53 protein-coding genes and 1 pseudogene (1 of these 54 running past the window's edge) are annotated in these 57,671 nt (G+C 53.5%); 20 read left to right on the top strand and 34 right to left on the bottom strand.

All coding sequences use genetic code 11. From position 1 onward, the window contains the following. Positions 1 to 759, bottom strand: partial view of a YncE family protein gene (locus tag ACMWKA_RS11355; RefSeq protein ID WP_020689165.1) — the 5' portion only. It extends 303 nt beyond the left edge of the window; the window shows 759 of its 1,062 coding nt (coding positions 1-759); the start codon lies at positions 757 to 759; its stop codon lies off the left edge, out of view. Between the two features lie 244 nt (positions 760 to 1,003). On the opposite strand from ACMWKA_RS11355, the gene pqqU reads away from it, so the two are divergent. Beyond that, positions 1,004 to 3,115, top strand: a complete 2,112-nt coding sequence (pqqU, locus tag ACMWKA_RS11350) for a TonB-dependent receptor PqqU (RefSeq protein ID WP_414760231.1) — start codon at positions 1,004 to 1,006, stop codon at positions 3,113 to 3,115. Between the two features lie 138 nt (positions 3,116 to 3,253). Here the strand turns inward: pqqU and ACMWKA_RS11345 are convergent, their stop codons facing one another. The 3 genes from ACMWKA_RS11345 to ACMWKA_RS11335 form a co-directional block, all read right to left on the bottom strand. Then, positions 3,254 to 3,922, bottom strand: a complete 669-nt coding sequence (locus ACMWKA_RS11345; RefSeq protein WP_013096488.1) for a GntR family transcriptional regulator — start codon at positions 3,920 to 3,922, stop codon at positions 3,254 to 3,256. Between the two features lie 253 nt (positions 3,923 to 4,175). After that, positions 4,176 to 5,216 carry an NADP-dependent oxidoreductase gene (locus tag ACMWKA_RS11340; RefSeq protein WP_414760230.1) on the bottom strand — a complete coding sequence of 347 codons (1,041 nt, stop codon included), beginning with the start codon at positions 5,214 to 5,216 and terminating at the stop codon, positions 4,176 to 4,178. Positions 5,217 to 5,281: 65 nt separating this feature from the next. Then, positions 5,282 to 5,857, bottom strand: coding sequence for a helix-turn-helix domain-containing protein (locus tag ACMWKA_RS11335; RefSeq protein ID WP_414760229.1), 576 nt, complete (start codon positions 5,855 to 5,857; stop codon positions 5,282 to 5,284). A 150-nt stretch (positions 5,858 to 6,007) separates the two neighbouring features. On the opposite strand from ACMWKA_RS11335, the gene ACMWKA_RS11330 reads away from it, so the two are divergent. Together ACMWKA_RS11330 and ACMWKA_RS11325 are read left to right on the top strand one after the other, a co-directional pair. Continuing rightward, positions 6,008 to 6,526: an N-acetyltransferase family protein gene (locus ACMWKA_RS11330; protein ID WP_414760228.1), complete on the top strand. Its 519-nt coding sequence runs from the start codon at positions 6,008 to 6,010 to the stop codon at positions 6,524 to 6,526. Then, positions 6,523 to 6,972: a DMT family transporter gene (locus ACMWKA_RS11325; protein ID WP_023621252.1), complete on the top strand. Its 450-nt coding sequence runs from the start codon at positions 6,523 to 6,525 to the stop codon at positions 6,970 to 6,972. The genes ACMWKA_RS11330 and ACMWKA_RS11325 overlap by 4 nt, the downstream gene beginning before the upstream one ends. Before the next feature lie 3 nt (positions 6,973 to 6,975). On the opposite strand, the gene ACMWKA_RS11320 is transcribed toward ACMWKA_RS11325, so the two are convergent. Both ACMWKA_RS11320 and ACMWKA_RS11315 read right to left on the bottom strand, forming a co-directional pair. Further along, positions 6,976 to 7,209 carry a YdcY family protein gene (locus tag ACMWKA_RS11320; RefSeq protein ID WP_013096483.1) on the bottom strand — a complete coding sequence of 78 codons (234 nt, stop codon included), beginning with the start codon at positions 7,207 to 7,209 and terminating at the stop codon, positions 6,976 to 6,978. Between the two features lie 99 nt (positions 7,210 to 7,308). Then, complete coding sequence (locus tag ACMWKA_RS11315; protein WP_045294213.1) at positions 7,309 to 8,907, bottom strand: ABC transporter substrate-binding protein; 1,599 nt, start codon at positions 8,905 to 8,907, stop codon at positions 7,309 to 7,311. Between the two features lie 283 nt (positions 8,908 to 9,190). Here ACMWKA_RS11315 and ACMWKA_RS11310 point away from each other — a divergent pair, with 283 nt between their 5' ends. The 3 genes from ACMWKA_RS11310 to ACMWKA_RS11300 are packed head-to-tail and all read left to right on the top strand — an operon-like array spanning position 9,191 to position 15,694. Continuing rightward, positions 9,191 to 10,537 carry an SrfA family protein gene (locus tag ACMWKA_RS11310; protein WP_414760227.1) on the top strand — a complete coding sequence of 449 codons (1,347 nt, stop codon included), beginning with the start codon at positions 9,191 to 9,193 and terminating at the stop codon, positions 10,535 to 10,537. Positions 10,538 to 10,541: 4 nt separating this feature from the next. Beyond that, positions 10,542 to 13,523 (top strand): virulence factor SrfB, encoded by a 2,982-nt coding sequence (locus ACMWKA_RS11305; RefSeq protein ID WP_414760226.1) that lies wholly within the window; start codon positions 10,542 to 10,544, stop codon positions 13,521 to 13,523. Beyond that, a complete protein-coding gene (locus ACMWKA_RS11300) occupies positions 13,520 to 15,694 on the top strand; it encodes a virulence factor SrfC family protein (protein WP_414760225.1) in 2,175 nt (724 codons plus the stop codon). The genes ACMWKA_RS11305 and ACMWKA_RS11300 overlap by 4 nt, the downstream gene beginning before the upstream one ends. Before the next feature lie 56 nt (positions 15,695 to 15,750). Here ACMWKA_RS11300 and ACMWKA_RS11295 read toward each other — a convergent pair whose 3' ends face one another. From ACMWKA_RS11295 to ACMWKA_RS11250, 10 genes are all read right to left on the bottom strand, one after another. After that, positions 15,751 to 16,506, bottom strand: coding sequence for an alpha/beta fold hydrolase (locus tag ACMWKA_RS11295; RefSeq protein ID WP_214453040.1), 756 nt, complete (start codon positions 16,504 to 16,506; stop codon positions 15,751 to 15,753). Between the two features lie 86 nt (positions 16,507 to 16,592). Continuing rightward, on the bottom strand, positions 16,593 to 16,766 hold the full coding sequence (locus tag ACMWKA_RS11290) for a GhoT/OrtT family toxin (RefSeq protein WP_013096478.1): 174 nt from the start codon (positions 16,764 to 16,766) through the stop codon (positions 16,593 to 16,595). A 285-nt stretch (positions 16,767 to 17,051) separates the two neighbouring features. Then, positions 17,052 to 17,222: a hypothetical protein gene (locus ACMWKA_RS11285; protein ID WP_414760224.1), complete on the bottom strand. Its 171-nt coding sequence runs from the start codon at positions 17,220 to 17,222 to the stop codon at positions 17,052 to 17,054. A 292-nt stretch (positions 17,223 to 17,514) separates the two neighbouring features. After that, complete coding sequence (gene patD, locus ACMWKA_RS11280; protein WP_414760223.1) at positions 17,515 to 18,939, bottom strand: aminobutyraldehyde dehydrogenase; 1,425 nt, start codon at positions 18,937 to 18,939, stop codon at positions 17,515 to 17,517. A gap of 24 nt (positions 18,940 to 18,963) precedes the next feature. After that, a complete protein-coding gene (locus ACMWKA_RS11275) occupies positions 18,964 to 19,770 on the bottom strand; it encodes an ABC transporter permease (RefSeq protein WP_029882932.1) in 807 nt (268 codons plus the stop codon). Continuing rightward, positions 19,760 to 20,704: an ABC transporter permease gene (locus ACMWKA_RS11270; RefSeq protein WP_013096475.1), complete on the bottom strand. Its 945-nt coding sequence runs from the start codon at positions 20,702 to 20,704 to the stop codon at positions 19,760 to 19,762. Before ACMWKA_RS11270 ends, ACMWKA_RS11275 begins: the two co-directional genes overlap by 11 nt. A 1-nt stretch (position 20,705) precedes the next feature. After that, positions 20,706 to 21,719: an ABC transporter ATP-binding protein gene (locus ACMWKA_RS11265; protein WP_414760222.1), complete on the bottom strand. Its 1,014-nt coding sequence runs from the start codon at positions 21,717 to 21,719 to the stop codon at positions 20,706 to 20,708. Between the two features lie 17 nt (positions 21,720 to 21,736). Further along, positions 21,737 to 22,882 carry a putative ABC transporter substrate-binding protein YdcS gene (gene ydcS, locus ACMWKA_RS11260; RefSeq protein ID WP_151347538.1) on the bottom strand — a complete coding sequence of 382 codons (1,146 nt, stop codon included), beginning with the start codon at positions 22,880 to 22,882 and terminating at the stop codon, positions 21,737 to 21,739. A gap of 273 nt (positions 22,883 to 23,155) precedes the next feature. Continuing rightward, positions 23,156 to 24,565, bottom strand: coding sequence for a PLP-dependent aminotransferase family protein (locus ACMWKA_RS11255; protein ID WP_129327308.1), 1,410 nt, complete (start codon positions 24,563 to 24,565; stop codon positions 23,156 to 23,158). Positions 24,566 to 24,647: 82 nt separating this feature from the next. After that, the gene (locus ACMWKA_RS11250) at positions 24,648 to 24,836 is read right to left on the bottom strand and encodes a hypothetical protein (protein WP_020689184.1); all 189 of its coding nucleotides are present in this window, start codon (positions 24,834 to 24,836) and stop codon (positions 24,648 to 24,650) included. A 392-nt stretch (positions 24,837 to 25,228) separates the two neighbouring features. Between ACMWKA_RS11250 and ACMWKA_RS11245 the strand changes: the two genes are divergently transcribed. The 4 genes from ACMWKA_RS11245 (at position 25,229) to hslJ (ending at position 28,332) form a co-directional block, all read left to right on the top strand. Then, positions 25,229 to 26,629, top strand: a complete 1,401-nt coding sequence (locus ACMWKA_RS11245; protein WP_178328816.1) for a cytochrome ubiquinol oxidase subunit I — start codon at positions 25,229 to 25,231, stop codon at positions 26,627 to 26,629. Further along, the gene (gene cydB, locus ACMWKA_RS11240) at positions 26,629 to 27,639 is read left to right on the top strand and encodes a cytochrome d ubiquinol oxidase subunit II (RefSeq protein WP_038419539.1); all 1,011 of its coding nucleotides are present in this window, start codon (positions 26,629 to 26,631) and stop codon (positions 27,637 to 27,639) included. The genes ACMWKA_RS11245 and cydB overlap by 1 nt, the downstream gene beginning before the upstream one ends. Beyond that, the gene (locus ACMWKA_RS11235) at positions 27,639 to 27,767 is read left to right on the top strand and encodes a DUF2474 domain-containing protein (protein ID WP_013096467.1); all 129 of its coding nucleotides are present in this window, start codon (positions 27,639 to 27,641) and stop codon (positions 27,765 to 27,767) included. The genes cydB and ACMWKA_RS11235 overlap by 1 nt, the downstream gene beginning before the upstream one ends. A gap of 127 nt (positions 27,768 to 27,894) precedes the next feature. Next, a complete protein-coding gene (hslJ, locus tag ACMWKA_RS11230) occupies positions 27,895 to 28,332 on the top strand; it encodes a heat shock protein HslJ (protein WP_013096466.1) in 438 nt (145 codons plus the stop codon). Here the strand turns inward: hslJ and ACMWKA_RS11225 are convergent, their stop codons facing one another. Next, positions 28,333 to 28,599, bottom strand: a complete 267-nt coding sequence (locus ACMWKA_RS11225; RefSeq protein WP_013096465.1) for a DUF333 domain-containing protein — start codon at positions 28,597 to 28,599, stop codon at positions 28,333 to 28,335. 208 nt (positions 28,600 to 28,807) lie between these two features. Between ACMWKA_RS11225 and ACMWKA_RS11220 the strand changes: the two genes are divergently transcribed. The 3 genes from ACMWKA_RS11220 to ompC all read left to right on the top strand — a co-directional run bounded on the left by ACMWKA_RS11220 (position 28,808) and on the right by ompC (position 34,898). After that, a complete protein-coding gene (locus ACMWKA_RS11220; RefSeq protein WP_414760221.1) occupies positions 28,808 to 29,692 on the top strand; it encodes a hypothetical protein in 885 nt (294 codons plus the stop codon). A gap of 183 nt (positions 29,693 to 29,875) precedes the next feature. Beyond that, positions 29,876 to 33,400 (top strand): pyruvate:ferredoxin (flavodoxin) oxidoreductase, encoded by a 3,525-nt coding sequence (nifJ, locus tag ACMWKA_RS11215; protein WP_060578395.1) that lies wholly within the window; start codon positions 29,876 to 29,878, stop codon positions 33,398 to 33,400. A 388-nt stretch (positions 33,401 to 33,788) separates the two neighbouring features. Further along, entirely contained in the window at positions 33,789 to 34,898 is a 1,110-nt protein-coding gene (gene ompC / locus ACMWKA_RS11210) for a porin OmpC (protein ID WP_013096462.1), read from the top strand. Positions 34,899 to 35,232: 334 nt separating this feature from the next. On the opposite strand, the gene ACMWKA_RS11205 is transcribed toward ompC, so the two are convergent. The 6 genes from ACMWKA_RS11205 to msbA form a co-directional block, all read right to left on the bottom strand. Next, positions 35,233 to 35,310: a hypothetical protein gene (locus tag ACMWKA_RS11205; protein ID WP_223232805.1), complete on the bottom strand. Its 78-nt coding sequence runs from the start codon at positions 35,308 to 35,310 to the stop codon at positions 35,233 to 35,235. A 65-nt stretch (positions 35,311 to 35,375) separates the two neighbouring features. Then, entirely contained in the window at positions 35,376 to 35,801 is a 426-nt protein-coding gene (locus ACMWKA_RS11200) for a GFA family protein (protein WP_028028030.1), read from the bottom strand. Between the two features lie 3 nt (positions 35,802 to 35,804). Further along, a complete protein-coding gene (locus ACMWKA_RS11195) occupies positions 35,805 to 36,002 on the bottom strand; it encodes a hypothetical protein (protein WP_013096459.1) in 198 nt (65 codons plus the stop codon). 39 nt (positions 36,003 to 36,041) lie between these two features. Next, on the bottom strand, positions 36,042 to 36,491 hold the full coding sequence (locus ACMWKA_RS11190) for a hypothetical protein (RefSeq protein ID WP_414760220.1): 450 nt from the start codon (positions 36,489 to 36,491) through the stop codon (positions 36,042 to 36,044). Between the two features lie 98 nt (positions 36,492 to 36,589). Then, the gene (locus ACMWKA_RS11185) at positions 36,590 to 36,976 is read right to left on the bottom strand and encodes a DUF1294 domain-containing protein (RefSeq protein ID WP_414760219.1); all 387 of its coding nucleotides are present in this window, start codon (positions 36,974 to 36,976) and stop codon (positions 36,590 to 36,592) included. A gap of 87 nt (positions 36,977 to 37,063) precedes the next feature. Then, positions 37,064 to 38,821 (bottom strand): lipid A ABC transporter ATP-binding protein/permease MsbA, encoded by a 1,758-nt coding sequence (msbA, locus tag ACMWKA_RS11180; protein ID WP_414760218.1) that lies wholly within the window; start codon positions 38,819 to 38,821, stop codon positions 37,064 to 37,066. Positions 38,822 to 40,152: 1,331 nt separating this feature from the next. Here msbA and ACMWKA_RS11175 point away from each other — a divergent pair. The 3 genes and pseudogenes from ACMWKA_RS11175 to ttcA all read left to right on the top strand — a co-directional run bounded on the left by ACMWKA_RS11175 (position 40,153) and on the right by ttcA (position 41,684). Beyond that, a complete protein-coding gene (locus tag ACMWKA_RS11175) occupies positions 40,153 to 40,371 on the top strand; it encodes a YgdI/YgdR family lipoprotein (protein ID WP_032618552.1) in 219 nt (72 codons plus the stop codon). Between the two features lie 93 nt (positions 40,372 to 40,464). Next, positions 40,465 to 40,711 (top strand): annotated as a pseudogene (locus tag ACMWKA_RS11170) (site-specific integrase); the annotation flags it as partial. Between the two features lie 37 nt (positions 40,712 to 40,748). Then, the gene (gene ttcA, locus ACMWKA_RS11165) at positions 40,749 to 41,684 is read left to right on the top strand and encodes a tRNA 2-thiocytidine(32) synthetase TtcA (protein WP_013096454.1); all 936 of its coding nucleotides are present in this window, start codon (positions 40,749 to 40,751) and stop codon (positions 41,682 to 41,684) included. Between the two features lie 46 nt (positions 41,685 to 41,730). Here the strand turns inward: ttcA and dbpA are convergent, their stop codons facing one another. The 4 genes from dbpA to ACMWKA_RS11145 all read right to left on the bottom strand — a co-directional run bounded on the left by dbpA (position 41,731) and on the right by ACMWKA_RS11145 (position 45,847). Then, entirely contained in the window at positions 41,731 to 43,104 is a 1,374-nt protein-coding gene (dbpA, locus tag ACMWKA_RS11160; protein ID WP_414760217.1) for an ATP-dependent RNA helicase DbpA, read from the bottom strand. A gap of 27 nt (positions 43,105 to 43,131) precedes the next feature. Continuing rightward, positions 43,132 to 43,296: a hypothetical protein gene (locus ACMWKA_RS11155; protein ID WP_283841960.1), complete on the bottom strand. Its 165-nt coding sequence runs from the start codon at positions 43,294 to 43,296 to the stop codon at positions 43,132 to 43,134. Between the two features lie 292 nt (positions 43,297 to 43,588). Continuing rightward, the gene (zntB, locus tag ACMWKA_RS11150; RefSeq protein ID WP_047023108.1) at positions 43,589 to 44,572 is read right to left on the bottom strand and encodes a zinc transporter ZntB; all 984 of its coding nucleotides are present in this window, start codon (positions 44,570 to 44,572) and stop codon (positions 43,589 to 43,591) included. Positions 44,573 to 44,692: 120 nt separating this feature from the next. Next, positions 44,693 to 45,847, bottom strand: coding sequence for a methyl-accepting chemotaxis protein (locus ACMWKA_RS11145; RefSeq protein WP_414760216.1), 1,155 nt, complete (start codon positions 45,845 to 45,847; stop codon positions 44,693 to 44,695). Between the two features lie 456 nt (positions 45,848 to 46,303). Here ACMWKA_RS11145 and ACMWKA_RS11140 point away from each other — a divergent pair, with 456 nt between their 5' ends. The 4 genes from ACMWKA_RS11140 (at position 46,304) to ACMWKA_RS11125 (ending at position 50,754) form a co-directional block, all read left to right on the top strand. Then, the gene (locus tag ACMWKA_RS11140; protein WP_414760215.1) at positions 46,304 to 48,442 is read left to right on the top strand and encodes a putative bifunctional diguanylate cyclase/phosphodiesterase; all 2,139 of its coding nucleotides are present in this window, start codon (positions 46,304 to 46,306) and stop codon (positions 48,440 to 48,442) included. Positions 48,443 to 48,525: 83 nt separating this feature from the next. Next, a complete protein-coding gene (locus ACMWKA_RS11135) occupies positions 48,526 to 49,758 on the top strand; it encodes a sensor domain-containing diguanylate cyclase (protein WP_248089952.1) in 1,233 nt (410 codons plus the stop codon). Further along, the gene (locus ACMWKA_RS11130; protein WP_020689199.1) at positions 49,755 to 49,973 is read left to right on the top strand and encodes an Ecr family regulatory small membrane protein; all 219 of its coding nucleotides are present in this window, start codon (positions 49,755 to 49,757) and stop codon (positions 49,971 to 49,973) included. Before ACMWKA_RS11135 ends, ACMWKA_RS11130 begins: the two co-directional genes overlap by 4 nt. Positions 49,974 to 50,190: 217 nt before the next feature. Continuing rightward, entirely contained in the window at positions 50,191 to 50,754 is a 564-nt protein-coding gene (locus tag ACMWKA_RS11125) for a DJ-1/PfpI family protein (RefSeq protein ID WP_414760214.1), read from the top strand. Between the two features lie 34 nt (positions 50,755 to 50,788). Here ACMWKA_RS11125 and ACMWKA_RS11120 read toward each other — a convergent pair whose 3' ends face one another. The 7 genes from ACMWKA_RS11120 to ACMWKA_RS11090 form a co-directional block, all read right to left on the bottom strand. Beyond that, on the bottom strand, positions 50,789 to 51,268 hold the full coding sequence (locus ACMWKA_RS11120; protein WP_129327297.1) for a hypothetical protein: 480 nt from the start codon (positions 51,266 to 51,268) through the stop codon (positions 50,789 to 50,791). 119 nt (positions 51,269 to 51,387) lie between these two features. Then, the gene (locus tag ACMWKA_RS11115; RefSeq protein ID WP_414760213.1) at positions 51,388 to 52,704 is read right to left on the bottom strand and encodes a VasL domain-containing protein; all 1,317 of its coding nucleotides are present in this window, start codon (positions 52,702 to 52,704) and stop codon (positions 51,388 to 51,390) included. A 23-nt stretch (positions 52,705 to 52,727) separates the two neighbouring features. Then, the gene (gene tssE, locus ACMWKA_RS11110; RefSeq protein ID WP_038419559.1) at positions 52,728 to 53,183 is read right to left on the bottom strand and encodes a type VI secretion system baseplate subunit TssE; all 456 of its coding nucleotides are present in this window, start codon (positions 53,181 to 53,183) and stop codon (positions 52,728 to 52,730) included. Continuing rightward, a complete protein-coding gene (gene tssJ, locus ACMWKA_RS11105) occupies positions 53,183 to 53,728 on the bottom strand; it encodes a type VI secretion system lipoprotein TssJ (RefSeq protein WP_040023737.1) in 546 nt (181 codons plus the stop codon). The genes tssE and tssJ overlap by 1 nt, the downstream gene beginning before the upstream one ends. After that, a complete protein-coding gene (tssG, locus tag ACMWKA_RS11100) occupies positions 53,706 to 54,791 on the bottom strand; it encodes a type VI secretion system baseplate subunit TssG (protein WP_335262428.1) in 1,086 nt (361 codons plus the stop codon). Before tssG ends, tssJ begins: the two co-directional genes overlap by 23 nt. Further along, a complete protein-coding gene (gene tssF, locus ACMWKA_RS11095; protein ID WP_414760212.1) occupies positions 54,755 to 56,509 on the bottom strand; it encodes a type VI secretion system baseplate subunit TssF in 1,755 nt (584 codons plus the stop codon). The genes tssG and tssF overlap by 37 nt, the downstream gene beginning before the upstream one ends. A gap of 90 nt (positions 56,510 to 56,599) precedes the next feature. Next, entirely contained in the window at positions 56,600 to 56,851 is a 252-nt protein-coding gene (locus tag ACMWKA_RS11090; protein WP_127869327.1) for a hypothetical protein, read from the bottom strand. Positions 56,852 to 57,671 lie beyond the last annotated feature (820 nt).

The following is a 57,671-nucleotide window of genomic DNA, read 5'->3' as shown; positions in this document are numbered from 1 at the left end:
CGGCTGTTTTGAATCGGTCAGGAAGGCACGCTGCCCGGCCGTATCCAGACTCAGGTTCAGATAGAAGTGCTCTTTACCATCATCCTGCACCTTTTTGCGGCTGATGATTTTGTTGCTGGCGGTATCAATTGTCACCAGTTCGCCGTCGGCGTTGGTGGTATAGAGGCGTTTCGCTTGCGCATCCAGTGCCAGGCCGGTGCCGTAAGTACCGGTATTGGCGATGGTATCCTTCAGCTTCAGCGTTGTGCCATCCACCACCCAGATCACGCTCTCTTTACCGACCCCGGTGATGTACACGGTGTGGGTGGCATCATCCGCCACCAGCTGACGTGGCTGCAGCGGTTTGACCGTGTCACTGCGTTTGCGGTCGTCCAGAACCAGGCGCCCTTTCACCTCGCCCGTTTTGGCATCAATGGCGGTCACGGCACCGTTGATGGTGTTACCCAACCACAGCGTCTGGGAGGCCGAATCCAGGGTGGCGCCAAACGGTTTAAGATCGTTATGAATAACTTGCGTCACGTCCAGTGTGACCGGATCGAGGCGATACACAATTCCGCCTTTATCCATTTTACGGCTTTGTGATGTCGCAACCCACAGCGCATTCTCCTGCTGGCTCACGGCCATTTCATACGCGCCTTTGCCTACCGCTTTGCGCAACATCTCTTCGCCAGCGTGCACCTGGAAGGTACCGGCAAGCAGTAAAGCGCTACACAACAGAGAACGACGCAGACGCGGCGAGCACAGATGACGTAAAGACATAACAATTCCTTTTTCACAAGAGGGGGTGTACTGCTGACATCACTTCCGGTCGGCAACGTCATGGCATTGCCGTTTTGTTAATGAGAATAGTAATCATTAATCAGCAAAATGTGGAGTTTTTCTTTTCCGCTTCGCCTTTCCTTAACGCAATGTGCGGTTATAGTTTTCAAAGCATTTACAAAAGTTTTAACATATATGCACATGTTCCATTTGGTACGTTTCTTATCCTTAACCGGTTTATTTCATGAAAATCATTTCTGCCCATAGGGCTACGCTTCCACTGCTGCTGGCTCCTGTTATCTTTTCGCCCCTCACTGCGATGGGCGCGGATGAACAGACCCTGATCGTCAGCGCCACCCCACAAACGGTATCAGAGCTTGATACCCCGGCGGCGGTCAGCGTCGTGAACGGCGATGATATGCGTCACGCCGCGCCACGCATTAACCTCTCGGAATCGCTTGGTAGCGTCCCGGGCCTGCAAATTCAGAACCGCCAGAACTACGCCCAGGATCTGCAGCTGTCGATGCGTGGCTTTGGTGCACGCTCCACCTTCGGGGTGCGCGGTATTCGAATGTACGTGGACGGGATCCCGGCGACCATGCCAGACGGCCAGGGCCAGACCTCTAACATCGATCTCTCCAGCGTGGAGAGCGTGGAAGTGCTGCGCGGCCCCTTCTCTGCCCTGTATGGCAACGCCTCCGGCGGCGTGATCAACATCAACACCCAGACCGGTCAACAGCCGCCGACCATTGAGGCCAGCAGCTATTACGGCAGTTACGGTACCTGGCGTTACGGGATGAAAGCCACCGGCGCGATGGGCGACGGCACACACGCGGGCGATGTGGATTACACCGTATCCACCACCCGCTTCACCACCAAAGGCTACCGCGATCACAGCGGTGCGCGGAAGAATCTCGCCAATGCCAAACTGGGCGTGCGGATTGACGATGCCAGCAAGCTGACGCTGATCTTTAACAGCGTGGACATGAAAGCCAACGATCCGGGTGGACTGAATTACCAGGAGTGGCAGGATAACCCGCGCCAGTCTCCGCGTGGCGATCAGTACAACACGCGCAAAACCATCAAGCAGACCCAGGCCGGGCTGCGCTATGACCGCCAGCTCAGCGCGCAGGACGATCTCAGCGTCATGATGTACGCCGGCGAGCGTGAAATGACCCAGTACCAGTCGATCCCTTACACTGCACAGCTTAATAATCGGAACCACTCTGGAGGTGTCATTGATATGGCACGTCATTATCAAGGGATAGATACGCGATGGACTCATCGTGGAGAATTTCTTGTTCCAGTTACATTCACCACAGGTTTGAACTACGAAAATCTCAACGAAAATCGTAGGGGTTATGAAAATTATGTAATCGTCCATAGCAAACCAGTTTACGGTGTAAAAGGAATAAAACGCCGCGATGAACGGAATTTGATGTGGAATTTGGATCCTTACTTCCAGAGCAGTTGGCAACTCACCAATAAGTTATCACTTGACGCAGGGGTTCGTTATAGTTCTGTCTGGTTTGATTCAAATGATCATTATTTGAAAAATGGCGATGATAGCGGTAACACCAGCTATCATAAATGGCTCCCAGCGGGGTCCGTTAAGTATGCAATCACTGATGCATGGAATGTTTATGCAGCAGCTGGCCGTGGGTTCGAAACACCAACCATCAATGAACGCGCTTACACTGCAGGTGGCAGTGGGGGATTGAATTATGACCTCAAACCTTCAACAAATAACACCTATGAGATAGGCAGTAAAACCCGTATCGGCAATGGGTTATTGACTGCAGCACTATTCCGCACAGATACCGATAATGAAATAGTGGTCGATTCATCGACAGGAAGACGCGACACGTTCAAAAACGCCGGTAAAACCCGTCGACAGGGGGTGGAAGTTTCCCTCGATCAGCAGTTTGCTGAAAACTGGAAGCTGAAAATGGCATGGACATATCTGGACGCCACCTACCGCACCAACGTCTGCGGTGATGACAACTGTAACGGCAACCGGATGCCGGGTATTGCCCGCAATATGGGCTTTGCTTCGTTTGGCTGGCAGCCTGAAGAAGGCTGGTACGCGGGTACCGACGTGCGTTACATGAGCGATATCATGGCCGACGACGAAAACACGGCAAAGGCTCCGTCTTACACGGTGGTCGGTCTGAATACCGGGTATAAGTTCAACTATGGCAACTGGGGCCTGGATCTCTTTGGTCGCGTTGATAACCTGTTCGACAAAACGTATGCCGGCTCGGTGATTGTCAACGAATCCAACGGACGTTATTACGAACCTGCTCCGGGTCGTAACTACGGCGTTGGCCTGTCGGTTGCTTATCGTTTCGAGTAGGACTAAAACAGGCATTTTATTGCCTGTTTTTCTCTTTCGTAATCTTAAATATCGTTCCTGATGGCGTAGAGCCATCAGGACTTATTCATGGAGCGAATGTTTTACGACGGAAATATAGATTGGCTACTAAATAATTCCTCAGCTAAAATATTGACGCTGTAAAAGTGAATTAGCTTCATCAATCAGTTTATCCACCGCTTTCTGGCTGGCTTCAACATCCCCTCTTTCCAGTGCCGCAAGTAACTCCTCGTTGTGATACGCCGACGCTTTGATGTCGTTGAGCTCCTGATGCAGATAGTTAATACAGGGCCCGATGCGTATCCACAGCTGCTCAATTAATGCGCTGAGCGTTGGCATCTCCGCATACTGATAAAGGGTGAACCGAAACACGCGATTCGCGTGCAGCGCCTGCTGAACATTGCCGTTGCGCATCGCCTCATGAAAGGCATCCGACATTTTGCGCAACGTCTCAAGCTTAGCTGGCGTCATATGCTGACAGGCGGCCGCTACCGCCATTGGTTCCAGTTGTTTCCTGATAGCGGTGATCTCGTTATAGCGTTCCAGCGTGACCTCCGGCACCAGAAACGCCTGCGCCGGTGTGGCCTGCAGCGCCCCTGAGGAGACCAGACGCAAAAGTGCCTCACGAACCGGTGTGATACTGGTTCCTAATTTATCGGCAATCTCTTTGGTAATCAGTCGAGCGCCAGGTTTCAACGAGCCTGTAATTAATGCCCCTTTCAAACTGATTTCAACTTGCATGGTAAGACTGATTCTTTGCGCTTTCTCTAAATGATCCAAATCAAGCATGTTCAATTCCTGTAGCTAAAACTTAATGCTATTTATTAACGTCAGTTTAAATAAACGACGTTGGTCCGATATATCCTGTATCGTCATGCCTGGTGGTGGGAAATGCGTATAAACATCAAAAAGTACAAACACGGTTTTTTATCGCTCTTTGGCTCATCCGCAAGGAAGGCACGAAAGCTGTGTAGGTTTAATTAAAGACAATATATCGTATCTTCACAAATAAATATGGCGGGTTACCCCGCCATAATCTTGTTTATTTATTGTCTGCCGCGACGCGAATCACGACTTTGCCAAAGTTTTTGCCTTCCAGAAGGCCAATCAGCGCCTCCGGTGCGTTTTCCAGCCCGTCGGTCACCTGTTCACGATAGTGGATTTTACCCTCCTGCACCCAGCGCCCCATCTCTTCCTGGAACTCTTTGATGCGGTGTCCGTAATCCTGGCCGATGATAAAGCCCTGCATACGAATGCGTTTTTTCAGGATGGTGCCCATTAACAGCGGCAAACGATCCGGCCCCTCAGGCAGACCGGTGGCATTGTAGCCGCTCACCAGACCACATACCGGCACCCGCGCAGAGGTATTGAGCAGCGGGAGCACGGCGTCAAAGACCTTACCGCCAACGTTTTCATAATAGACATCAATACCGTTCGGGCACGCGTTCTGAAGCTGCGTGGCAAAATCATCGGCATGATGATCCAGACACTGGTCAAAGCCCAGCACCTCAACGGCATGGCGGCATTTCTCTGCGCCTCCGGCCACACCGATGACCCGGCAGCCTTTGATTTTACCGATTTGCCCAACCGTCGCACCTACGGGCCCCGTAGCCGCGGCAACCACCAGGGTCTCACCCGCCTTGGGTTGCCCGATATCCAGCAGCCCCATGTAGGCAGTAAAGCCCGGCATCCCCAGAACGCCCAGCGCCCAGGAAGGATGGGAGGGATTTTCGCCCAGTTTGACCAGACCACTGCCGTCAGAGAGGTCGTACTCCTGCCAGCCGCTGTATCCCAGCACCCATTCCCCTGCTTTAAAATCCGGATGACTGGACCGCTCAACGCGGCTGACCGTTCCGCCGACCATCACCTCACCAATTTCAACCGGCGGCGAATAGGATGGCGCATCACTCATGCGGCCGCGCATGTACGGGTCAAGCGAAAGCCAGATCGTACGCAGCAGAACTTGTCCTGCCGCCGGTACCGGAACCGGCTGCTCTTCGAGACGAAAGTTATCCGCGACCGGCGCGCCGTGTGGACGCGAAGCCAGTACCCAGCGACGATTTTGCGAAACAGATTGATTCATCAGAGACTCCTTATGGTACAGATGTCCATTGATCCTGGCTCATGATCCGCCTGAGCGCCTTAACATTACGAGCCAGACTGGTTAAGACGAACCACCAGATAAACACAGGGTTCATTGGTTTCGTTAATGAACCGACAGTCATTGGGCGGCCCGAGCTCCAGACAATCCCCGGCCTGCATTTCGTGGCGGGTGTCGCCTTCCTGAAAGACCAGCTCCCCGGACTGCAGCCAGATCAGCTGGCGGGCCAGCGCATAGGACGATGCGGGCATCGGCACATCGCTCCCGGCGGGCAGTTCAACCTGGACAAGATCGATGGGCAGATCGGTGCGCGGTGAAACATGGCGGCGCAGATAATGGGTTTGCGGATCGTGCCAGACGGGCTGGTTAGCAAGGCGCAGCAGTTTACCCTCCTGCATCTCCGCTCTTGCTATCAGCGTTGACATGCTGATGCCGAACGCGCCGGATAAGCGCGCAAGCAGCGTTGCCGTCGGGCTGCTGTCGCCGCGCTCAATTTTGTGGATCATGGCGCGCGAGACGCCTGCCCGATCGGCGAGTTCGCTCAGCGACCATCCGCGTGATTCGCGTTCAAGGCGAATTCTTGCGCTAATCCGTTGATTCATCGTGTCTGTTATGGTGTTCATGACGTCATACTATAGTGTATGAACGGTATTTCAATGAGGTTTTAATAACAAAAAAATCGGGCTTATACCGTAGCCATCTGTCTGGGTTATTGTGTAATATTGTAGCAATAACGTAATAACATAGTAAACAACACATTCAGGGGTTCCATCATGATCGTTCGTCATGCCTGCAAAGAAGACTGCGCCGCTATTGGTGAAATTTACAACCACGCGGTGCTGCACACCGCCGCGATCTGGAACGATACCACGGTCGATACTGATAACCGTATCGCATGGTTTGAGGCCCGCACCCTCGCAGGTTATCCGGTTCTGGTAAGCGAAGAGAATGGCATCATCACCGGCTACGCCTCCTTCGGTGACTGGCGCGCCTTTGACGGTTTTCGTCATACGGTAGAGCACTCGGTTTACGTCCACCCGGATCACCAGGGCAAAGGCATTGGCCGTATGCTGATGAAGGCGTTGATTATTGAAGCCCATGACATCGGCAAGCATGTGATGGTGGCGGGGATTGAAGCGCAGAACCACGCCTCTATCCATCTTCATCAGACGCTTGGCTTTGTTACAACGGGTCAGATGCCGCAGGTGGGCACCAAATTTGGCCGCTGGCTGGACTTAACCTTTATGCAGCTGCAGCTTGATGAGCGCAGCGATCCGGATGCGATTAAATGAACCAATCACTGACGCTGGCTTTTCTGGTGGCGGCGGGCATTGGCCTGGTGGTGCAAAATACCCTGATGGTGCGTATCACCCAGTCCTCCTCCACCATACTCATTGCGATGCTGCTGAACTCGCTGGTCGGTATTGTGTTGTTTGTCAGCATTCTGCTGTTTAAACAAGGGGTCGCGGGGTTTAGCGAGCTGGCATCCACGGTACGCTGGTGGACGTTGATCCCCGGGTTGCTGGGTTCATTTTTTGTTTTTGCCAGCATCAGCGGTTACCAGAATGTTGGCGCGGCGACAACCATCGCCGTGCTGGTGGCAAGCCAGCTCATCGGCGGGCTGATAATGGACGTGCTAAAAAGCCATGGCATCCCGCTGCGGGCGCTGATCGGCCCGGTGTGCGGTGCAGTAATGCTGGTGGTGGGCGCGTGGCTGGTGGCCCGACGCCAGTTTTGAACATTACAGAATAACGCCGCCTTTGGTGAGTTGCTCCTGGCGCGCCTCCATCTCTTCTTTATGTTGCTTACCGTGGTGCGAAATCGCGGTACGCAGGCGCTGCTGCTGGGTATAGCGTTCTTCGCGGCTCAGCTCAGCATCATCGCTCAGTTCAATCAGCAGTTCGTTCATATGTGCAATGACGCTTTCGTCAATCGCGGCATCCACACGGGCGATAACTTCGTTTAAATGTGACATTGTCACTCCTTTTCATTGGCCCGGTGGCGCTGCGCTTACCGTGCCTACGAGGCATGAGTAGGCCGGGTAAGGCGTAGCCGCCACCCGGCTATAAAATGCTTAGTTCAGCTTCGCTTTTGAGAAATCACTGCCCATCAGGCTCACGCTGTAACCCGTGACGTTGCTGCGGGTTGCATAGAATGTTTTGCCGTTTGCCAGCGCAATCCACGGCGCCTGCTGATAGAAAATCTCCTGCGCCTGGCTATACAGCTTCGCACGATCGTCCGGGTTGCTGGTCAGTTTGGCTTTCTGCACCAGGGCATCATAATCCTTATTACACCAGCGCGCAGCGTTGGAGCCGGTTTTGATGCTATTGCAGCCCAGCAGCACATCGGCAAAGTTATCCGGGTCGCCGTTATCCGACATCCAGCCGAACAGCGCGGAGTCGTGCTCGCCTTTACGCATTCCGGAAAGATACTCTCCCCACTCGTAAGAGACGATTTTGGCCTTCACGCCCACTTTCGCCCAGTCGCTCTGGATCATCTCGGCAATACGGCGGGAGTTCGGGTTGTACGGACGCTGTACCGGCATTGACCACAGCGTGACCTCCGCCCCCTTCTCCAGTCCGGCCTGTTTCAGCAGGGCTTTCGCTTTTTCCGGGTCGTAGCTGTAATCCTTCAGATCTTTATTAAAGCCCATCATATTTGGCGGAATTGGGGATTTCGCGACCGTACCGGAGCCCATAAAGACGGCGTTAACGATGGCCTTTTTGTCGGTGGCGTAGTTCAGCGCCTGGCGCACCAGCACGTTATCAAACGGTTTTTTCTCGGTATTGAACGCCAGATACCCCACGTTCAGCGCATCGACGGAGTGCAGCGTCAGGTCTTTGTTGTTCTTAATGACGTCAAACTGCACCGGAGATGGCGCAGGAATGATCTGGCACTCATTGGTTTGCAGTTTCGCCAGACGGGTCTCCACGTTTGGCGTGATGGAGAAGATCAGGTGTTTGGTCGGGACCGGGCCTTCCCAGTAGTTCGGGTTAGCCACATAGCGGATCAGAGAATCCACTTTGTACTGCTGGAGTACATAGGGGCCGGTTCCAATTGGCCAGGTATCGACGTTCTCAGGCGTGCCTTTTTTCAGCATCGCATCCGCATATTCGGCAGACAAAATGGAGGCAAAATCCATGCCCCAGTCGGCCAGGAAAGCGGCGTTCGGTTCACTGAGGGTGAACTGAACATGATAATCATCGACCTTTTTAACGTCCTGAATCAGCTTATCGAGGCCGACGTCGTTAAAGTATTCGTAATTGCCCTGCGACACATTGTGATACGGGTGTTTAGGGTCTTTCTGACGCATGACCGAGAAAATAACGTCATCGGCATTAAAGTCGCGCGTCGGTTTGAAGTATTTGTTGCTGTTGAACTTCACCCCTTTACGCAGCGTAAAGGTATAGGTCTTGCCGTCGGGTGAAATCGTCCAGGATTCCGCCAGAGACGGAACCGGGGTGTTTTTCACCGGGTCGAAATTGATCAGGCGGTTATAGAGTACCTGAGAGCTGGCGACGAATGACGGGCCTGAGCTGGCAATTTGCGGGTTGAACGACTCGGGGGACGCTTCAGAACAGTAAATAAGGGTGTCGTTGTTTGCCGCCCATGCGGCACCGGCTGGTAAAATAGCGCTCAGCGCAAGGGCGAGCAGTGTTTTCCCTGTAGACATGGTTATAACCCTGACAGTTTTATTATATAGGACAGTAATAACAGCACAGCCGCTATAAGCTGGCAAATAACGAAACACTATCAGGTTATTCTAAAGCCGCGTTTTTCGCTGGTTTTACAGCCAGTGCCGAAAAAGGTGATTTGTCTTAAGTTCCATTATCCGTCAAGCACAACCGTTACGATCTATTCCGCAAGAAATCGGCGCTTTTAGCGTCTCTTCCTCCGTTTGTTTGCTTTCCGGTTTCGTTAAAGTAACGGTGTGAAGAAGTATATGGGATCAAATCGTGGCAAAAACTCTTTTACGCAGCGGTAATCTGGATGATTTTCAGGCCGTTGGCGGCGGCGGACAAGCCGTTTTTGAATCAGCGTTGCAAATACGTGAAGCACTCCGGTTGCGCAAACAGCAGGCCATTGTCGACTGTCTGGCCATTCCGCAGGTCAACGACGGCGGTGACCGCGTGGACTGGTACTCCCCGGTGGAAGGTAGCGTCACCAGCTGGAAAACGGCCAATGAAGATGACCGTTTTCGCGCCCTACGCTATCTGGAAAACACTCTTGCCAGCGTCGAATCGCTGAGTAAGAAATGCCTCCAGTCGCCTAAAACCGCACAACAGCTTTTTGGCTCCTTGCTGTCGAAAGCCTTCCAGTTCCCGAGCGAAAATTTCCTTTATCTGGTCGACGGTAAACCGGTCATTGCGTTCTGGGGATTTGTAAACCTGAACGAAAATGCACGCGATGACGTACTCGACTGCCTGCGCGAATCGCTGATCCCTGAGCCCGCGCCGGTGGTGATTGAAGATCCTGAACCGGAACCTGAACCGACCCCGGCCGTCACCTTTGAACACGCTGACGAACCTTTGATCGCCCCGGCCACGGTAGTGCGCATTACGCCTGAAGCGCTGTATGAGCCTGAGCCCGCACCCGCCGTTGCGCCGCCTGTTGAAGAGCCTGCTCCTGCGCCCGTCGTGAAAAAGAGTCGCGTGCCCTTATGGTCGCTGCCGGTTGCCGCTGTGATCGTTGCCGCCATTGCCGCCCCGCTGCTGTGGCCAAAACAGGCCCCTTCGGCAGAGCCCGTGCCAGCCGCCGCCCCGGCACCGCAACCCGTGGCGATTGCCCCAAAACCAATTAAAGCGGTTGAACCACTGGCGATGAACCTGCCGCTGCATCAGGCTGAGGTGGTAGAGAATAAAGCGAAGGAACCCGATCCCGCTCCGGTGTCTGCCCCGGTGGTGATTGCCGCGATCCCGAAAGATGCCATGGTCATGGAGGCCGGTCAGGTTAAAGCGGGCTTGACGCGTTTCCTGAACGGCACCTGGCGCGCCATTCTTGACGTAAAAGATCCGGTGACCGGCAAACCGCCGTCACTGCGCTATCAGATCCAGAACAACAAAGGCTTCGCCCGTGTTGTGCATGGCGATAACGTTGTGTGCCGCGTAGAGGTTTTCTCCGGCCTGCACAGCAATGGCGAGCTGATGATTAAGAGTCGCGGCAATGCACGCTGCACTGACGGTTCCCGCTACCCGATGCCGGAAGTCTCCTGTAAAGCAGGCACCAGCGACGTCGCCGAATGCAATGCCCGTTATGATGCAAAAACCGTCGTTCCACTGACGTTTAAGAAAGCAGGTGCCTGATCCTATGCTGGTAAATCTTTGCGACTATAAACAGAGCGTTACGCTTATTGCCAACAGCGGTGTACAGTTCCTCGATTTCGGTCTGACCCCGCAGGACACCGCCAGCAACGGGCGTTTCGTGCGTAAAACCGCGAACGGCCCGCTTTTGCGCCTTGATTTCGACCTGGTTAACGGGCGTTACACCCTGCCCGGCACGGACGGCGGCCAGCCTGAGGTGGTCAAGCCTGAGACAACCATCGCTCTGCATCAGTCCCTGGCCGTGCTGGATGGCGTCTGGCTCCCCGTTCCGTTCCTGCGCTTCAACCCGCCGCGAACCTTTGTTGACGGCCCGGACAACTGGGCGCGCGTTCAGGTCCGCAAGCTGGAGACGCCGGACACCGCAGGCAACACCCATCGCGTCACCCTCGCCCTCGACAGCCAGATTGCGGAGCATGCCACCTCCGCGCTGTCGCCGGTGGAAAACGATATTCTTAACGGGACCCGCTTCACGCTGGCCTGGCGCGATGCCGAAGTAGAAAATTTCCTCGACCAGACGTGGATAGACGGCTGGCTGCGCGAAGCGTTCACGCAGTACGCCTCGGACGTTGAACACCGTTCAGAACGCGATCTGCAGCAGGCCATGCGCAGCTTTGAGTATCAGGCACACTGGCTGAATGTGCTGACCATGCTTGGTGAACAGCTCACCGTGCCGGAAGTCAAATTTGTCACCCATACGCTCAGCACGCCTGCCATTCCGGTCGATTTGATCCTCGACGTGGGCAACACCCATACCTGCGGCGTGATTATTGAAGATCACGGCGACGCCAACGACGGTCTGCGCCAGACGGCCGAGTTGCAGGTGCGCTCTTTAAGCGAGCCGCAGTTCCTCAATGAGCCCCTGTTTACCAGCCGCCTGGAGTTCTCGGAAGCACGCTTTGGCAAACAGCACTTCTCGGTTGAAAGCGGTCGCGAGGATGCCTTCGTCTGGCCTTCTATTGTCCGGGTTGGCGATGAAGCACGTAAGCTGGCCATGCAGCGTCTGGGGACCGAAGGTAACAGCGGTATCTCCAGCCCGCGTCGCTACCTGTGGGATGAGACGCCGGTGGTGCAGGACTGGCGTTTCAGCCAGATGAACAGCAAAACCCAACGCGAGCCGCTGGCGACCGCGTTCCCGCTGATGAACCTGATGAATGATGACGGCGAACCGCTGTTTACGCTGCCCCAGGACGAGCGTCTGCCGGTTTTCTCCCCGCAGTACAGCCGCAGCACCCTGATGACCCATATGCTGTGCGAGCTGCTGGCACAAGCGCTGGGCCAGATCAACAGCGTCGCCACGCGCTTGCGTCTGGGCTTCCCGGCGTCTCCGCGCCAGCTGCGCACGCTGATCCTCACACTGCCCTCGGCGATGCCGAAGCAGGAGCGCGAGATCTTCCGTCGCCGCATGTTTGAAGCGATTGCCATCGTCTGGAAAGCGATGGGATGGCATCCGCAGGATGAAGACTTTGCCACCCGCAAGCAGCAGGATAAAAGCGTGGTGCCGGTGCCTGAGATCCAGATGGAGTGGGATGAAGCGAGCTGCGGGCAACTGGTCTGGCTTTACAACGAAGCGATCTCCCGTTTTGGTGGTCAGACGGAAGCCTTCTTCGCCTCCCTCGCCCGCCCGGATCGTGAACCCGAGCCTGGTGTCCAGCCGGGTCGCGCGCTGCGCGTCGCCTCTATCGACATTGGCGGCGGCACCACAGATATGGCGATCACCCACTATCAGCTGGATGACGGCTCCGGGAATAACGTAAAAATCACGCCACAACTTCTCTTCCGCGAAGGGTTTAAAGTGGCTGGCGACGACACGCTGCTGGACGTTATCCAGCGCTATGTGTTGCCAGCCCTGCAAACGCAGTTGCAGAAGTCCGGCATTGCGGACGCGTCTCTGCTGATGGCGTCGTTGTTCGGTGACTCCGGGCGTATTGATACCCAGGCGGTATTGCGCCAGCAGACCGCACTTCAGCTCTTTATGCCGATCGGTCATGCGATCCTTGCCGCGTGGGAATCCAGCGACATTGACGATCCGCTGGCCGGTTTGCATGCCACCTTTGGCGATCTGCTGCCGCAGAAGCCGACCCGCAACGTGATGAACTACCTGCAGCAGGCTGTCGACCATGCCCTGCCTGCTGGCTCTGAAGCCTTCGACCTGTTTGCCGTGCCGCTGCATGTGAATTTCCGCGAAATGCAGGATGCGATGCTGGCGGGTCAGTTCACGCTGGCCTCTCCGCTTCATGCGGTGTGCGAAGCGATCTCTCATTACAGCTGTGATATTTTGCTGATCACTGGTCGTCCGGGGTGCCTGCCGGGCGTGCAGGCGCTGATCCGCCATCTCCAGCCCGTGCCGGTCAATCGCATCGTATGGCTGGATAAATACCAGGTTCATGAGTGGTATCCGTTCAGCCAGCAGGGTCGCATCGGCAACCCGAAATCGACCGCCGCCGTGGGGGCCATGCTCTGCAGCCTGGCGCTCGATTTGCGTCTGCCGCGCTTTAACTTTAAGGCGGCCGATATTGGCGCCTACTCCACCGTGCGCTATCTGGGCGTGCTGGATAACACCGTTAACACGCTGCGTGAGGAGAACGTCTGGTATCAGGATATCGACCTGGATAAACCTGGCGCAAAACTCGACGCCCGCCTGCATTTCCCGCTGCGTGGGAACGTCACGCTTGGCTTCCGCCAGCTGGCGAACGCACGCTGGCCGGCGACGCCGCTGTACACCCTGAGTATCAACTCGGCGGAACTGGCCAAAGCGATTGCTGGCGACGGCGTGCTGAACGTGCGGCTTAAGCTCTGCGGAGGCAGCAAGCACGAAGGCCCGGAATCTTTCGAGCTAAGCGACGCCTGGCTGCAGGATGGAACCCCTGTCCCACCAGACGCCTTAACCTTCAAACTGAATACCCTGGCCGATCGCCGTCATAGCGGTAGCCACTACTGGATCGACAGCGGGAGTGTATACCTGAAATGAGTGCAACGATGACCACCACGCAGGCCTTAATCGGGTGGATTAACGAGACGCGCCTGCACGCCCCGGTGCTGGATAACGATGCCGACGCCCTGCTGGCCCGTATCAATGCGGCGCAGGCGCGGGAGCAGGCCATTGAACAGGCCCTGACCCGGCGGAGCAGCATTGGTCTGTATGGCCACTCCCAAAGCGCCAAAGCGCATCTGTTGCTGTCCCTGTGCGGCAACGGTAACGGGCGGCTGAACGTCACCCCCGGGCAACGCACGTTCGACTACTTCTCACATATCAACCCGGGACATGCCCTGACCAACATGGCACTGCGTTTCACCACTGAAAGCGCGGCAGTGGACGATGAGGCTTTCCCGCTACGTCTGAGCCTGGTCACCGAGGCCGAGCTGGTGCAGCTGTTTATTGCCCGCACCACCTTACACCCGCAGATCCGCGCCGTGGATAAGGCCGTTATCGAGACGCGCCTTGAGAAGTGGCGCGGCCTGCGTCAGCCGCAGGGTGTACCGGGCATAACGGCGCAGGAAGTGGGCGCGATTGCCCGCTTCTGGCAGAGCACGGTACCTGCCGCCAGACAGCAAATTGATGATGTGCTGTGGCATCAGTTTGCGCAACTGGTGCCATCGCTTGATCTCACCACCCGGGCCAGCGTCTGGTCGCTCTTGTGGGGTGAGCAACAGGAACTGACCCAGCAGTGGTTAAAGCTCGCCCATGTTCTGCACCAGACCAGCCACGCCAGCGAACTTGCCGCCCCGCTCAGCCTGCTGGTGGATAACTTTGGTCTGCCTGGCGAAGGCTTCCTGACCCATGGCACCTTTACCCTTCCGGACGCTCAGGAGACGCTGCTGCATCCCCTGAACAACGGTGAGATGCTTAATGCCATTAGCCTCCCCGTCGATGTACTGGCATTTCTGACGCGTGAACTGGTGCTGCCTGTCGAGAGCAGCGCGCTGGATAACGTCGATATTATTGATATCCCGGTCTTTGCAGACAACAGCGCCGATCCGCTAAGCCAGGCCAAATGTCAGTGGCTGCTGGAACACTATCGCCAGCAGTTGCAGCCAGATGTGCTGGTGATCTGCAATGCGGCCGCGCAGCACGACCAGACGGCAAAAAAAGCAAAGGTACTGATGAACTGGGTCAAAGAGACGCAGCCTGCGGAGGAATCAGCCCTGCCGGGTCTGGTGTGGGCGATTACGCCTCACGACGCGCGTTTTACCACCCGGCAGAATCTCGATGAAGCAGTCCAGCATCTGCTGGGTAAACCAGGCCTGCGCTGGGGCACGCTGCAGGCGCTGGACAGCCACAGCATGCAGCGCGTCATCGAGTGGCTGTCTCAGGCCACGTTACCTGCCCAGCGACAGAACCGTCTTAACACGCTGAAAACGGCGCTGCGCCAGGATCTGTCGGCTTTAATGCACAGCTATCTGGCACCGCTGGTTGAGGAGCCTGCAGCAAGACGAACTCAGGCCGAGAACATGGTTCGTACCCTGCAAAGCAGCGCTGCCCGCCACGGTGAGTTGCTCGAAGGGCTTCTGCCTCCGCTCAAAGCCTTCGAAACGCTTCTGGCCGTCCAGCAACCGCGCGAGGAGCAGGTCAACGGTCTGTTTACGGATACCATCGATCTGTTTGCCGATAATGCGCAGGAAAGTGCCAGCACGTTCCAGACAAAAGATAAAGCGCGCCTGGCGCATAAAGTGTGGATGAACCATTTGCGCCAGTGGAGTCGCAATGACGCAGCGGCCACACGCCTGGGTCTTGAGCCTGCGGTGTTACAGCAAATTGCCGAGGTTCTGGTGGTCGCCAGCTACCGTCTTAACCTGCCTCAGCAGCTTCAGCGTATTGTCGAAACCGACAAGAGCAGCGCCGCACAGCTGCATGCGGTGATAGGTAATTTCGTTGGCTGGCTGGGTTACGACCAGACGCCTGTTGCTGAACGTCCGGCAAGCCGTATCCGTAAGGGGCAGGCAATCTTTGTTACGCCCGTGGTTAGCAGCGCTGCGCCGCGCCTGACGCAGCTGGGGGAACAACCTGTCCATGCGGCCACCGCATACGTATACGACTGGCTGGTTGCCCTCTATAGCCGGGCAATAGAGAACATTGATTATCAGCACCCGCATGATGTTCAGCCTGACGCACGTCGGGCATTACAGGCTTTAATCATGTAGCAGTCTTTGTTGCCGGGTGGCGCTGCGCTTACCCGGCCAACATTTCGCAACGATAATCACGCCGCCATACATTCCGCTAACGTCTGCGCCAGTGCCGACGGGTTTTCCCACGACATGGAGTGCCCCGCAGCAGGGATGATTTTGACCTCAACGCCCTTCTGCTTCAGGCGCTCCACATCGTCATCCGGCAAAGAGAGCTCGCCAAAAATCAACGTCACCGGGCAAGGCAGCGACAGAAATTGCGTTTCCCAGTCTGGCTCAACGCCCGCCACCAGGCTCGATGCGCCGCGCCAGACAGCATAAGGTGCATTACTTTGGAGGCACCCGGCCCACGCCGTTTTTTCTGCTCGGAGCATGGCCTGATATCCCTGCTCCAGAAACTGCTGTTCCGTTTGTGCGGCAATCGAGCGGCTGAACATCCCACCCCCGGCATGAAAATTGGGTTCCGACACCATCAGCCCTTTAACACGCGAAGCCAACAGCCCCGCCGCTTCAATGGCGATACTGCCGCCCATGCTGTGACCGTACAGCCAGAAGGCATCGAGCTTGAGATGATCCATCAGTTCAGCCACAACGCGGGCCTGATCGGTAGTTTTGTAGCTGTAGTGCTCAGGCTTATCGCTGTAACCGCTGCCGGGTAAATCGATGAGAATCGTTCTGCCCCCGCCAAACTGAGGGTCACGAACGACGCGGGGATATTCATAGGACGAGGCGCAGCCCAATCCGTGGATGAAGACGACGGGATCGCCGGTGCCGGGCAAATCATGCCAGCGGACGGTGCAACCCGCATGTTGCGAGTAAAAACTGTTCATAAGCACTCCTTTTACGATGCACTGTTTATTTATACAGTTATCGTAGCGGGAATGCCATGTTCATCGTTTAAAAATGGAAGCGTGCTTCAGAAAAGCGAGACCAGCAGCGCAACGGGGAAGCTCATCGGCCAGGTCGACCCTACCAGAAACGCGCTGAGCAGGCGGATGCGTTTACGATCTTTAGACAGGAACCAGGTGATTAATGCGCAGATAGAAGCCATGATTGCGTAAAAAACCAACATCTTTTGATACAACGTCATTCTGTATTCCAGAGCCGAAAAAATAACCGCACGCAATATGCGTCATATGTTGATACAGATCAAGTTTTTTCGTTACACAATAACCACTTAAATATTAAGGCTAATAACAAATGAGTATATTGCGTTACAACTATGCCCTGACAAGGATCCGTCTTCGAAAACCATGCATGACAAGATCAAGATTGTAGTTGACTCTTTAATCCCTCTGGCTTCGATGCCCCGTGGTTATCTTCAGGTAACAAAAAACCCCGCTTGAGCGAGGTTTGGCATCTTTTCAATGGTGAATTAAAAAGGAAGCATTGCGCGGATTTCAGTGTGCCAACTATGAAAGGCAGGTAGGTCATCTAATAACCAGAAACCTAAACCAAGTACTGCAGCACTCATCATCATTTGAGCAATAACGTTAAACCAGTATTCAATAGGTTTAGTGTCTTTGTGGATATATTCCTTTCGCATCGTTCCCTTGAAGGTTTAAGTGTAGACACCTCGTCGCAAAAAGATAATCGACTGAACAAGCATAAAGGGGCAGGTCAGAAAAATTGCACATACCGTGAACCAATATTGAAATCCCATTACCTGTCATTCCAGTTGCCGTTTGGGGCCATTATTACACATGTTTATCCAATTCCAGTCAGGATGGCATAATCATCAACCAGGCAGCTCTGCTGAGCACTAATTTTAACGTCAATGGTCCACAAGCAAGCGACTGCAATATATTTTCAATATATTACAGCCACTTAGCTGCATATTAGTGTTTTATCATCACATGCCGGACTACGGTATAATCCTCAAGCCCGTACACCGACATATCTTTCCCATAACCGGATAACTTCATGCCGCCGTGTGGCATTTCGCTTACCAGCATAAAATGGGTATTCACCCAGGTGCAGCCGTATTGCAGACGCGCACTCAGGCGGTGAGCACGCCCCACATCCCGGGTCCAGACGGACGAGGCCAGGCCATATTGTGAATCGTTAGCCCAGGCCAGCACCTGTTCTTCGTCGTCAAATTCAGTGACGCTCACCACCGGGCCAAAGACTTCACGTTGCACAATGGCATCTTCCTGTTTTGCCCCGGCCAGCAGGGTTGGCTGGAAGTAGTAACCCGCTCCCTCTTTTTTACTGCCGCCCGTCACTACGCGGATATGGCTGAGCGCTTTGGCCTCATCCACAGCCTGACAGACGCGCGACAGATGCGCTTGCGAGCTCAGCGGCCCCAGCTCGGTAGAGGCCTCTTCCGGCGCCCCCATCTTCAGGCTGGCCACCGCTGCGCCCAGTTTTTCCACCAGCGCAGCATAAATGCCCTTTTGGGCATAAATCCGGCAGGCCGCAGTGCAGTCCTGCCCGGCATTGTAGAAACCAAACGTCCGCACGCCCTCGACGACCGCATCCAGATCGGCGTCATCAAAGACGATAACCGGTGCCTTGCCGCCCAGCTCCATGTGGGTACGTTTTATGGATGAGGCGGTATGGCCAATGATGTGCTCCCCGGTTGCAATTGAGCCGGTGAGTGACACCATGCGCACTTTCTCATGCCCGGTCAGCGGATCGCCTACCGTTTTTCCGCGCCCGAACAGCACGTTCAGCACGCCAGCCGGGAAAATATCCTTCGCCAGTTCGGCCAGTTTTAAGGCGGTCAGCGGCGTAATCTCAGAAGGCTTGATGACCACGCAGTTCCCGGCGGCCAGCGCCGGTGCCAGCTTCCACGCCGCCATCATCAGCGGGTAGTTCCAGGGGGGGATGGAGGCGACAACCCCGACCGGATCGCGGCGGATCATCGAGGTATGGCCGTCCAGATACTCACCCGCCGCCAGTCCGTTCAGGCAGCGGGCCGCGCCAGCAAAGAACCGAAACACATCGACCACCGCGGGGATCTCATCGCCCAGCGCGCAGTGCAGCGGCTTACCGCAGTTCAGGGATTCGAGACTGGCAAACTCGTCGGCATGCGCTTCAATAACGTCAGCCAGTTTCAGCAGACATTCGGCACGCGTTTTGGGCGTGGTTTGCCCCCACTGTGCGAACGCCCGATCGGCTGCCTGCACGGCCGCGTCGACCTGCGCGGCAGATGCTTCAGCAATCTCCAGCAGAACCTCTCCGGTGGCAGGGTTATAGACCGGCTGTTTTTCCCCCTCGCCACTCACCAGTTCACCATTAATCAGCAGTCGTTTTTGCATAGCATTGTCCCGTTGAAATCAATGTTATTTCCCGCTCCCGGCGCTGTTCTCGCCGTCGCGGGTTAGCCACCAGGCTCCCAGAATGGGGAAGGTTGTCACCAGCATCACCAGCAGTGCGACCACGTTGGTGACCGGCACGTCACGCGGACGTCCGAGCTGGTTAAGCAACCACAGCGGTAACGTGCGCTCGTGTCCCGCGGTAAAGGTTGTGACGATAATTTCGTCAAACGACAGAGCAAACGCCAGCATGCCCCCGGCCAGCAGCGCCGACCCAAGATTGGGCAGGACCACGTAACGGAAGGTTTGCCAGCCATCGGCCCCTAAATCCATCGACGCTTCAACCAGGCTCCAGGAGGTGCGTCGGAACCGGGCAATCACATTGTTAAACACCACCACCACGCAGAACGTGGCGTGCCCGACAACGATGGTAAAAAAACCAGGCTCCAGATTGATGGTTTTGAAAGCGGTCAGCAGCGCCAGACCGGTGATGATGCCCGGCAGCGCTATCGGTAACAGCAGCAACAGCGAAATGGCGTTTTTGCCAAAAAACGCGCTACGCCACAGCGCCGCCGCAGCAAGCGTGCCAAGTACCAGGGCAATAGCCGTCGCTAACGTCGCAATTTTAAGTGACAACGTCACGGAATCGATGATATCGCCACGCCCCGCCGCCACGCTAAACCACTTCAACGTCAGCCCCTGCGGCGGGAAGCTGAAGGCCGCGTCCTCAGTATTAAAAGCGTAGATGGCAATAATCAGCAGGGGGAAGTGGAGGAAGATCACCCCGCCCCAGGCGGCCACTTTCAGGAACAACGGTGCGCGTTCAGAGTGCATCGAATGCTCCCAGACGTTTCACGAACGCCAGATAAAGCGAGATAAGCACAATCGGCACCAGGGTGAAGGCGGCAGCCATGGGCATATTGCCGATGGCCCCCTGCTGGGCATAGACCATATTGCCAATGAAATAGCCAGGCGGGCCTACCAGCTGTGGCACGATAAAATCCCCCAGCGTCAGAGAGAAGGTAAATATCGAGCCCGCCGCGATACCCGGGATCGCCAGCGGCAGAACAACATAACGAAAGGTCTGACGCGGACGCGCACCGAGATCGGCAGAGGCCTGCAACAACGAGGCAGGCAGCCGTTCCAGCGCCGCCTGCACGGGCAGGATCATAAACGGCAGCCAGATGTAGACAAAGACCAGAAACCGCCCCAGCCCGGAGGTCGATAACGTGTTCCCGCCAATCGCCGGGAGCGTCAGAACAGAGACCAGGATCGGCTCCAGCCCCAGATGGCTGAGAAACCACTGCGCCACGCCATCTTTCGCCAGCAGTAGCGTCCACGCGTACGCTTTGACGATATAGCTCGCCCACATCGGCAGCATAACGGCAATATAGAAGAACGCTTTCCATTTGCCGCTGGTGTAACGCGCCATATACCAGGCCATCGGGAAGGCCAGAATGGCGCTGGCGAGGGTGACCGCAATCGCCATCACCAGCGTACGGATGATGATGTCGTAGTTTGCCGGGTTAAAAAGTGCCTGAATGTTCGCCAGCGTCAGGTCCGGCGTCACCGACATGGTGAAATCATCAAAGGTATAAAAGCCCTGCCACAGCAGCGTAAGGAGCGATCCCAGATAGACGATGCCAAACCACATCAGCGGTGCCAGCAGCAGCAGGAATATCCCCAGCGACGGTTTGCGCCAGAAGTGCGCGGTCATGCGGCTTAGGGTACCGCGCGGTGCGGGAGGATGTAAGACGCTCATCGCCATTTCACCCTTCCTCATGCAGGCGGATCATGGCGTCGCGCGGCCATGACGCCAGCACCGCCTGCCCCGGCTCAACGCCGGTGTGCAGTGTGTCCGCGCTGAGATTGGCCTGGCTCACCAGCAGTTTTGCCCCCCCGGCAAGTTTCAGCTCCAGGCGCGTTGCCGCACCCTGATACTGGACAGCCTGCACCACACCTTCAACCTGAACCTCACCGCTCTCATTGAGCCGGATATGTTCCGGTCGAAGCGAATAAGCACCCTCCATGCCGCACACTTTCTGCGCCAGTGCCGCATCGAAAACGTTCGAGGTGCCGACAAAACTGGCCACGAACGGCGTACGCGGGCGCATGTATAGCTCACGCGGGGTATCCACCTGCTCAATGCGTCCGTTGTTGAAAACGGCGACCCGGTCGGACATTGACAGGGCTTCCCCCTGATCGTGGGTCACAAAAATAAAGGTGATCCCGAGTGCCTGTTGAAGTTTTTTCAGCTCGACCTGCATCTGTTCACGCAGTTTCAGATCGAGCGCGCCCAGCGGTTCATCCAGCAACAGCACGCGGGGTTCATTGACCAGCGCACGCGCAATGGCAACGCGCTGACGCTGGCCGCCAGAAAGCTGCGACGGCTTGCGCGCAATGGCAAAGCTCAGCCCGACCTTTTCCAGCGCCTCCTGCGCCAGTGCATGGCGTTTTTTCTTGTCGATGCCTTTGACCATCAGCCCGTAAGCGACGTTATCGAGAATCGACATATGCGGAAACAGCGCGTAGTCCTGGAACACCGTATTGACGTCTCGCTCCCACGGAGGAAGCTCACTCGCTTCTTTACCGAAGATTGTGATCGCCCCGCCGGAGAGTTGTTCAAAACCGGCGATCAGCCGAAGGCAGGTGGTTTTGCCGGAGCCCGACGGCCCCAGCATGGAGAAAAACTCCCCGTCACGAATGGCAATGCTCACCCCATCCACCGCCCGTACGTCGCCGTACAGACGGGAAACGTCATTAAACTCTACCGCGTACGTCATGTTCTGCTCCCGGATGATTAACGGCCACCCATGATGGCGATGTAATCCTGCGTCCAGCGGCTGTAAGGCACATATTTGCCGCCTTCGGCGATCGGAGTTTTCCAGAACTTGATTTTGTCAAAGGCGTCGTAACCGTTGGTTTCACAGCCTTTCTCACCCAGCAGCGTACTGGCCTTACACCCTTGCGCCACCACCGGCAGAGAGCCAAACCACGCCGCCAGATCGCCCTGCACTTTTGGCGTCAGCGACCAGTTCATCCATTTGTAAGCACACATCGGGTGTTTTGCCTGCGCGTGAAGCATAGTGGTGTCTGCCCAGCCCGTGACGCCCTCTTTCGGGAAGACGGTCGCGATCGGCTGGTTTTCGGCTTTCAGGGCATTCGCCTGGTATGGCCAGGCGCTGGACGCCACCACGCCTTCATTCTTAAAGTCGCTCATCTGTACGGTGGTGTCATGCCAGTAGCGGTGGATCAGGGCGTGCTGATCGCGTAGCACTTTCAGAACCGCAGCGTACTGTTCTTCCGTCAGCTGGTAGGGGTCGTTAATACCCAACTGGGGGTGAGTGGCCTTCACAAACAGCGCCGCATCGGCAATGTAAATCGGCCCGTCATAGGCCTGCACGCGTCCCTGGTTGGTTTTACCGTCCGGTAAGTCCTGTTTTACAAACACCACGCTCCAGCTATCCGGCGGTGTCGGGAAGGTTTTGGTGTTGTACATCAGCAGGTTTGGCCCCCACTGATACGGCGTGCCGTAGACGCTGCCGCCCACGTTAAACCATTCACCTTTAACGAGGCGCGGGTCGAGGGTTTTCCAGTTGGGGATGAGTTCCGGGTTAATCGGCTGAACGCGTTTGCCCATAATCAGACGGAGCGACGCATCTCCTGACGCGGTGACCAGGTCATACCCGCCTTTCGCCATCAGGCTCACCATCTCGTCCGACGTGGCGGCGGTTTTGACATTTACCGCACAGCCGGTCTCTTTTTCAAACTGGGTTACCCAGTCATAGTTTTTATCCGTTTGTCCCCGCTCGATGTAACCCGGCCAGGCAATAATATCCAGCCGACCCTCTCCGTCGCCAATCGCTTTCGGTGGCTCGGCGGCTTGCGCGGTCATTATGGCCATACCAAGCGCACACAGGCTGCTGCGGGCAAATTTTTTGCTCATAAACATTACTCCAGTCGCAATGAAAATTTAGCGGCAGCCGTGCCGTAAAAATATCTCCCTCATTAAACGTAGACCGCGCAAATGCCCCGCACCGTGCGGCTTAAGGAAATTTCATCAAGGTGTGACCGAGGGCGCATTCCCCGTTAACTGGATTATAGACAAGGGGTTAGGCGTGAGAGGTGGTATGCAGATTTCGTATGATGCGACGCGGCAAAATGGTCGCCGCGGCGGCAAAAAGATAAGCAATGATTATTTAGCGAGAGACCGGAATCGTTATTTCAACATGCTGCTGATTAATTTCCCTAACTGACTAACGGCCTGCTCTTCCCGCTCTCCCCATGCCCAGGAGGTATTAAAACGGAAAAAGGGTGTCCAGACATCTGAGGTAGAAAACATCTTGCCTGGGGCAATACTGATGTGATGGCGTAACGCCTGTTCGCTTAACAGCCCTGCATCCAGCTGTGCCGGAAGCTCCAGCCACAAAAAGTAGCCGCTGTCGTTATGATGGATTTTGACGCCCGGCGGCATATGGCGCAAAAGTGACTGCCACGCCTGCTGTTTACGCTCGGCCAGCGTACGTCGCAGGCGGCGAAGATGGGCGTCGTAGCGTTTGGTCGCGAGGTAATCCACCAGCGCCAGCTGCATCGGGGAGCTGGTAGAGAGCGTGCTCATCAGCTGAAGCTGCTGAATACGCGGCGCATGTTTACCCGCCGCTACCCAGCCGATGCGAAAACCGGCCACCAGACATTTCGAAAACGAGGAGCAGTGCAGCGTCATGTCCTGACGATCCCATGCTTTCGCCGGGAGCGGCTTTTCACGGCCAAAATAGAGCTCGCTGTAGACATCATCTTCAATCAGCGTGACGTTGTGCCTCGTCAGCAGCGCCACAAGCTGCGCTTTTTTCTCCGGGCTGAGCGTAAAGCCAAGCGGATTTTGACTGTTGGTCATTATCCAGCAGGCCTTGGCCGGGTAGTCATTCAGCGCCTGTTCAAGGGCATTGAGATCGATCCCCTCGCGCACGTCCGTCGCAATCGACAGGGCCTTCAACTTCAGGCGTTCCAGCGCCTGCAGCGCGCCGTAGAAACAGGGGTTTTCGACAATCACCCAGTCCCCCGGCTCGGTCACCGCCTGGAGACTCAAGTTCAGCGCTTCGAGCGCGCCTGCGGTGATCACGATCTCCTCCGGTGAGATATTCATCCCCTGCTGTGCATAGCGGCGGGCAATGGCGTGGCGCAAATCGACATTACCCGGCGGCAGGTTTTCAATCACGCTCATCGCCGTCGCGGTTTTGCTGACGTTTGCCAGCGAGCGGTTGAGTTGCTGAAGCGGGAAAAGACGCGGGTCGGGAAAAGCGGAAGCAAAAGGAACAACCGACGGGTCGCGGCTGGCCTGCAGAACGTCGAAGATATAGGTGTTGATGTCCACCGCTTCGTCGCGCATGACCTGTGCAGGTGGCGCTGGCTGTTGTGCGGTCGGGCGCGAGGCAACGTAATAGCCCGACTGCGGTCTGGCGACAATGCGCCCCTGACTTTCCAGCATCTGATACGCGTGGCCCACGGTCATAAAACTCATGCCGCTGCTTGCCACCTGCTCTCGCAGAGAAGGCAGCTTATCGCCCGGCAACCATACGCCAAGCTCAATCTGCGAGATAATTTGTTGCGCCAGACGCTGGTATTTTTTCATCAGATTCTCCTTAATGCCGACAGTGTATATCAGCAGGAGAAAAAGAGAAGATTTTGCTAACTGTTATGGTTTATGAAATGAATTACTTACGGTACTCGGTCACATGATTGTGTGCGAGACGCGCCGCGGCCAGATGGTCGAGTGTAATCATTGGCGATTTGCAAAAGATGCATTTTGCGCCGAAGGGATTTTTCTCAGACACATCAAAGGCTGAAGTACGGTACTGCGAGCCATGACAGCATGGGCAGCGAAAATGGATATAAGAAGTCATAGGATTCTCCTGTAAACGTAAAAACGTAAATTACTCATGAGCCGATCAGGCGATAATGGTTTGAAACAAAACTAATCGGAATGTAGATAAAGACCCAAGAGAGGCTGCGGAGAGGCACAACGTGATGAGAACTGCTTTATAAAACTACGTCAGATATTTATTTGGACTCAAAACCAGAAGACCATTAACGCACGGTGCCGACGACAAAGCAAGCGGTTTAATGCATAAAATTCATTAAAAAAATATTTTTATGCCCTATAAGGAAGTATATCAGATGGCAAAAGCGTGAAATTTTTGCCAACTGTTATGGTTAAATTTCGCGTTTCTGCGTCTGATAGTCCGATCTGCGCCTCTGTACCATAACAGCACACCGTTTGACATTGAGGCTGTGCATGTTTGGTTTAGATGCTTTTCACCTTGCACGGATACAGTTTGCCTTTACCGTATCCTTCCACATTATTTTCCCGGCAATCACTATCGGCCTGGCAAGCTATCTTGCTGTGCTTGAAGGGCTGTGGCTGAAAACAAAAAATCCGGTCTGGCGATCGCTGTACCACTTCTGGTCCAGGATTTTTGCCGTTAACTTTGGCATGGGCGTGGTCTCCGGGCTGGTGATGGCGTATCAGTTTGGCACTAACTGGAGTGGATTTTCGCAGTTTGCGGGCAGCATTACCGGCCCACTTCTGACCTATGAAGTGCTAACCGCCTTTTTCCTTGAGGCCGGATTCCTCGGCGTGATGCTGTTCGGCTGGAATAAAGTCGGGCCTGGGCTGCACTTCTTCGCCACCTGTATGGTAGCGCTGGGGACAATTATCTCCACTTTCTGGATCCTCTCCTCCAACAGCTGGATGCAGACCCCACAGGGCTATGAGATCGTCAACGGGCAGGTCGTTCCGGTAGACTGGTTTGCCGTGGTCTTTAACCCCTCCTTCCCTTATCGTCTGCTGCATATGTCGATAGCCGCCTTCCTCAGTAGCGCCCTGTTTGTTGGCGCATCGGCGGCATGGCATCTGCTGCGCGGAAACAATACGCCTGCCATCCGCGCTATGTTTTCTATGGCGCTGTGGATGACCCTGATTGTGGCCCCCATCCAGGCAATGGTCGGTGATATGCACGGGCTGAACACCTTAAAGCATCAGCCTGCCAAAATCGCCGCCATTGAGGGGCACTGGGAAAACCCACCGGGGGAACCTACCCCGCTACTGCTGTTTGGCTGGCCAGATATGGAACTGGAGCGAACCCGCTTTGGCCTTAAGATCCCCGCTCTTGGCAGCCTTATCCTGACGCACAGTCTGGATAAACAGGTTCCGGCGCTCAAGGAGTTCCCGAAGGAAGATCGTCCAAATTCCACCATTGTCTTCTGGTCTTTCCGCATTATGGCGGGCTTAGGCATGCTGATGCTGCTGCTCGGCGTGGTGGCGCTCTGGTTGCGTTATAAAAAGCGCGTTTACACCTCGCGCCCCTTCCTGTGGTTTGCCCTGCTGATGGGGCCTTCAGGGTTGATCGCCATACTGGCCGGATGGGTGACCACCGAAGTAGGACGCCAGCCGTGGGTCGTCTATGGGCTTCAACGTACCCGGGATGCGGTATCCGCCCATGGCGATCTGCATATGAGCGTCAGTTTGCTGGCTTTCTTCGTCGTTTACACTTCGGTCTTCGGCGTCGGTTACAGCTATATGGTGCGCCTGATTAAAAAAGGACCTCAGCCTCACGAATCGTTCGCCACCGAGGCCGATGGACGTCCGGCACGCCCGCTTTCCGCAGTTACCACTGGCAATAAGGAGCAGCCATAATGGGTATCGATCTTTCCATTATCTGGTTTGTCATCATCGTCTTCGCGACGCTGATGTATATCGTGATGGACGGTTTTGATCTGGGGATCGGCATTCTGTTCCCGATGACGCAAAACCCGGACGATCGCGATGTGATGGTCAACAGCGTCGCCCCGGTCTGGGACGGGAATGAAACCTGGCTGGTGCTGGGTGGCGCTGCCCTCTTCGGTGCCTTTCCGCTGGCCTACGCGGTGATTATCGATGCCCTCACCATTCCGCTGACATTAATGCTGATCGGTCTTATTTTTCGTGGCGTGGCGTTTGAGTTTCGTTTTAAAGCAACGCCAGCGCACCGTCCGTTCTGGGATAAAGCCTTTATTGGCGGTTCACTTCTGGCGACGTTTACCCAGGGCGTGACGGTGGGTGCCGTCATAAACGGGTTTGCCGTCACCGGGCGTGCCTATACCGGCGGTCCCTTTGACTGGTTTACCGCGTTTAACCTGTTCTGTGGCGCGGGTCTGGTGGTGGCCTATGCGCTGCTGGGCGCCACCTGGCTGGTGATGAAAAGTGAAAATGCCCTGCAACAGCGGATGCGCGAAGTTTCTAAAATGCTCTTAATTGTGCTGCTGGCCGTTATCGCGGCGATCAGTCTCTGGACCCCGCTGGCGCACCCGGCCATCGCCGCGCGCTGGTTTACGCTGCCGAACCTGTTTTACCTGTTGCCGGTTCCGGCTCTGGTCGTCCTGCTGAGTCTGTATCTGTGGCGCTGCCTGAATAATCGGCAAAGCCATAACCGGCCATTTATCCTGACGCTGGGGCTTATTTTTCTCGGCTTTAGCGGGCTTGGGATCAGCATCTGGCCGCATATTATTCCACCGTCGATCACCCTGTGGCAGGCGGCCGCGCCGACACAAAGTCAGGGCTTTATGCTGGTAGGTGCGTTGTTGATCATTCCCGTGATTCTGGTCTACACCTTCTGGAGTTACTACGTATTTCGCGGAAAAGTACAGCATGGGGAGGGTTATCACTGATGCAACAGCCTGTCTGGAAACGATTGCTGTGGCTGGCCATTATCTGGGGCGGCAGCGTACTGGCGCTGGCGGCTGTCAGCATGTTCTTCCGCATGCTGATGACGGCCGCCGGGTTTAAATCTCACTGATCTTGTCCCGGGCAACCGCTGCGTTGCCCGATCTTCTTCCCGCACTTTCAGATAAACCCCATTAACGCCCTGCCGCGTATCGTTACACTGGTAAATGATTCACAGTATTTATAGTTCGAGAAGAAAAATGAAAAAACTCATTGCGTTAAGTGTTATCAGTCTTGTCCTCTCCGGCTGTGTTAATCCGGGTAAAGCGTCTGTTCAGCCGGAGCAGCTTAAGAACCACCGCTTTGTGCTGGAAAATGTGGACGGGAAAGCCGTGAAGGCCACGACAACGCAACCTGAGATCAGTTTTAGCGCGTTGCCCGATATCAGCCTGGTTAATAACATCAGCATTTCCGGCGTGATGTGTAACCGCTTCAACGGACAGGGAAAATTGTCCGAAGGGGAACTTAAGGTTAAAGGGCTGGCGATGACGCGCAAACTCTGTACCGAACCACAATTGAACGAGCTGGATCAGGCCATCGGCGACATGCTGCGCAAAGGGGCGCAGGTCGACCTGACTGAAGACCAGTTAACGCTGGCGACAGCCGACAAAACGCTGATGTTTAAACGCGCTGAATAATCAGTAGCTACCGCAGGATCCAACGGCAAGCGACTGTTCACTGCAGCGTTTGCCGTTTGGCAAGGCGCACATCCCGATCGCAGAGCCATCGAGCTGGCGGGCAACCGACAGTGAGCCACCAATCATCGCGCAATTGGCTTGTCCAGAACTGGACATCGCGGCTTTCATTCCCGGCGTCACATGTGCCGCCGTGGCCTGCTGAACAGGTTCGTTACTACAGGCCGACAGCAATAACGCGGCACACCCTACCCAAAACGCTGAACGCATGCTCTCTCTCCCCCATGAATAATGCGAAACCTATGCATAATAGGCATCACATCCCGTGCCGTCGAGAGCGGAAGTGCGTATTTATGCGCTGCTGAAACAATTTCTCGCAATTTTTTTGGATATTGTTGAACCTGAAGCTGTTGGCAGTATATTACTGCTTTGCTCTTTGGGATTGCGTTAACAGGCTGGTTCATAAGGATAATAATCAATGCCAATTTACAATAAGTCGTTTTGCGTAGCCGTACTCGCGCTGTGTTCTTTTCATGCCCGGGCTGAGCAGTGCTCACCCGAAAGCGTAAACAAAAATAAAACCAATAATTTCATTCTACTGCAACAGCAAAATAATGGAGCAATACCTAAAACGATTGAGACCAGGATTGAGAGTCCGGACGGTTACATCCGTACAACAATAAATGCGAGTTATAACCGCTGTGGCGAACTTCTTGGCGGCAGTATGCTGGAGGTAAAAACAGCAACCTATCCTCAATCTGTTCTTGTGATTACCAGTGCGATAAAACTCAGTAAAGCGGATTACGGCTGGCGCATCCTTGTCGATGGCAAAGGCATCGGAACGGACAAGCGCAACCAAAAATCGACACTGTTATTCCGTCATAATGTTGAAGGTATGTATTTGCTAAACAAAAAAGGGATTATCAGTAAAGCAGTTAACCGCGGCACCATTACTGCCACAACGCCGGGGGAGAAAGATCGAACCAGCATGGGCACCATTCTGTATACGCTCAATACAACAGGGGCTCTTACCCGTTCAGAAAACAAAAGTAACCTGGCGATTGAGAATTACCGCACGGAGTACGAGTACGACACGCATCATCGCCTGACAAAAAGGTATACACCTAACGTCGTGGATGAGTATGTTTACGATGATGCAGGTCGCCAGCTGACCTGGACGAACACCGAGACCTATTACACTATCGAAAAAACGGTGAATACCTGTAAGGAATGGGACACTAACGGGGAATGTATCCAGGCGGATATCGACATCACTATCTCCTCACCAGATAACGACAAAGGCAAGGCTTTTGAGTACAAACATAAAGCAGCCATGACAGCGACTTATGAATACTGGAACTGAATTATTTAAGATTTAGAAGGGTTTTTCGCCAAAAGTTTGATCTACTCATTGATGGTGAGAATACCGAGGACACAAATGCGAAAATCGCAAAATCCGGCCTTTGCTAAAATAAGGGAATAATATTCAGGGTCTGACCAGGTTTACGGACCCCTCTTTTTTTGCGCAATGTAAGGGTGTCGTCCTATGCAAACTATTGACGGTAATGGTGCAGTCGCGTCAGTCGCGTTTCGCACCAGCGAAGTTATCGCCATCTACCCGATTACGCCAAGTTCTACAATGGCCGAACAGGCAGATGCCTGGGCAGGAAACGGGTTAAAAAATGTCTGGGGCGATGTCCCGAGAGTCGTCGAAATGCAGTCCGAAGCGGGTGCGATTGCCGCGGTGCATGGTGCGCTGCAGACGGGAGCGCTCTCCACGTCGTTTACCTCCTCACAGGGATTGCTGCTGATGATCCCGACGCTGTACAAACTGGCCGGTCAACTTACCCCGTTTGTCCTGCACGTCGCGGCACGAACCGTTGCTACCCACGCGCTCTCCATTTTTGGCGATCACTCCGATGTGATGGCCGTGCGTCAGACCGGCTGCGCCATGCTGTGCGCCAGCAGCGTTCAGGAGGCCCAGGATTTCGCGTTAATTTCCCATATCGCGACGCTGAAAAGCCGCGTGCCGTTTATTCACTTCTTTGATGGTTTCCGCACCTCCCACGAAATCAACAAAATCGTGCCGCTGGCAGATGACACCCTTCTCTCGCTTCTGCCGCAGGTGGACATTGATGCCCATCGCGCCCGCGCACTCAACCCGGAACATCCGGTGATCCGCGGGACATCGGCCAACCCGGATACTTACTTCCAGTCCCGCGAGGCGACGAACCCGTGGTACAACGCGGTATATGACCATGTGGAACAGGCGATGAACGATTTCGCTGCCGCCACCGGACGGGAATATAAACCGTTTGAATATTATGGCCATCCACAGGCGGAACGCGTGATTGTGCTGATGGGTTCAGCCATTGGCACCTGTGAAGAAGTCGTGGATGAACTGCTGACGCGCGGCGAGAAAGTTGGGGTGCTGAAAGTTCGCCTTTTCCGCCCGTTCTCAGCGAAACATCTGCTCTCTGCGCTGCCGGAGAGCGCACGAAGCGTGGCCGTGCTCGATCGTACCAAAGAGCCTGGCGCACACGCAGAACCGCTGTATCTGGACGTCATGACCGCACTGGCGGAAGCCTTCAGTAACGGCGAGCGCGAAACGCTGCCGCGTGTCATTGGCGGACGTTATGGTTTGTCGTCCAAAGAGTTCGGTCCGGATTGCGTGCTGGCGGTGTTTAATGAGCTAAGTGAAACGAAGCCGAAACCTCGCTTTACGGTCGGTATTTATGACGATGTCACTAATCTCTCACTGCCCTTGCCGGAAAACACCCTGCCCTCCGGCGCGAAACTTGAGGCGCTGTTCTACGGTCTGGGCAGCGACGGCAGCGTTTCGGCAACCAAGAACAACATCAAGATCATCGGTAATTCCACACCGTGGTATGCACAGGGTTACTTCGTCTATGACTCCAAGAAAGCCGGCGGGCTGACCGTATCCCATCTGCGCGTCAGCGAACACCCTATCCGCTCGGCGTATCTCATTTCGCAGGCTGATTTTGTCGGCTGTCACCAGCTGCAGTTTATCGATAAATACCAGATGGCCGAACGTCTCAAACCTGGCGGTATTTTCCTGCTCAACACGCCGTACAGTGCGGATGAGGTCTGGGCGCGCCTGCCGCAGGAAGTGCAGGCGGTGCTTAATCAGAAAAAAGCGCGGCTTTTTGTCATTAACGCGGCGAAGATTGCCCGCGAATGTGGTCTTGCCGCGCGCATCAACACCGTCATGCAGATGGCGTTCTTCCACCTGACAAACATTCTGCCGGGCGACAGCGCCTTAATGGAACTGCAGGGCGCGATCGCCAAAAGTTACAGCAGTAAAGGCCAGGAATTGGTTGAACGCAACTGGCAGGCACTGGCGCTGGCGCGCGAGTCGCTGTCTGAAGTACCGCTCCAGCCGGTGAATGCCAGCAGCCCGAACCGTCCTCCGGTGGTTTCTGATGCGGCTCCAGATTTTGTTAAAACCGTAACGGCGGCCATGCTGGCGGGGCTGGGCGATGCCCTTCCCGTCTCCGCCCTGCCGCCGGATGGCACCTGGCCGATGGGCACCACCCGCTGGGAAAAACGCAACATCGCCGAAGAGATCCCAATCTGGAAGGAAGAGCTGTGTACCCAGTGCAATCACTGTGTGGCAGCGTGCCCGCACTCTGCCATCCGGGCCAAAGTCGTTTCTCCGGACGCGATGGAATCGGCCCCATCCAGCCTGCATTCGCTGGATGTGAAATCCCGCGATATGCGCGGACAGAAATACGTTCTGCAGGTTGCACCCGAAGATTGCACCGGCTGTAACCTCTGCGTCGAGGTCTGCCCGGCCAAAGACCGACAGAACCCGGATATCAAAGCCATCAATATGATGTCGCGGCTGGAACACGTGGAAGAAGAGAAAGTAAATTATGACTTCTTCCTGAACCTGCCGGAAATCGATCGGAGCAAGCTGGAACGTATTGATATCCGTACCTCACAGCTGATCACGCCGCTGTTCGAATACTCTGGTGCCTGCTCCGGCTGCGGGGAAACACCGTACATCAAACTGCTGACGCAACTGTACGGTGACCGGATGCTGATCGCCAACGCGACCGGCTGTTCGTCTATCTATGGCGGTAACCTGCCGTCCACCCCATACACCACCGACGCCAACGGCCGCGGCCCGGCATGGGCGAATTCGCTGTTTGAGGATAACGCCGAATTTGGTCTTGGCTTCCGCTTAACGGTGGATCAGCACCGCGCACGCGTGATGCGCCTGCTGGATCAGTTTGCCGATAACATCCCTGCCGACCTGCACGCTGCGCTGCACGCTGAAGCCACCCCTGAGGTTCGTCGCGAACAGGTTACGGCGCTTCGTAATGCCCTTCAGGGCGTTGACGGCGCAGAACAACTGGTGACCGACGCTGACGCCCTGGTTGAAAAATCGATCTGGCTGATTGGCGGCGATGGCTGGGCGTATGACATTGGCTTTGGCGGGCTGGATCATGTGTTGAGCCTGACCGAGAACGTGAACATCCTGGTGCTGGATACCCAGTGTTATTCCAATACCGGCGGACAGGCGTCAAAAGCCACGCCGTTAGGAGCGGTAACAAAATTTGGCGAACACGGGAAACGCAAGGCGCGTAAAGATCTCGGCGTCAGCATGATGATGTATGGCCACGTGTACGTTGCGCAAATCTCGCTCGGCGCGCAGCTTAACCAGACGGTGAAAGCGATTCAGGAGGCGGAAGCGTATCCGGGCCCATCGCTTATCATCGCCTACAGCCCTTGCGAAGAGCATGGTTACGATCTGGCGCTCAGCCACGATCAGATGCGTCAGCTGACCGCCACGGGCTTCTGGCCGCTGTATCGCTTTGATCCTCGCCGGGCAGAGGAAGGCAAGCTGCCGCTGGCGCTCGATTCACGCCCTCCGTCAGATGCCCTGGCTGAGACACTGCTGCAGGAGCAACGCTTCCGTCGCCTCAATGCGCAACAGCCAGAGGTGGCTGAGCAGTTGTGGAAAGATGCCGCCGCCGATCTGCAAAAACGGTACGACTTCCTGGCGCAAATGGCCGGGAAAGCGGAAAAATCCACCAGCGAATAATCCCCATGCCCGGCTTGTCCGGGCATTTTTATGCCATAAAAAAAGCCCGGTGTATTCACACCGGGCCAGACCAAATAATCCCTGAGCATCACGTTAAATGAATAAATGATATTCATGGGAATTATGGATAATAATCTTAAAGGCATATAACGGGGCAGACATTACCTGATTTACCGCATGATTAATAATTTTAATTTATTATGTTTTTCACTAAAACATTCATCAAACAAATTAACATTTCCGCAGAACAATTCCCTTTAGATTTTACTCACTTCGTAACAATTATAATTTATTACTCTTTCAGCGGAGTGATTTAGCATGTGACAACTCTCCGCAAAGGAAAGTTCAACAGGTAATTAAATAAAAACAACCGCAAAGGAATACCATAATGCAAAGAAAAGTACTGGCCCTGATGATTCCGGCTCTGTTAATGGCTGGCGCTGCGCATGCAGCAGAGATTTATAATAAGGATGGCAATAAATTAGATCTGTACGGAAAAGTAGATGGTTTGCACTACTTCTCTGATGACACGTCTAAAGACGGCGATCAGACCTATATGCGTTTGGGTTTCAAGGGCGAAACCCAGATCAACGACATGATGACCGGCTACGCACAGTGGGAATACAACATTCAGGCAAATAACACCGAAGGGTCTGACAACCAGTCCTGGACACGTCTGGCCTTCGCCGGTGTGAAAGTGGGTGACTACGGTTCCTTTGACTACGGCCGTAACTATGGCGTTCTGTACGACGTGGAAGGCTGGACCGATATGCTGCCAGAGTTCGGCGGCGACTCTTACACCTATGCCGATAACTTTATGACCGGTCGTGCCAATGGCGTAGCAACCTACCGCAACACCGATTTCTATGGCCTGGTGCCGGGTCTGAACTTTGCTCTGCAGTATCAGGGTAATAACGAAGATGCCAGCAATAACCAGGAAGGGACCAATAATGGTCGCGACACGCGTCATGAGAACGGTGACGGCTTCGGTATTTCTACCACCTATGATTTCGGTATGGGAATTTCAGCGGGGGCGGCCTATACCTCTTCTGACCGTACCAACGATCAGGTGAGAAATACAACCGCGGGCGGGGATAAAGCGGATGCCTGGACCGCGGGTCTGAAATATGATGCCAACAATATCTATCTGGCGGCCATGTATTCTGAAACCCGCAATATGACCCCTTACGGCGACAACGAAAGCGCCGTGGCGAATAAAACCCAGAACTTCGAAGTAACCGCACAATACCAGTTCGATTTTGGTCTGCGTCCGGCAATTTCCTACCTACAGTCGAAAGGTAAAGACCTGGGCAACGGTCAGGGCGATCAGGACCTGGTTAAATATGCCGACGTAGGCGCAACCTATTACTTCAACAAAAACATGTCCACCTATGTGGATTATAAAATCAACCTGCTGGATGAAGATGACAGCTTCTACAAAAACAACGGTATCGGTACCGATGATGTCGTTGCATTAGGCCTGGTTTACCAGTTCTGATGATCAGAGCCCGCAGCATCATGCGGGCTCACCTTTTTGAGGTTAGTCGCACAACAGCACGCTATCGCGAGATTGTTGAGGATAAGTTGAAAGACTGCGGGTTAGACTGCGCAGATATCCCCCTCATCATTAAGGATAACTGTGTTGTTTGGTCGTGTATCCCTTGCCCTACTGGCTCTTTTAGCGTGTTTGTGGATGGCGTTAATTTTCGATTTCCGCGATATTGTTGGGCACCTCGGCACGCTCTTAAATCATCTCGACAGGCATTAACAGTGAGCCTTTGAAAACAAAAAGCCACCAGCAGTGCCGGTGGCCGTGATACCCTTCGTGAATGCTATTTTTTCACGGGCTGAGGCTTTTTATCCCCTGATTCAGGCGCCTCACGTGGGTCGTCTTTTTCAACACTAAGCATAATGTCTCCTCTTTAAGATACCCACTTCCCACTATAGTCAGCGTTAGCACAATGTGGCCAGGCGGCTAGGACGCTTGTGTTGGCGCGCGTTTGCGAAAAGAGAGATAGCCAAAGACCCCACTTTCGCCATCCGCAGGATGGTTAACCCCATCCATCACCGTCACTTCCGGGAAATCGAACGGAGAGACGTTTTCAAAACAGGCGACATTTACACCGTATTCATTGGGATTAGAACGCCGCTGATGGAAGGTATAAATCCCGCAGACCGAGCAGAAGAAATGCCGGGCTGTACCGGTATTAAAGCGGTACTCCGTAAGTTTATCCTCGCCTTTGGTGACGGTAATACCGGTTAACGGTGCAGAGACCACAACCGCCCCTCTCATCCGACAAAAAGAACAGCTACAGCGACGGGCGGTATTTAACCCATCGGTTAACGCAACGGTAAATGCCACTGCACCACAATGGCATTGGGCATGACGGATTTCTGCCATCGTTTACACCCCTTTTCTTACCAGCTCAGCGGCCTTGACGAACACCTCATCCTCCACGCCGTCACCCTTTTGCCTGCCGAGTCTTAGCAGTTCATCAACAATGCTGTTACGATCGATCGGTTTCTGTGCCGAAACAAGCCCGATAACGGCAGCACCAATCGCCAGCCCAACTAACCCGGTTTGTTCATCTTTGTTCTTCATGTTCATGCTCCTGATACCACAAACAAGCGTAGCAGGATTTTAAAAACGCGGTGTCAGACCGTATTTCGGCGATTTGATATTTGCGGCCCAAATCTTGATATCGTTTTGCAGGAGAAGAGTGAAATCTGAATTCAGATGCGTCACCAGGGCATTGACGCTGGTTGCATCGACCACTGAAAAATGTTCAATTCTTTTCGACCCAACCTGAACACAGTAATAGCTGGCGGGCAGTACTTTACCATTCACATTAAGCGGCAGCGTATTTTTTCCGCATTGACCTTCGGTGATGTATGAAACCACCAGATTAGCGGATTTTTTCCCGGGCTGAGATACGCTCACCATTACCGGAAAACCTTCCGACGTCTGCGTCATGTCATAAAGAACGGCATTTTTTATATACCAGGTATTATATTCCCGCTCCTGAAACGTCGACCAGCCAGGCGCTGAATAAAACATCAGCGCTGCCAGCGTAATAGATTTTATTTTCATGAGATGCTGTCATCCGTGTTGTTGCACGTATTATTCAGAACGGACAAAAAACAGCAACCCACCAGGATTTGGCCTACTACTATTGGCAGTAATGATGCTCAATAGCGAACAACAAAACCAAAATGATACAGCGCCACCGTGGCCAAGATGCTCACGACCACAGACATCAAAAACCAGGTTTTGAAAGGCTGCTTTTGCGTTTTATGGCGAAAGATCTGTTGACCCAGAATGGCGCCGGGCCACCCGCCCACAACGCCGAAGACCAGTAAGGTTACTTCCGGTATCCTGCGTATTCCTTTCCGTGCTGCCATTTTATCGGCGCCGTAAATAACCATAGTCAGGACGTTAATGAGCAGGAACCATATGGCTACGGGCCAGGCGGAAAAGAGACTGCCGATAGCAGTACAGAGTAGCAGGAAAAAACAAAATTTATTCAATGTGTTAGGTCCAATCACAGGATATGTAAGCGTATTCAGAGAAGGCATTATACGGTATCTTGCGCATGAATCAGGTTTGGGTGACATTACGGGATACCCCGCTTTTGCAAGCGGGGTAAAAAGCGTGAATGTGACTTAACTGTTTGACGCACCGAATTGCATTTTGTGAAGCTGTGCGTACACCCCATTGTGCGTCAGCAATTCCGCATGGCTTCCGCGTTCAACGATAACACCATCTTCAACAACAATGATTTCGTCTGCTTTTTCGATAGTCGACAGACGATGCGCAATCACCAGTGATGTACGGTTTTTTTGCAGTTCCTCGAGCGCAGACTGTATAGCGCGTTCCGATTCCGTATCCAGGGCTGACGTTGCTTCATCAAGGATGAGTATTGGACTGTCCCGCAACAGTGCGCGTGCAATAGCGATACGTTGCCGTTGCCCACCAGAAAGCAGTACCCCGTTTTCACCGATGATGGTATCAAGACCGTTATCCATCTTGTTGATAAAGTCCATCGCATTTGCCATACGCGCGGCATTCTCGATCTGGTCACGGGTGTACTGCTCCGTACGGCCGTAGGCGATGTTGTTGGCAACCGTGTCGTTGAACAGGTGGACATTTTGCGAAACCAGCGCCACCTGGTTACGAAGCGACTGAAGGGTATATTCTCGCAGGTCGTGGCCGTCCAGCAGAATTTCACCTTCATCAATATCATAAAATCGCGTCATCAGGCTGGCGATGGTTGATTTACCCGAGCCGGAACGTCCGACAAGGGCTACGGTCTTACCGGCAGGTATGTTCAGGCTGATATTGCGTAGCGCTGGGGCCTCACGTCCCGGATAGGTAAACGTCACATTGCGAAATGCAACGTCCGCTTTAGCGCGTTCAAGTACGCACTGACCTTCATCTTTTTCCTGTTCGGAATCAAGAATAGTGAACAGCGTCTGGCAAGCGGCCATCCCGCGCTGGAACTGTGCGTTCACATTGGTCAGGGATTTAAGAGGCCGCATCAATGCAATCATCGATGTGAAAACGACGCTAATCGTTCCCGCCGTCAGGGTCGCCATAACACTCGGGAAGCTGGCAGCATAAAGAACAAACGCGAGTGCCAGGGAGGCAATAAGCTGAATAACAGGATCGGAGATTGACGATGCGGACATCATTTTCATTCCCTGCAAACGCATCTTATTGCTGACCTTATCAAAGCGTTTTGTTTCAACGTCCTGACCGCCGAAAATTAATACTTCTTTATGGCCTTTAAGCATCTGCTCAGCACTCGCCGTGACCTGCCCCATCGTATTCTGCATGCTTTTACTGATAGTGCGAAAGCGTTTGGACACCATACGAATAGTCACGGATATAACAGGTGCCAGTACAATCAGGATGATTGAAAGCTGCCAGCTATAGTAGAACATCATGGCGAACAAGCCGATGATTGACGCACCCTCACGGATGACCGTTATCAGCGTACCTGATGACGAAGATGCGACTTGTTCGGAATCATAGGTAATACGCGACAGCAACGTCCCGGTTGACTGTTTGTCAAAAAACGACACAGGCATGCCCATCAAATGGCGGAACAATTTCCGGCGCACATCCATCACCACTTTGCCCGAGACCCAGGAGACACAATAGCTGGAGATAAAACTGGTAATACCGCGTAGCGTCATCAATCCGATAACCACAACCGGCATCCATAACATGACAGAGCGGTCCATTTTGCCCACGCCATCATCCATTAACGGCTTTAGCAAAGACAGCATAAAAGGATCGCAGGCGGCATTTATCATTAATGCTAATGCCGCAACCAATAGTCCTTTCTTAAAAGGCGATATTATAGGCCAAAGACGGCGAAACGTGAGCCAGGTGGAAAGGTCTTTGTCAGTTTGCATACGGGAGCCTTAATAATGAGAGCCGTTGAGCATAACGTACAGTTTTAAAGGAACCACTGCACAACGGTATTAAGGGTATGTTGTGTTACTTCAACGAATATCTAACCACTCGCGAAAAATATTTTTTTGCTCTGTCATGTTCATTATGCTTATTTTATTTTTAACTTCATTTCACCCTGTTATCCAACCATCTATTAACATATCCCACACCAGAAAGAAATGAATAAAACAGAAGCAGATAAATCTTAATGTTTACTGATTGCACTTTCTTTTACCGCATATAAATTTTCGCTTTGTGCATGTTGATCATTTGTTATATTTACGACTAAAAATAGCCACACTGTATATACATGCTCCAGTTAAAAGACTGACAATCAGTAGCATTTTCAACCTGACGCACGTGAAACACTTCTCCTGCCGTATCTTTTATGCATGCTTCCTTCATTGACGTAAAAAGATGAAGATACAAGACACAACCCGCCAGGAAGCACCCAACTAAAAGACATACTTTTAAAACAGCCATCACCGTTTCCCTCCTGCTTTGTACGGGGAAAACAGCTTAATAGCTTGAAGATGAATAGACTCTCAACACAGTGCAGTTTAAGTGGCTATTTGTGCAGGTCACGTTAAAACTACGTATCAGCATGCAGGACCCCATCGTGAGGTCCTGGGTTGTTCTCTACTACTTATGAAATCGCTGCGCTATGCAGCCTGAAGATGATAAGCAGAAATCAATAACGCCTGATCGTGGTGACCGGCGCTCTGTCTGTCCAGTCGGGACGTTCACCAGCCATGATCGCCCGTTGCTGAGACGGTGTTACAGATTGCGTTATATCAGGCATTAGCTTATAAACCGGTTTTTCCGCAGGAGTGATAACCACATCAGAACTACACCCTGAGCACAATAAAATCATAAAACCAAAAGTACTTAACTTAAACACTTTCAACCCTTCCTGTGGGATATCATCTTAAGGGAATCGTTCGCCAGTGATTGTCTAATCCTAGCTGCCAGCACGTCAGTAAAGTCGCATGCGAGCTTCACATTCCCATACGCTAAAACGCAAGATAATAAGCAGCGATACAAGTTAAATCAATACTGATGCGAATGAAGAGCAACGTGAAATAGTCATAAAGGATTACATCTAAAAAAAGACGGATTTCAAAAAGAAGCACAAGATTAAACGCCACATATACGGGTACGCTGTGGCCGTTTATTGCTCTTTTTTTCTTTAAATGGAAATTCCCTTTCGTTGACGAAGCGTTGCAATTCACTGTTGTTAAATAATGCTGTATTAAAACGATTGTAACTATAAAGTTAATTAGAGGTTAATATGAAGGGTGGTATTTTTGCATTTTTGGCATTAGGTGTCGCGTTAGCAATAACAGGGTGCTCAAGTGATTATGTTATATCGACCAAAGATGGACATATGATGACCACACATGGAAAACCAGAGCGAGATAAAGACACCGGTTTAATTTCATACAAAGATGCAGATGGCAGCATTCATCAGATCCATCAATCGGATGTGAAAGAGATTGTAGAAAAGTAACCACCTGATCTGTCCTTCCGTTTTACTGGCTCCGCCATTTTATTGAGCGGAGCTTGCCTGCCCTTACCCACCGTATGTTATCTGTTTTAACGACCACGTCTCGCTGATGGCGAACAGAAAGCCGATTACGTTTTACCGCAAGTCGGCACAAGATCCTTCATCGCTGTAAAACGTGCTGGTATTCGCCGCCGGAATCCGTACCATACGCGACATACTTTTGCCCGCTGGCATTGACTGCCGGCGTTAACCCATCTTTCATAGCCAGACAGTTGCGGCATAGAATGCGTGGAAAATGAATGGCGAACAGGTGCTGATGCTTAACGATAAGCTGGCACGCTGAAAACTTTTGCCCCTGCTGGCTCCGAAGGTAGCAATAAATGCAAGACAATCAATCAAATACAAAGAAAGAACAATACAACCTCAACAAGCTGCAGAAGCGGCTGCGCCGTAATGTGGGCGAAGCCATTGCAGACTTCAATATGATTGAAGAAGGCGACCGCATCATGGTTTGCCTGTCAGGGGGTAAAGACAGCTACACCATGCTGGAGATCCTGCGTAATCTTCAGCAGAGCGCGCCGGTGAAATTCTCCCTGGTGGCCGTAAACCTTGACCAGAAACAGCCGGGTTTCCCTGAGCATATCCTGCCGGAATATCTCGATAAGCTGGGTGTTGAGTACAAAATCGTCGAAGAAAATACCTACGGTATCGTAAAAGAGAAGATCCCGGAGGGTAAAACCACCTGCTCTCTCTGCTCTCGTCTGCGTCGTGGCATTCTGTACCGGACCGCGACGGAGCTGGGCGCCACCAAAATTGCGCTGGGTCATCACCGCGACGATATCCTGCAAACGCTGTTCCTGAACATGTTCTACGGCGGGAAGATGAAAGGCATGCCGCCTAAGCTGATGAGCGATGACGGCAAACATATTGTCATCCGCCCTCTCGCCTATTGCCGCGAGAAGGACATTGAACGCTTCTCCCAGGCGAAAGCTTTCCCGATTATCCCATGTAACCTGTGTGGATCTCAGCCGAACCTGCAGCGCCAGGTCATTGGTGACATGCTGCGTGACTGGGATAAACGTTATCCAGGGCGCATCGAAACCATGTTCAGCGCAATGCAGAACGTGGTGCCTTCTCACCTTGCGGATGTTGAGCTGTTTGACTTCAAAGGCATCAACCATGATTCAGAAGTGGTGAATGGCGGCGATCTGGCGTTTGACCGGGAAGAGATCCCCATGCAGCCTGCAGGCTGGCAGCCGGAAGAGGATGATAATCAGTTTGACGAGCTGCGCCTGAACGTACTTGAAGTGAAATAATCCTGTCGCGTCTCAGAGTCCGTCTGAGACGCGTTTTTTCTGCCGCTTATTTCAGCAATCTGACCCGGCAGGTTTTGCCTTTAATTTTCCCGTTTTGCAGCTGCTTCCATGCCTTATGCGCAACCGCCTGGCGGATTGCCACATATACGTGTGCCGGATGAACGGTAATCTTGCCGATATGGGCGCCATCCAGTCCCATGTCCCCTGTCAGTGCGCCTAATACGTCGCCTGGACGCATCTTGGCTTTTTTGCCGCCATCAATGCACAGCGTCGCCATTTCGGCTTCGAGTGGCACAGCGCGACCGTTCCCCGGGGTGTTCACCCAGTTAAGCTTTATCTGCAGCATTTCAGACAAGATATTGGCGCGCTGCGCCTCTTCCGGCGCGCAGAAGCTAATGGCCAGCCCGCTGTTTCCGGCACGTGCGGTACGCCCAATGCGGTGAACGTGTACTTCTGGATCCCAGGCCAGCTCGTAGTTAACAACCAGCTCCAGCGATTTAATGTCCAGCCCACGTGCGGCGACATCAGTTGCAACCAGCACACGGGCGCTGCCGTTCGCGAAGCGAACCAGTGTCTGGTCACGATCGCGCTGTTCCAGATCGCCATGCAATGACAGCGCGCTTTGCCCGGCGGCATTCAGGGCATCACACACCGCCTGGCAATCTTTTTTGGTATTACAAAACACCACGCAGGAGGCGGGCTGGTGCTGGCTCAGCAATTTCTGCAGAAGCGGGATTTTGCCCTGCTGCGAGGTTTCAAAGAACTGCTGCTCGATGGCAGGCAGCGCATCCACGCTGTCGATTTCAATTGTCAGCGGATTTTTTTGTACACGACCGCTGATTGCAGCGATAGCGGCAGGCCAGGTCGCAGAGAATAACAATGTCTGACGATCTTCCGGCGCGAAGCGGATCACTTCGTCGATCGCGTCGCTGAAGCCCATGTCCAGCATACGGTCCGCTTCATCCATCACCAGCGTTTGCAGGGCATCCAGTGAAACGGTACCTTTTTGCAGATGATCCAGCAGACGGCCAGGTGTCGCGACAATAATATGAGGCGCATGCTGGAGCGAATCACGCTGCGCCCCGAACGGCTGTCCGCCGCAGAGGGTTAAGATCTTGGTGTTGGGCAGGAAGCGCGCCAGACGACGCAACTCACCCGCGACCTGGTCAGCCAGTTCGCGGGTCGGGCACAGAACCAGAGACTGGGTCTGGAACAGAGTGGCATCAATATGCTGTAACAGTCCAAGACCGAACGCTGCCGTTTTCCCACTGCCGGTTTTTGCCTGTACGCGAACATCGCGCCCCTCAAGAATGGCGGGTAATGCGGCCGCCTGAACAGGCGTCATCGTGAGGTATCCCAACTCGTTGAGGTTATCGAGTTGGGCGGCAGGCAGAACATTCAGGGTAGAAAAAGCGGTCACAATAGTCTCTCGTGGTCATCTTTGCGGTCAGATGGCGCGTATCCTCGCAGATCTCGGGGTTCGATGCGACAATTTAATCGGTTCTTCATCGGGCGGCGGGTCGGGCATAGGCTGCGGACGCGGAATGGGATCGGGCATGGGCGTTGGGTCGGTCGGGACCGGATCGGACTGCCGTGAATGCAGCCGTTGCAGCGCGTGTAGATGGTTCATCTTTCCCTCCAGTTTTTTGGATTGACCCTTTTAGGGTAGACCCTGAGAAACGGGAGGCAAAAAAAAGCCGACTATTAAAGTCGGCGTCGTACGAATCAATTGTGCTATGCAGTAATTCAAAAAAGGAAGTAAGACAATATGGAGCGCAACGCCCATCGCTTGACGTTGCATTCACCTGCGGGAGTAATAATGCACCTTACACGGTTTCTGTTTATTGACTTTGCTCAATTAAAAGAGCGTTTTGATCCGCGCAAAAGGTGGAAAAAGCGTAAATTTACAACCATTTACTACGATGCAACCACCATGCAACACCGCCAATCAAAGCAGCTAACATGACGCAAAACGCGGTAAAGCCGTAGCGATAAGCACCGCCGGGAATGCCGCCCAGGTTTACGCCAAACAGACCGGTCAGAAAGGTACTGGGTAAAAAGACCATTGCCATCAGCGACATCGTGTAGGTTCTTCTGGCCAGCGACTCCTGCATCACCTGTGCTATCTCATCGGCCATTACTGCGGTTCTGGCAATACAGGAATCAATTTCATCCAGCCCGCGCCCCAGCCTGTCAGCAATGTCCTGCATTCTACGGCGCTGGTCATCATTCATCCAGCTGAGACGCTCGCTGGCCAGACGGGCATATACATCACGTTGTGGCGTCATGTAGCGACGCATCACAATCAGTTGCTTGCGCAGTAACGCCAGGAAACCGCGTGGCGGTATCTGCTGATCGAGCAGGTTATCTTCCAGATCGATAATTTTATCGTGCAACTCTTCGATAAACTCGCTCGCGTGATCGGTAAGCGCATCGCAGACATCCACCAGCCAGCTGCCGCAGTCGGTCGGCCCGGTGCCCTCTTTCAGATCGTTTACCACGTCATCCAGCGCCAGCACTTTACGCTGGCGAGTGGAAACGATAAGCCCATCATCCATATAGACGCGCATCGCCACCAGCTGATCGGGACGTTCATCCGTGCTGCCGTTAATACAGCGAAGCGTGATCAACGTACCGTCACCCATCCGGCTCACGCGTGGCCGCAGGCTTTCCCCTGCCAGCGCATCACGCACGTTGTTTGGCAATAAAGGGGTGGATGCCAGCCAGTCAGCGCTGTCCGGATGGGTATAGTTCAGGTGTAACCAGCAGGGATGCGCGTGATCGATCACGTCGTTGTCTTCCAGCGGCCGGGCACCGCCTTTACCGTCAAACACCCACGCAAACACTGCGTCAGGAACGTTCAGTTCAGACCCTTTTATGCTCTCCACAACGCCTCCACCTTTTAGCTTTTCGTTGTCAGTCTAGCTTTCGGCAGAGGTTACGCAACCACTATGTTCCGCATGGCGCTGAAATCGCTCGGGAATTGTACGGGTAACGGCGGTGTCCCTTCAGGCGGAATGTCCTTGTCGCTGCGGGAACGCCAGCGGAACAACCGGTGCAGTTAACGAACTATCAGCCGCGTATCCCCCGTCGAGCCGGAAATTGCGTGTCCGTGACTGCAGTTCGATAACCTGATTGCGCAGCACGTCGGAGGATCCGTTAAGTTCCTCCGCCATCGCCACATTGCTTTGCGTAACCCTTTCCAGCTCTGATAATGCCAGCGTGATCTGTGAAATTCCCTTCTCCTGCTCGGATGTGGAACTGGAAATTTCATCCATCAGACGGCTGACATTGCCGGAGCCAGCCACAATCTCATGCATGTTTTTTTCCGCTTCTGACACTACCGTCACGCCCTGTGTAACGTTATTGCTGGTGACTTCAATCAGCGTTTTGATGTTCTTCGCCGCTTCCGCGCTGCGGTGTGCCAGATTTCGCACCTCCTCCGCGACCACAGAGAAGCCTTTTCCGTGGTCTCCCGCCCTTGCCGCCTCAACGGCCGCGTTAAGCGCAAGGATATTGGTCTGGAAGGCAATGCCGTCGATCATCGAGATGATTTCCGTCATTTGCTGTGCGCATTCGGTGATCGATTGCATATTGTGAGCAACCTGCCCCATCAGCTCGCCCCCCTTACGCGCCTGAAGCGTTGCCTGATTGGCCTGTTCACTGGCGAGTCGGGTGTTATCAGCATTGTTTTTGGTGCTCGCAGCCATCTGCTCCATGCTGGCTGCGGTTTGCACCAGCGAAGCCGATTGCTGCTCCGTTTTCACTGATAGCTGCGCGCTGCGTGCTGAGAGTTGATCCGATAAGGTCATGGCGGTTTGTGACGACGCCCTGATTTCCCGGACCAGCGTTGCAATATTGCCCGAAAGGCTGTTAATCCCGGGAATTAAACGCCCTGCGCAGTTGTTGCCAAACTCGGGGATTGTCACGCCAAGATTCCCTGCCGTGACTTCTTCAATACTTTTTTTCACAGTATTGATCGGTGTCACAAGATATTGGGTCATGTAAATCCAGAGTAAAAAAAGAGCAGTCACATTTATCACATTGAGCGTTATTAAGAGTGACGATGCGCCGGTAAATAGAAAGACGACAGCTGCGTTTAGCAAAAAAAGAGACAAAAGGAAATAGACAATGAAGGTTCTGACACTAATATTTTTTAGCATGATTATTCCCACAACTTAATATTTTGGTCGGCATTAAGGTTTATAGCATCCGTACTGGCGTTTGTCCTCACGAATAGCGGTGCTTTGTCGTTTCGCAGTTAGCAACCTGCAATTTAACTTAAGTGAGATAAAAAAAGCGTATTGTGGGAAATATTGTGCCATGGATACTGTGATACTGGTCTGACACGAACTTAAGCGATACCATCACCTGCGGCTAAGGGGATTAATCACCACCCTATTTTAGAGACTTTGTTGCAATTAACTGCCCTTGTTTAGCTGTGCTTAACAAGTTAGAACTGAGAATATATTTTATATTGCTTACAGTTTTGCGTTTTAATAGTGCGGGCCGTTTTACGTACCCTATAACTAATATTGTTTGAACTCGCCTGCACGCAGCCAGATAAAGATCTGTCCCGGTTGGCGAAATCAGTAACCCCTTTGGCGTGGGATTGCATAATGCTCAATGTATCGTGGGACCCAGTGTTAATAGCCATCTCTTATCTTGTGGCCTTTATCGCCTCGTTTGTGTCCCTGGAGAATGCCGGGAAAATCCCGCTTTCCAGCGGAAAGGCCGCTCTGTTCTGGCGTTTTGCCGGAGGGCTTACGCTGGGCGTCGGGATCTGGTCGATGCATTTCATTGGTATGTTAGCGATGAAAATGCCCATGATCATGAGCTACAACCTCTGGTTAACCCTCGCCTCAATGGGCGTCGCGGTGGTGGCGTCTATGCTGGCAATGAATATTGCCGTGACGGGCGCTCGCCTTTCGCCCTTCAGACTGCTTCTCTCAACCTTAATTCTGAGCGCAGGCGTGGTGTCAATGCACTATATCGGTATGGCCGCACTGATGCTGGACAGCCCCATCATCTGGGATCACCCCATCATCGGTTTATCCGTATTGATTGCCGTAATGGCCTCCGGTGCCGCGCTCTGGTTGGCCTTTCACCTGCGGCATCAGCGAAAAGGGATCTTTATCAATCGCATTCTCGCCGCTTTAATTCTGGGCGTTGCCATCTGTGCCATGCACTACACCGGCATGCGGGCCGCTCAGTTCAGTGATATGACTCATACCCTACCCGGCGGTATCAGCGAACTGGGATTATCGATAGGGGTGTCGGTCACCACGCTGTGCCTGCTCGGCATGATGTTGATTATCTCACTCATTGATTCCCACTGGCGTACCAACCGGCTCACGGACAACCTTCAGGCGCTCAATCGACAGCTTGAACTACAGGCACGGTTTGACGCCCTTACCGGCCTTGCCAATCGCCACCAGATGGATCTGCGCATGCAGGATTGCCTGCGCAGCGCGTTGCTTAGCAATAAACAATTTGGCGTGATCTTCCTCGACGTTGATCACTTTAAACAGGTTAATGACACCTGGGGACATAACGTCGGGGATGAGTTGTTAATCACCATTGCGCAGCGCATCACGGCGAGGCTTACACGTGAGATGACCCTGGCAAGATTGGGGGGCGATGCTTTTATTCTGCTGGTTCCAGAATGTGATGACGACAAACTCCAGTCCCTCCTCTCAACGCTGCTCGACGATTTGCGCCGCCCGCTTTCCGTATGCGGGCATACGCTGAGTACAACGCTCAGCGCAGGCGTCAGTCGTTATCCGCAGGATGGCGAAATGCTGCATGAGTTAAAGCTAAAAGCAGATGCGGCAATGCAGTACGTTAAAAAGCAAGGCCAAAACGACTGGGCGGTCTACCGGACAGAGATGTCGACGGCGATCCCGGCTAACCCCGGTTTTTTGCAGGAACTCACGCAGGCACTTGAGCGCGATCAGTTTGAGCTGTGGTATCAACCCACCTGGCACGCTGAAGAGAGAACTATCCACGGCTTTGAGGCGCTTCTTCGCTGGCGACATCCCGAACAAGGCGTGCTACTGCCGAATCTGTTTTTACCTTCGCTTGAACAGACGGGTTTAATTATTCCCGTGGGTAACTGGGCGATTGAGGCCGCATGCCGTCAGCTGCATTTCTGGACTGAACAAGGTTTTGCCCACTGGACGTTGTCTTTTAACTTATCCCCTGTTCAGTTTGAACAGCCGGATATCTTTCAAACCGTATCGTCTCTGTTGCAGAAATATAATCTTTCTCCTTCCCGGCTCATCCTTGAGGTCACGGAGAGCACTGCCCTTAAAAATCTCGACCGCAGTATCGAATTACTGAGTGCATTCAACCAGGCCGGGATCACCGTCTCTATTGATGATTTTGGCACCGGTTATTCTAATCTGCTTATGCTCAGCGTGCTTCCGGCAAAAGAGCTCAAAATCGACAAAAGCTTTGTGACGTCAATGCTGGAAAATGAGAAAAGCCGCAAGCTGGTGGAGACCATTATTAATATTGCCCGGACCATGGAGATGTATGTTGTTGCCGAAGGGATCGAAACAGAAGAGCAACGAGCGGTGTTAACAGAGCTCGGGTGTGATTATTTGCAGGGTTTTCTGTTCGCCAGACCTTTGCCTGCCGAACAGATCCCGTGGCTACTGCTGCAGATTAATTCACAGAAACAGATTATACCAATTGGTAAAATTCATTCGGAATCCGCTTTTGTTTCACAAAAAAATCATGCTACACAGGGTTAACTGGAGTATGGTTCAGAGGAGTCCACGCGAGTCGATTCCGTCGTGATCGTCAGGCATATTGTGCCGATGTACAGGAATTCCTTATGTCGCAAAATTATTTTGATGCGCTGAATGTCATTAAAACCCCCGTGTGGCTGATCTCCCCCGTTTCTGGCCATATTATTTTTGCGAATACGGCCGCGGTTCAGGTGATGGGGGATAAAACGGTGGATGATCTGCGAAAAGGCACTTTCTCAGCCAATGCGCAAGACGTGCTGTCGATGTATATCCCTGAGTTGAAAACGGACCAGGAGATTGTCGAGATCTGGACAGTCTGGCGCGACGGGCATGAAACCGCGTTGAGCTGTCGTCTTTCGCTGACCCACCATGCGCCGTACGGCGACATTATCGTTTTTGAAGGGATTTCACATCCGGCACCGACCGGGCTTAAAGCGAGCCGCTCCGCTACTTACCAGCGAAAAAAGCAAGGATTCTATGCTCGCTTTTTTCTGACAAACAGCGCCCCGATGTTGCTGATCGACCCTGCTCGCGACGGCCAAATTGTTGATGCCAATCTCGCCGCGCTTAATTTTTATGGCTATTCGCACGAGGAGATGTGCAGCAAGCATACCTGGGAGATCAACACTCTGGGGCGCGATGTGATCCCAGTGATGAGCGAAATCGCCGCTCTGCCGGGTGGGCATAAGCCACTCAACTTTGTGCACCGCCTTGCCGATGGATCAACCCGCCATGTTCAGACCTATGCCGGACCAATTGAGATCTACGGGGATAAACTGATGTTGTGCATTATCCATGACATCACCGAGCAAAAAAGGCTGGAGCTTGAGCTGGAACATGCCGCGTTACAGGATGCCATGACGGGCCTGCTCAACCGGCGACAGTTCTATATTATCGCTGAGCAAATGAATCTCACGCACCTTCCTCTACAGCAGCAATTCAGTTTACTGCTGGTGGATACCGATCACTTTAAGAATATCAACGACGTTTTTGGTCATCTGAAGGGGGATGAAGTGCTCATCGCACTTTCACGTACCCTGGAGGCCTGTAGCCGGAAAGAGGATTTCGTGTTCCGCTGGGGAGGCGAGGAGTTTGTCATTCTGCTGCCACGTACCTCTCTCGATACTGCAATGCAAATCGCCGAAACGATCCGGGCAGCGGTTGCCCGCATCTCGATCCCCGGCCTGCCGCGATTTACGGTCAGCATTGGCGTGGCGCGGCACAACCAGGATGAGAGTATCGACGATCTCTTTAAACGGGTAGATGACGCGCTTTATCGCGCCAAGAATGATGGCCGTAATAAAGTCCTGGCGGCATGAAACTGGTGTATCGGATAAAGCCCCGCTACAATGCCCATCTTGATGAAAAAGACTATGGGTGGGTATCGTCTGCAATGGGAAGAACAGAAATAATCCTCACCATAATTATTTTAATGCTTATTATTTTCGGATTCTGGTTTATCTTCAGTGGCGAGATCTGGTTAGTGGCGGAATATATTGAAAACAGCATTTACCCCACTTTCGACGCGCTGTAACGCACGTTTAATCCGTTGTTTCACCTACCGAAATTATCAGGTATCGGCCAACTCAACAGGCGCGTAAGATATGCGCCGTTATCCTCCATTATGTTGGTAACGAATTGCTAAATCACTTGCTTATTTTGCCCGTGCTCTGACGGGCTTTTTTATTTCCGACATTTGCGCTACACCAGGCTATATCTAAAACGTCGTTATCCATAAAAGTGAGAAAATGATGAGCAAGAAGATCCTGATGCTGGTGGGCGATTACGCCGAAGATTACGAAACCATGGTCCCTTTTCAGGCCTTACAGATGATTGGTCATCAGGTTGACGCCGTCTGCCCGGATAAAGCGAAGGGTGACTATGTCATGACCGCTATCCATGATTTCGACGGTGCTCAGACCTATAGCGAAAAACCGGGTCACCGTTTTATCCTCAATGCCGATTTTTCCGCCGTTAACGAGCAGGACTATGACGCCCTGCTGATCCCTGGCGGCAGAGCGCCTGAATACCTGCGGTTAAATGATGACGTATTGAAGCTGGTGCAGGCATTTGATGCCGCGCACAAACCGATTGCGGCCGTGTGCCATGGCCCACAGTTGCTGGCCGCCGCCGGGGTCTTAAAAGGACGAACCTGTAGCGCCTACCCGGCCTGTGCGCCTGAAGTGCGACTCAGCGGCGGCGAGTACGCCGATATCGGTATCGATCAGTCTCACGTTGACGGTAACCTGGTCACCGCGCCGGCCTGGCCTGCGCATCCGCAGTGGCTGGCGAAATTTGCGAAGTTGTTGGAATAGGCCTGCAAGGCAACCTGCTCTCTACATACGCTCTTCAAGCCAGACGATCGACCGCAACAAAAAAGCGTTCTTCCGTCAAAAGAGCGCGTTCTTTAATGCTCTGAAACTCGCGCCGGATAAACCAGCCCGCTTCCGGCGCCATGCTCAGATAAAACACCTCACGAAATCCCGGAGCTTCAACACGCATTCTTACACAACCCGTTTCTCCTGCACGAAAGAGCTGCTCTGGCACGATACTGACACTACGCTCGCCATTCTGCAGAAGGATAGTCGCTATCTCATAGCGGCAAATTCCGCTACTCAGGCTATAACCTAATGTGCTCAGATCATGAAGATACTGACGTGATAACGTGACTTCAATGCTGGTGCCCGCAAACCACTCAATGATTTGCTGCGCCAGCCCCTCTAACCGCTCGCAGAATTCAACGATTTCAGCCTCAACTGAGGTGTTACCTGACGTTGTGTTCTTGCTACTCTGTTGCACTTTTTTAAAGAAACGTTCTCTGGCTGACACGTTGTTGCCTCTGTTCATTTTCACACGGTTAAACCAGGATCTGCGCCCCCTGCGCTGACCGGCCATTTTTATCTTCCCGGATGCTCCCTCGCCTTCTTAAACGAGGGAACCCTTTGTAGCTATTCCGCCGTTTTTTGTTTCATCAGGGCATAACGGGCAATCAACTGCTGCAGATGCTGTTCTGTCTGGCTCTGCTGCGCGGCAGGCCACGGCTGGTTTTCAGGAAGATCTGCCAGCTGCCGCAGTTGTTCCTCTGCAGGCACGGCACTGTAAAATGCCTGCATCATGGTAAATACCGCTGATTTCAGCTCGCTGACCGTCATGTACTTACCCCGATGTTCATCAAGTGCGTTAAGCCGGTTCGCCAGTTGTTGCAATTGGGTCATTCCCTGATGCCAGCCAGCCAGATATGGCTGCGGAAGTGCAGCAACGTTAACCTGCTGCTGCCACTGTTGCGCCAGCGGTTTCGCCTCTTGCGGCCAAAGGATCAGCGCCTGCTGCATCAGGCTATCGCCGTAGCGCCATGCCCAGTCAGGTTTCAGTTCCCTAAGCTGTGCGAGCCGATTTTGCGTCTTGCTAAGCCCTGCCACGGGTGATAGTGACGCTTGTCGCAGCGCCTGCAACTGCGCTTTGGATAATTCGTCAGGTAAAGGCGCCAGAGTGGCATCGAGCTGTGTTTGAGCCGGGTCTGGTGTATGCATCGTCTGCCATCCCCATGCCACTGAGCTGGCAATCACCAGCATGGTCGCCATTCCGGCGACAAATGGCTTCCAGGGCTTCACCGGAGGCGGCGCGGTCATCACCTGCCTGTCCGGCAGCGGCTCCGGCTGCGCGACATAGACCCACCTGACGTGTTCTGCCGGGGTCGTAAAGCTGGCCGGGAGAACAGCACCGCCCGCCTCCTGCCCGCCGTCGCTGTTTTCCAGCCGTACCGCCGCGTTATGGACCTGGGTACGCAGGGCATCGAGCTGGCTGGCATGCCTCAGTTCAAGACGCTGCAATATGTCGCCCAGTGCGTTCAGGTGCTCTTCTGTCTGGTACAACTGGCTGAGGTCAATACAGGTCAGCGTGAGGGTGCGCATCGTCTGTTGTAACCGCCTGCTGAGCGCGCTGAGAATTTCCATACGCGCATGCACAGGCTGCGGCCAGATATTGTCCCACTGGCGGGAGAGGAGTGCGTCCAGTATTGCCAGTCCTTCGTTCATGCCGTACAGACCGGCCAGATGCGTTCGGACGAGCGTATACCAGGCCGCGGTCTGCAGTTCCACCCCGTTGTGCTCAAAAAGCGACAGACAGAGCTTTTCCGCCTGCGGCCAGTTGATGTCCGGTCGCGCCGGGTGGGTCAGTTTGTTCATTTCGTCACGCAGGGCGACGTAATCCGCAAGCGTACGCGGGTCGCCGCCGGTTTTGAGGTGGCGTTCGGATTGTGTCGTCATGATTGTTTCAGCCTGAATAAAAATCAGAGTGCGGCGCGGGTATCAAGATACTGCTGCTGTTTCAGGTGGCGGATTAACACCCTGCCCTCCGGCATAAATTCCGTACCGTAACGGACCAGACCGATGCCCTTCAGCTCCGCGTCGATGGCGTAGCGCAGTTCGCCGGGAATAGCCTGCTCAAGCAACACCACATCGATTCTCTTAAGCCGGGGCTCGTACTTAAGCAATACAGACGATAAGATCCCCATCAGTTCATGGGTCGTACCCGGCATCCCCTGCAGAATTTTGGTCATATCCGGCAGACCATAGTCCGGCAGGTGCGCCAGCGTACCGGCGCGGCAGTTGAGCACGCGCTGCATGTTATCAAGTACGGATAAAATCACCTGGTTCTGCTCACTGACCTGGTGCAGGCTCAGACCACCGGAAAAATTACCAGTCAGCATTTCATACAGCGATGGCGTGTTATGTCCCTGTGGCATCAGTCATCCTTTCGCGGTTGTAATGTCAGATGGTTATTCCCGGCTTCAAGAATGCGCGGTTTATCCGGATCGAGATCTTCACGTCTGAGCACCTGTTTCCAGGTGTTGTTAACCATATCCGGATGGCGGAACAGCCCGACCACCGCGACAAACTTCGCGCCTTCTTCCATCGGCATATCAAGGCTCACATCCCCGCCCGGCTTCACCACCACGTCACGGCTGGCCAGAAGGTCCGCTTTAAGAATGGTCTCCCCGTCCTTCAGCAGCTGCTGATAGACCGTTTTGTCGAAGATCTTGCGGTCTTTCAGTTGATACACGCGGACTACCACCGGCTCAGACAGCGAGTTACTTTCGCGGGAATCGGTGTTCAACGCTTCACGGGCGGTGAAATCCAGATGCAGTACCTTAATTTTTTTATAAAACACAGCGTTAAATGCCGATTTAGTGCCATCAGTGATACCCTGCGTCATCCCGCAGCCCGTGAGGCTGAACGCCAGCAGTGCAGGCAGCCAGCACGCGGGTTTAATCAAACTTGTACGTAACACGTCGGTTTCCTTGTTGTGGTGTTGCAGGTTGCAGGCCGGTGTAATAGCCCAGTTCCGTCGTAAAGGTTTGCGGGATATCATTTGCAAACGCTCCCTCCTCCGCCCCCAGTACGCCATTCATGCCGAGCCAGAAAGATCCTTCACCGAGCGGTGGCGCGGCCAGCAGGCGGGTCAGGGTTGTCAGGGTGATTTTTGCCTTAAAACGCCAGCCAAGGTAGACACGCAACATCACCAGGAAGTCCTGATACAGCAGACCGTCCGGTTTCCAGCCCTGTGATTCCTGTTCGTTATCGGTGGACAGTGCGATCAGCAGCTGGCTGCTGGCATCCATCGCTTCATCTCCAAGTGGCGTGTTGCCATCCAGTAGAAAATCGTCATCACCGTAAAAACCCAGTGGCTGACTGACCTCCACCGGACGCAGGCAGTACGGGCTGACCGTCACGGTGGTATCCGGTGCCAGCAGGCTCACCAGGGCCTGTATCCCCTCCTGGGTTTTCCCCGGTTGCTGAAGTACACCCAGCAGAGCCAGAAAACGGGATACCGGTGTGGCAATGTGGTTCGCGGTGCCGGGAATACCCAGCCCCACCAGGCCCAGCAGCGACTGCGAAATGCTGTCGGTCCCGCCGGGCTCAAAGGTGGCCGGGTAAGAGTACTTACGCCAGATGCGGTAAAACTGCGTCAGGATGCGGTGGCTGAAGATATCCAGAAACCCCTGCAGCGCGTCATGTCCTTCACGGCGCTGAGTGATGTCATCAAGATACGCCGTCGGCAAGGGGGAATCGACACCGTACATTCCCATGAAGGTCGCTCGAATAACCGGAGGTGTGTTGTCATCCTCTTCGTCATACTCAACGGCTTTCAGTTCGCTCGCCGGAAAGCCCATCCCGGGGTGCGGCGCAAAGCGCACCGGGTCATCACTAGGATGGCTGGTTGAGCCCATCAGCGGCCGGTCCGGATTCAGTTTCTCCAGCAACTGACAGAAACGATAAAAATTCATGCGGTGCAGGTCGGCTTCCAGCCGCGGGGTCAGCCGGGAATGCGGCGATTGTGCTTCTCTTCCCATTCCAGGCGCTCTCCTGTCGGTTGCAGAATGATAATCAGGCGGTTAAATAGATAAATGTCGGTATACAGCGCGAAGAAACGGCTCAGCATCTCGCCAAACAGGCAGATGTCGCCGCGCCCGGCAAAGCCGTGGCTGTCCAGCGTCACTTCAATCTGCACGCCACGAACCAGATAGCCCTGCTCAAAGCGCACGGTTTCACCGTGTTTCACGTCGAGGATGGCTTCCAGGCGGCGGCGGTTCATCTCGCTGTCGGTCCATTCATACAGCGCCAGGGTCCCGCGCAGCACATCGGCGTTATCCATCATCGACAGGAACCCGCTGCCAAGGTGACTCAGTACGCGCCAGTGAAAACGGTCCTGCGCCGGTGGATAACAAGGCAGCGTTGGCGCACACAGGTTGCGCACGGCAATATTAGCCGAAGTCGTTTTCATCACCGTATCAAGTACAGTGCTCTGCAGCGCACGCCGTGGCAGCTGGCCGTTGGTACCGGTGAGCGTCAGCGACAGGCTCTCATCTTCCGGCACCGTATGGTTATCAAACGCTTCACCGCCGAGGATGAGCCAGGTGTTATGCAACCCGGATGGCCCCCGGCGCACGCGGGTGTGGTAGTAATATTCCGGTGCTTCATGACGCATCATTCCGCCTTTGTGACGGAAGCTCGAAAATGGCACGTAGGTATGCTGGCTCGATGACATCACCGAATCCACGGTGTATATCTCGGTATGGCCATCCTGCACACGCATCGGGCGCAGCATGTATTCGGTTTGTAAGGAATTGAGCGTCAGTGGGTCAGATTCCAGCGGAAACAGGTTTATCACCGGCACGCAGTTCAGGCGCAGATGCTTTTCGGTAAAGCTGAAATCGTGCTCCCAGCGTTCTGCCAGCACCACATCGATTTCAAACCAGGGGAGTTCAGCCGGAAAGGCCACGCTCTCCAGTCCGCGCAGCCCCGTGAACATGAATTTCTCGCGAAAGGTGAAATACTCCAGCAGCAACTGGTAACCGCTGAAACTGCTGTCCCCTTTCGGCCACAGTCTGTCATCTTCACCAAACCCCAGTGCGGTGAAATACCCGTCCAGCGGTCTTCTGTTCGTGTCACCCGGCATCCGCAGCCAGAGGCGCGCAGTGTTCATGGTAAAGGCTTCATGCATGGCGCAGGCCAGTGGTGCGTCAGCATTGAAATAGAACGGGATCTGGCTGAGATCGACACAACTCCAGTCAGCCAGATGGCTGCAGCTGAAGCGCAGGCTGATGACCGAACGCCCGTCCGGATCAGTCGACAGGCGAGCATGCTCCAGTGCCAGTGGCTGTAGGGTTATCTCTTGAGTTGTGGTGTAGCGACAACGTGTGCCTTTTTCACCGATCGGTCGCGAGTTTACTTCGAAGCCTTTGTCAATATGCATCGGTTCTTTCATCTCACGCCAGTCGGGGGTGAACTCCACCACCGACATCGAGGGAATGGTGCGCAGGTAATGCGGCCACAGCAGGCTGACCAGCCCTTCGGTCAGTTCAGGCAGATCGTCATCAAGCTTCTCGCGAAGACGCCCCATGAGGAAGGCAAAGCCTTCAAAGAGACGTTCCACGTACGGGTCGCGCGCGCCCGCTTTATCAAGATTGAGCATTGCTGCCTGTTCAGGGTGAGCACGGGCAAATTCTTCGCCCGCTTCCAGCAGATAGCGCATTTCGGCGTCGTAATAACGCAGGGTTAAATCGTCCATAGATAACCAATATGATTGAGTGTCTTACTGTGTTCAGGAATAAAGCGAAGCCATGACAGCTTACAACTTAATGAAATGAGATATTACCGACTAACATTTTTTACTTAATCGTTTAAAAACCAGTAAAGATACGATATAAATAGCAAAGAATGCAATATTTGACGTACAAAAGAATAACCAAGCCATGTAATAGGTTTCGTCAACCAAATAATCCAGGCGTGTTCCAGTTAACGCAGGTTCATACGTGTATTTGACATCTATAAATGAAAGGGAAAGAACTGCTGTACTGACCAGTAAAAATAAAGCTACGGGTGCACAAATAAGCAACAGACGTTTATTCATTCTCAACTCCCCGGGACTGACTGGATATTGTGGGAGCATAACCGCTCGAACCTTTTCTGACGAACCCATGTTCTCCACATACTGATGGTGGTAGTACGTATTCGGTGGCTATTCCCGGCATCCATCCATCAGGGTGACCGGCGCATTTCACATAGCCTTTACTCTCAAGAGTCGAAGTATACGCACAGGAAAATATGACAACACTTACGATAAAAACGCCTGCCAGCCCAATAAATAGCCTGTTTGTTTTTTTACATTTAATAATAGCCTGTTTCTCTCCGTGTCGCATAGCCAAAAACCAGTATATATTGGAAGAGAAGAATTACCAGGACCATGAGCAAAGCGAAAATAGTTGGTGAAAATACAATGTCACTTACAAATCCAAATAATTCACTAAATGCATCATTTGCAAACCACAAAGAGCAAAAAAATGAAAAAAACAAATAACAAGGCTTCCAAAAACCCTGCGTTTCGCACTCATAAGTCAATTATCTAAGGAACCAGAACACCAATATATCCTTTAATGTATTCCTTTTATTTCAGATTCAACAACCTGTCACATCATCAATATGCCACGCCATAGAGATTCGCATCTACATATACGAACAGCAGTTACCAGGAGTGTTAACGACAGGTGATATATGAATAATGTGAGCAACCAGAACTAACAATCAAAAAAGAATAAAATATAAATCAGGAATATTTTCACTTTCAAAGTTACTCTCAATCCTTTCGAGCCTGCCTGTATAATAGCGCTATGCTTTTGATAGCTCAAAAGTAATCGCACACAATCTTTAATTCCTTAATCACATGTATATAT

Origin of the sequence: Enterobacter sp. 03-F-07-AD-ECC (genome assembly GCF_047530935.1) — a bacterium.
Taxonomy (GTDB): domain Bacteria; phylum Pseudomonadota; class Gammaproteobacteria; order Enterobacterales; family Enterobacteriaceae; genus Enterobacter; species Enterobacter cloacae.
This window is presented reverse-complemented; position numbering and strand designations above follow the sequence as displayed.

Coding starts and splice junctions, on each gene's coding strand:
- ACMWKA_RS11145 (WP_414760216.1), bottom strand. CDS start 45,847: ATGCTAAAAAATATTAGTGTCAGAACCTTCATTGTCTATTTCCTTTTG.
- tssE (WP_038419559.1), bottom strand. CDS start 53,183: ATGCCACAGGGACATAACACGCCATCGCTGTATGAAATGCTGACTGGT.
- ACMWKA_RS11315 (WP_045294213.1), bottom strand. CDS start 8,907: ATGTCTACAGGGAAAACACTGCTCGCCCTTGCGCTGAGCGCTATTTTA.
- ACMWKA_RS11225 (WP_013096465.1), bottom strand. CDS start 28,599: ATGCGTTCAGCGTTTTGGGTAGGGTGTGCCGCGTTATTGCTGTCGGCC.
- ompC (WP_013096462.1), top strand. CDS start 33,789: ATGCAAAGAAAAGTACTGGCCCTGATGATTCCGGCTCTGTTAATGGCT.
- ACMWKA_RS11235 (WP_013096467.1), top strand. CDS start 27,639: ATGCAACAGCCTGTCTGGAAACGATTGCTGTGGCTGGCCATTATCTGG.
- ACMWKA_RS11270 (WP_013096475.1), bottom strand. CDS start 20,704: ATGGCGATGAGCGTCTTACATCCTCCCGCACCGCGCGGTACCCTAAGC.
- ACMWKA_RS11200 (WP_028028030.1), bottom strand. CDS start 35,801: ATGGCAGAAATCCGTCATGCCCAATGCCATTGTGGTGCAGTGGCATTT.
- ACMWKA_RS11345 (WP_013096488.1), bottom strand. CDS start 3,922: ATGCTTGATTTGGATCATTTAGAGAAAGCGCAAAGAATCAGTCTTACC.
- ACMWKA_RS11250 (WP_020689184.1), bottom strand. CDS start 24,836: ATGACTTCTTATATCCATTTTCGCTGCCCATGCTGTCATGGCTCGCAG.
- ACMWKA_RS11330 (WP_414760228.1), top strand. CDS start 6,008: ATGATCGTTCGTCATGCCTGCAAAGAAGACTGCGCCGCTATTGGTGAA.
- ACMWKA_RS11195 (WP_013096459.1), bottom strand. CDS start 36,002: ATGAAGAACAAAGATGAACAAACCGGGTTAGTTGGGCTGGCGATTGGT.
- tssF (WP_414760212.1), bottom strand. CDS start 56,509: ATGGACGATTTAACCCTGCGTTATTACGACGCCGAAATGCGCTATCTG.
- nifJ (WP_060578395.1), top strand. CDS start 29,876: ATGCAAACTATTGACGGTAATGGTGCAGTCGCGTCAGTCGCGTTTCGC.
- ACMWKA_RS11295 (WP_214453040.1), bottom strand. CDS start 16,506: ATGAACAGTTTTTACTCGCAACATGCGGGTTGCACCGTCCGCTGGCAT.
- ACMWKA_RS11325 (WP_023621252.1), top strand. CDS start 6,523: ATGAACCAATCACTGACGCTGGCTTTTCTGGTGGCGGCGGGCATTGGC.
- ttcA (WP_013096454.1), top strand. CDS start 40,749: ATGCAAGACAATCAATCAAATACAAAGAAAGAACAATACAACCTCAAC.
- ACMWKA_RS11245 (WP_178328816.1), top strand. CDS start 25,229: ATGTTTGGTTTAGATGCTTTTCACCTTGCACGGATACAGTTTGCCTTT.
- ACMWKA_RS11125 (WP_414760214.1), top strand. CDS start 50,191: ATGAGCAAGAAGATCCTGATGCTGGTGGGCGATTACGCCGAAGATTAC.
- pqqU (WP_414760231.1), top strand. CDS start 1,004: ATGAAAATCATTTCTGCCCATAGGGCTACGCTTCCACTGCTGCTGGCT.
- ACMWKA_RS11305 (WP_414760226.1), top strand. CDS start 10,542: ATGCTGGTAAATCTTTGCGACTATAAACAGAGCGTTACGCTTATTGCC.
- ACMWKA_RS11265 (WP_414760222.1), bottom strand. CDS start 21,719: ATGACGTACGCGGTAGAGTTTAATGACGTTTCCCGTCTGTACGGCGAC.
- ACMWKA_RS11115 (WP_414760213.1), bottom strand. CDS start 52,704: ATGACGACACAATCCGAACGCCACCTCAAAACCGGCGGCGACCCGCGT.
- ACMWKA_RS11290 (WP_013096478.1), bottom strand. CDS start 16,766: ATGACGTTGTATCAAAAGATGTTGGTTTTTTACGCAATCATGGCTTCT.
- ACMWKA_RS11205 (WP_223232805.1), bottom strand. CDS start 35,310: ATGCTTAGTGTTGAAAAAGACGACCCACGTGAGGCGCCTGAATCAGGG.
- cydB (WP_038419539.1), top strand. CDS start 26,629: ATGGGTATCGATCTTTCCATTATCTGGTTTGTCATCATCGTCTTCGCG.
- ACMWKA_RS11320 (WP_013096483.1), bottom strand. CDS start 7,209: ATGTCACATTTAAACGAAGTTATCGCCCGTGTGGATGCCGCGATTGAC.
- ACMWKA_RS11335 (WP_414760229.1), bottom strand. CDS start 5,857: ATGAACACCATAACAGACACGATGAATCAACGGATTAGCGCAAGAATT.
- ACMWKA_RS11300 (WP_414760225.1), top strand. CDS start 13,520: ATGAGTGCAACGATGACCACCACGCAGGCCTTAATCGGGTGGATTAAC.
- ACMWKA_RS11175 (WP_032618552.1), top strand. CDS start 40,153: ATGAAGGGTGGTATTTTTGCATTTTTGGCATTAGGTGTCGCGTTAGCA.
- msbA (WP_414760218.1), bottom strand. CDS start 38,821: ATGCAAACTGACAAAGACCTTTCCACCTGGCTCACGTTTCGCCGTCTT.
- ACMWKA_RS11285 (WP_414760224.1), bottom strand. CDS start 17,222: ATGCGAAAGGAATATATCCACAAAGACACTAAACCTATTGAATACTGG.
- ACMWKA_RS11185 (WP_414760219.1), bottom strand. CDS start 36,976: ATGCCTTCTCTGAATACGCTTACATATCCTGTGATTGGACCTAACACA.
- ACMWKA_RS11220 (WP_414760221.1), top strand. CDS start 28,808: ATGCCAATTTACAATAAGTCGTTTTGCGTAGCCGTACTCGCGCTGTGT.
- ACMWKA_RS11130 (WP_020689199.1), top strand. CDS start 49,755: ATGAAACTGGTGTATCGGATAAAGCCCCGCTACAATGCCCATCTTGAT.
- ydcS (WP_151347538.1), bottom strand. CDS start 22,882: ATGAGCAAAAAATTTGCCCGCAGCAGCCTGTGTGCGCTTGGTATGGCC.
- ACMWKA_RS11190 (WP_414760220.1), bottom strand. CDS start 36,491: ATGAAAATAAAATCTATTACGCTGGCAGCGCTGATGTTTTATTCAGCG.
- hslJ (WP_013096466.1), top strand. CDS start 27,895: ATGAAAAAACTCATTGCGTTAAGTGTTATCAGTCTTGTCCTCTCCGGC.
- ACMWKA_RS11140 (WP_414760215.1), top strand. CDS start 46,304: ATGCTCAATGTATCGTGGGACCCAGTGTTAATAGCCATCTCTTATCTT.
- ACMWKA_RS11090 (WP_127869327.1), bottom strand. CDS start 56,851: ATGAATAAACGTCTGTTGCTTATTTGTGCACCCGTAGCTTTATTTTTA.
- ACMWKA_RS11275 (WP_029882932.1), bottom strand. CDS start 19,770: ATGCACTCTGAACGCGCACCGTTGTTCCTGAAAGTGGCCGCCTGGGGC.
- ACMWKA_RS11255 (WP_129327308.1), bottom strand. CDS start 24,565: ATGAAAAAATACCAGCGTCTGGCGCAACAAATTATCTCGCAGATTGAG.
- ACMWKA_RS11135 (WP_248089952.1), top strand. CDS start 48,526: ATGTCGCAAAATTATTTTGATGCGCTGAATGTCATTAAAACCCCCGTG.
- tssG (WP_335262428.1), bottom strand. CDS start 54,791: ATGGGAAGAGAAGCACAATCGCCGCATTCCCGGCTGACCCCGCGGCTG.
- patD (WP_414760223.1), bottom strand. CDS start 18,939: ATGCAAAAACGACTGCTGATTAATGGTGAACTGGTGAGTGGCGAGGGG.
- ACMWKA_RS11340 (WP_414760230.1), bottom strand. CDS start 5,216: ATGAATCAATCTGTTTCGCAAAATCGTCGCTGGGTACTGGCTTCGCGT.